Source organism: Streptomyces anulatus (genome assembly GCF_014650675.1).
In the GTDB taxonomy this organism is placed as follows: Bacteria; Actinomycetota; Actinomycetes; order Streptomycetales; family Streptomycetaceae; genus Streptomyces; species Streptomyces anulatus.
In genome coordinates, this window is sequence record NZ_BMVK01000006.1 from 1 (window position 1) to 57,671 (window position 57,671).

A 57,671-nucleotide genomic window follows, 5' to 3' on the forward strand; every position below is an offset into this window, starting at 1 on the left:
AACGGACGCTTCCTTCGGTCCCGTTTCACCGGGGCCCTCCGGGCGCTTCCCTTCGTTTCCGACTCTATCAGACTCTTTCGTGTCCGATTCCCGGTCGAAGCGGGTCTCGCATTTTGCTTCCAGGTAATTCGCTTTCGCGTTTTCCCTTTCGGCGAGTCCGACTCTATCAGGCCTTTTCCGTCTCCCTGACCACGTCCTGCGGGCATGCCGAAGAAGGGTTCAAGGTTAGGATCTGGGCTTAAAGGTCGCCGCCGACCCCCGACTCAAAGTCGCGTTGGGGTCAGGCAGGAGTACGACAGTACAGGCCGCCGGGAGTCGAGGCAAATCGTTTCTGGTGCACCCCTAGGTCCGCCAAGCGGTAGGTCTCGGGCGGAACCGGGACTTCATATGACTTACTCTGCTGAGCAGTACGCCGTCACCCATCAGTCGCGGCGGCGACACCTGAATCTCCACCCCCCTGGGAGGCTCCCCATGACCAACGTGACGTCCCCTCTTGCTGGACGCGCCATCGGACTGGCCGCGGTTCCCGACCCGGTCTTCTCGGGCGCGATGGTCGGTCCCGGCACCGCCATCGACCCCGTGCGTGAGCCCTCCGAGGCCGTGTCCCCGGTCGACGGCATCGTCGTCTCCCTGCACCCCCACGCGTTCGTCGTCGTCGACGCGGAAGGGCACGGGGTTCTGACGCACCTCGGCATCGACACCGTCCAGCTCAACGGCGAGGGCTTCGAGCTCCTCGTCAACAAGGGGGACACCGTGACCCGGGGCCAGGGCATCGTGCGCTGGGACCCGGTCGCCGTCGAGGCCGCCGGCAAATCACCCATCTGCCCGATCGTGGCACTGGAGGCCACCGCCGAGGCGCTCTCCGATGTCCGTGAGGACGGGGACGTGAAGATCGGCGACCCGCTGTTCGGCTGGCAGTGACGCCTCGGGCGCAGTGACAAGCCAGTTGCACAACCACCGCGGTGACTCTGTCGCCGCACAACCGGAGACGGGTGAAATGGAGACAACGCTGCGAGGCGTCGGCGTGAGCCACGGTGTGGCCATCGGCGAGGTTCGGCACATGGGTACGGCGGTGCTGGAGCCGCCCGCCAAATCGATTCCCGCCGAGGAGGCCGGTCGCGAACAGGGGCGCGCCAGGCAGGCGGTGGAAGCGGTCGCCGCCGATCTGATCGCGCGCGGCAACCTGGCCGGCGGTGAGGCACAGCACGTGCTCGAGGCGCAGGCCATGATGGCGCAGGACCCCGAGCTGATGTCCGACGTCGATCGGCGGATCGCCGTGGGCAGCACCGCCGAGCGTGCGGTGTACGACGCGTTCGCCGCGTACCGGGCGTTGCTCGCCAATGCCGGGGAGTACCTGGCGGGGCGGGTCGCGGACCTCGACGACGTACGGAACCGGATCGTGGCGCGGCTGCTCGGTGTGCCGATGCCCGGCGTGCCGGACAGCGACGAGCCGTACGTGCTGATCGCGCGCGACCTCGCGCCGGCCGACACCGCGCTCCTCGACCCGACGCTGGTGCTCGGCTTCGTCACCGAGGAGGGCGGGCCGACCAGCCACAGCGCGATCCTGGCGCGGGCGCTCGGTGTGCCCGCCGTGGTGGCGCTGCCCGGCGCCGGTGAGCTGGCCGAGGGCACGGTCGTCGCGGTGGACGGCAGCACGGGCGAGATCTTCGTCGACCCGAGCGACGAGAAGCGCGCCGAGCTGGAGAGTGCCGCCGCCGCCCGTAAGGCGGCGCTGTCCGCCTCGACCGGTCCCGGTGCCACGTCGGACGGGCACAAGGTGCCGCTGCTCGCCAACGTCGGCGGCCCGGGCGATGTGCCCGCGGCGGTCGAGGCGGGGGCTGAGGGCGTCGGGCTGTTCCGGACCGAGTTCCTGTTCCTGGACGACAGCAAGCAGGCTCCTTCCGAGGAGAAGCAGATCGCGGCCTACCGCGCGGTGCTGGAGGCGTTCCCCGAGGGGCGTGTCGTCGTGCGCGTGCTGGACGCCGGCGCCGACAAGCCGCTGGACTTCCTGACGCCGGCCGACGAGCCGAACCCGGCGCTCGGCGTCCGTGGGCTGCGGAGCCTGCTGGACCACCCCGAGGTGCTGCGTACCCAGCTGACCGCGCTGGCGAAGGCCGCCGAGGGTCTGCCGGTGTACCTGGAGGTCATGGCCCCCATGGTGGCCGACCGTATCGACGCCAAGGCGTTCGCGGACGCGTGCCGCGAGGCCGGGCTGCGGGCGAAGTTCGGTGCGATGGTCGAGATTCCGTCCGCCGCTCTGCGGGCGCGGTCGATCCTCCAGGAGGTGGAGTTCCTGTCGCTGGGCACCAACGACCTGGCGCAGTACACCTTCGCGGCCGACCGTCAGGTGGGCGCGGTGTCGCGGCTCCAGGACCCGTGGCAGCCGGCGCTGCTGGATCTCGTGGCGCTGTCCGCCGACGCGGCGCGTGCCGAGGGCAAGAGCTGTGGTGTGTGCGGTGAGGCGGCGGCGGATCCGCTGCTGGCGTGCGTGCTGACGGGGCTGGGCGTCACCTCCCTGTCGATGGGCGCCGCGTCCATTCCTTATGTGCGGGCCACGCTGGCCAAGTACACGCTGGCGCAGTGCGAGCGGGCGGCGAACGCCGCTCGTGCGGCGGACTCGGCCGACGAGGCGCGCAGCGCCGCTCAGGCTGTGCTGTCCGGCGAGTAGGCAGGATCCAACAGGTCCGGGAGGGGCTTTCCGCCGTGCGGCGGGAAGCCCCTCCTGCTGTGTGGCCGCGGCGTATCAGCGGTGGGGCTCCGCAGGGTCCGCTCCGATGTCGAATCCCGCGCAGTACTCCACGCCGGATTCCGGGGAGACGGGCTCCCCGGTGTCCGCGTCGGTGCAGTAGGCGTTGAAGACCTCGCCGGCGGTGAGCGGGGCGAGGGCTCCGTGGGCGAGGCGCCAGCCGTGGACGCGGTCCGGGCTGTCGGGGGCGCTGGTGCGCAGGACGACTCCCCCGCGTGATTCCAGGGCGATGGCCACCGCGAGGACGGTGGCGAACTCCGCTCCCTCCGCGCTGTCGAGGCGGGCCGGTCCCGCGGTGTCGCGGTGGGTGTGGAGGACGGCCAGGAGCTGGTCGTTCTCCGTCGGGGTGCTGCACACCAGGTGGTGGGTGCCCGGTCCCGCCGCTTCCAGCAGGCGCATGAGGAGGTGCGAGGCGCGGTCGAAGGCCGCGCGTCCGATGTCCTGGCCGCAGTCGGCGCAGGTGCCGAGGTCGGCGAGGAGCAGGGTGGCGTACTCCCAGGTGGCCTGGCGGACCGCGCGGGAGACGAGGACGGGGATGAGGTCGCTCAGGCGCTGGCCGGTGTAGGCGACCGTGGCTCCGGCGGCGGCGATCTCCGCGGTGAAGCGGCTGCGGCTGGCCCCGGTGTCGGCGTCGAGGCCCGATTCGGCGCAGAACTCCGCGTAGTCCTCCGGGTCGAAGAGGGCGACGGTGGTGTGCACGCCTTGGGCCGCCAGCGCTTTGAGCAGGCTTTCGACCTGCTGGAGATAGACGGTGTGGTCGTCGAAGGCGAAGGTGCGGTAGCGCCGCATGGCCGCGAAGTCCTGTGCGTCGGCGAGGAGGCCGATCGTGCTGGGTGCTTCGCGGCGGAGCGTGCGTCGCATGGTGGTGCTGTGCTTCGTGTGGTGGGTGGTGCTGTTCTCGGTGTGGCCGGTCTGCGCCATGTGTCCCCCTGTGCGCGGTGAATCCTTGCTCACTCAGCGTAATCAGGGGGACTGACAAGCGGCCTAACGGCGTCGGTTCGCGGCCAGTTCGGCGTAGAACCGGAGGAGGTCGAGGTTGTCGACGGAGCCCGGGTTGACCGCCTTGGCCAGCTCGGTTCCCTGGAGGAGGCGCTTGACCGGAACCTCGATGCGCTTGCCGGTGAGGGTGTGCGGGATGGCGGGGACCTCGATGACCTCGTCCGGGACGTGGCGCGGGGAGAGGTTCTCGCGGATGGTGTGCTTGATCGCCGCGCGCAGGTCGTCGTCGAGGGTCGCGCCGTCGGCGAGGTGGACGAAGAGCGGCATCCAGTAGCCGCCGTCGGGTTCTTCGAGGCCGATGACGAGGGATTCGCGGATCTCGGGGAGCCGTTCGACGGCCTCGTAGATGTCGGCGGAGCCCATGCGGACGCCCTGGCGGTTCAGGGTGGAGTCGGAGCGGCCGTGGATGATCACGGAGCCTCGGTCGGTGAGGGTGATCCAGTCCCCGTGCCGCCAGACGCCGGGATACATGTCGAAGTAGCTGTCGTGGTAGCGGCTGCCGTCGGGGTCGTTCCAGAAGCGGATCGGCATCGAGGGGAGCGGGTTGGCGACGACGAGTTCGCCGACCTCGCCGATGAGGGGCTTGCCCGCCGGGTCCCAGGCCTGGAGGTCGGTGCCGAGGCAGGGGGCCTGGAGTTCGCCGATGTGGACGGGGAGGGTGGGGACGGCTCCGGCGAAGCAGGAGCAGACGTCGGTGCCGCCGCTGACGGAGGCGATCCAGAGGTCTTCGGCCACCTCGTCGTGGAGCCAGCGGAAGCCGTCGGGCGGGAGCGGGGAGCCGGTGGTGGCGACGCACTGGACGCGGGAGAGGTCGAAGTCGCGGCCGGGGTGGATGTCGGCCTTGCGGCAGGCCATGACGTACGCGGCGGAGGTGCCGAAGAGGGTGGCGCCGGTCTGTTCGGCGACCCGCCACTGGGCGCTGACATCCGGATAGCCGGGGCTGCCGTCGTACAGGACGACGGTGGTGCCGGTGAGGAGGCCGGAGACGAGGAAGTTCCACATCATCCAGCCGGTGGAGGTGTACCAGAAGAAGCGGTCCTCGGGTCCGAGGTCGCAGTGCAGGCCGATCTGCTTGAAGTGTTCGAGCAGGATGCCGCCCTGGGACTGGACGATGGCCTTGGGCAGGCCTGTGGTGCCGGAGGAGTAGAGGACCCAGAGCGGGTGCTCGAAGGGGACCTGTTCGAAGACCGGCTCGGTGTCGGCGGAGGTGAGGGCGGCCCAGGCGAGTGCGCCTTCGGGGGCGTCGGTGCCCAGCAGCGGGATGTGGACGACGGCGCGCAGGGTGGGCAGTTCGCGGCGGAGTTCGGCGACGGTTTCGGTGCGGTCGTTTTCCTTGCCGCCGTAGCGGTAGCCGTCGACGGTGAACAGGACGACGGGTTCGATCTGCTGGAACCGGTCGAGGACGCTGCGGGCGCCGAAGTCGGGGGCGCAGGAGGTCCAGACGCCGCCGACGGCCGCGGTGGCGAGGAAGGCGACGACGGCCTGCGGGATGTTGGGGAGGTAGCCGCTGACGCGGTCGCCGGGGGTGACGCCGAGGGCGCGGAGTTCGGCGGCGAGCGCGCCGACCTGGCGGCGGAGTTCGGCCCAGCTGACGGGGACCTGGGTGTGGGTCTCGTCGACGTACAGCAGGGCGGGGGTGTCGGCGCGGGCCGGGTCCTCCGCGGTGCGCAGGGCGTGTTCGGCGTAGTTGAGGGTGGCGCCGGGGAACCAGGTGGCGCCGGGCATCGCGCGGTCGCCGAGGACGCTCTCGTACGGCGTGGAGAAGCGGATGTCGAACCACTCGGCGACGGCCTGCCAGAAGGTGTCGAGCTCGTCGACGGACCAGCGGTGCAGGGCCGCGTACCCGCCCTCGGCCGGGGCGCCGTACCGGGTCGCGGCCCAGTTCTGGAAGCGGGTGACGGCCGCGGCCTCGATGCGGTCGGGGCCGGGCTGCCAGAGCGGGGCGTCGGGCGTGGCTGCGGTCATGAGGGCTGCTCCCTGGCTGTACGGGTACGCGGGGTGGGCGTGTCGACGCGCACGGGCCGGGGTGTGCGCGTGAGCGGCTGACACGGACGATGCCATGTGATCGTCTTCGGCACCAGGGTGGCCCCCTGTCGGGGGTTCCGCCGCTCCGGGGCCGGCATGGGTGAACGGGAGCTGAACGGAAGGTTCTGCGGGTCGGGCGGGTGGCAGGGTGTGCGCCATGGACGGTCGTGACCTGGTGCGTCGGGTGAGGTTGGTCGGTTCGGTGCGGGGGCTGCGCACGGTGCGTTCGGCGTGGCGGCGGAGGTCCGCGGACGCGGCGGCGCTGCCGGCGCGCGGGGTGGAGCGGGCCCGGGTGCCCGGTGCGCTGACGGGTGCGGAGCCGGGCCCGGGTGGGGGTGTGGTGCGGTTCGCCCGTTCGGAGCTGCGCATCCGTGTGTCGGTGGGCGGTGCGGTGTTCTGGGCGTGGGACGGGGCGGAGCCGCTGCCCTCGTACGCGGTGGCGGGAGAGGCGCCCGCGCCGGATCCGCGGGCGGTGCTGGAGCCGGACAAGGACGGCGGCTGGCAGGTGGTGTCGGAGCGGCTGACGGTGGTGGTGTCGCGGACCGGGGCGGTGGAGCTGCGGACTCCGGGCGGGTTGCTGTTGCGGCGGGAGCTGCCGCCGCGCTGGTGGGAGCCGGTGGGCGGGGGGCCGGTGCGGTGGGTGCAGCGGTCCGAGGTGCCGGCCGACGCGCGGTTCTTCGGTCTGGGCGGGCGGGCGGCGGGGCCCCGGTTGCGGGACGGGGTGTACGGGCTGTGGAACACCGATCCGGGCGGGCGTTTCGGTCCGGGTGACGATCCGCTGTATCTGACGATGCCGGTGCAGGTGGTGGTGTCGGACGCGGGGACCCATCTGATGTTCCACGACAACAGCTGGGCGGGGCGGGTGGTGCTGCGGGAGGGCGAGGAGGGCGCCGGTTCGGGGCATGACCGGCCGGGCGCCTGCGAGGTGCGGATGGAGGGCGGGCCGCTGCGCTGCTGGGTCGTGGCGGGGACGCCGGCCCGGGTGCTCCAGGGGTGGACGGCGCTGACGGGCGCGCCCGCGCTGCCGCCGTCCTGGGCGCTGGGGCCGCAGCACGCCCGGTGGGGGTTCGGCAGCGAGGAGGAGGTGCGGCGGGTCGTCGACGGGTACCGGGAGCGGGGGCTGCCGCTGTCCGTGCTGCATCTGGACATCGACCACTACGACGCGCACCGGGTGTTCACCGTGGACCGTGCGCGGTTCCCCGCGCTGCCCGCGCTGGCGAAGGAGCTGCGTGAGGACGGGGTGCGGCTGGTGTCGATCGTGGACCCGGCGGTGAAGGCGGAGCCGGGCGACGCGGTGTTCGACGGGGGCGTGGCGGTCGGGGAGCGTGGTGCGTACGTCCGGGACGCGCGGGGGCGGGTGGTGGTCGGGGAGGTGTGGCCGGGGGCCTCGGTCTATCCGGACTTCACTGATCCGCTTGTGCGGGATTGGTGGGGATCTCTGTACGAGGAACGGCTTGCGCAGGGCTTCTCGGGGGTCTGGCACGACATGAACGAGCCGGTGTCGTTCGCGGCATTCGGGGATCCGTCGCTGCCGCGTTCGGCCCGGCATGTGCTGGAGGGCGTCGGCGGTGATCATCGGGAGGCGCACAACGTGTACGCCCTGGCGATGGCGCGGGCGGGTTATGAGGGGCTGCTCCGGTTCCGCCCGGAGGAGCGGCCTTTCTTGTTCTCGCGGTCGGGCTGGGCGGGGATGCAGAGGTACGGGGGCACCTGGTCCGGTGATGTGTCGACGGGGTGGCCGGGGCTGCGGGCGTCGTTGTCGCTGGTGATGGGGCTCGGGCTGTGCGGGGTTCCGTACTCGGGTCCGGATGTGGGCGGGTTCGACGGGTTCCCGTCTCCGGAGCTGTATCTGCGGTGGTTCCAGCTGGGGGCGTATCTGCCGTTGTTCCGGACCCATGCGGCGATCGACGCGGGGCGGCGGGAGCCGTGGGAGTTCGGTCCTGAGGTGCTGGAGCACGCGCGGGCGGCGCTGGTGGAGCGGGAGCGGCTCCGCCCGTACTTCGTGACGCTGTCGCAGGTGGCGCGGATGACCGGTGCGCCCTATGTGCGGCCGATGTGGTGGGGTGCGCCGGGCGACCGGGCGTTGCGGGAGTGCGAGGACGCGTTCCTGCTGGGCGACGCGCTGCTGGTGGCTCCGGTGCTGGAGGCCGGGACGCGGCGGCGGGCGGTGCGGCTGCCCCGGGGGCGGTGGTACGACACGGCGACCGGGCGGGCGTACGAAGGACCGGGCCGGGTCCAGGTCGACGCTCCGCTGTCGAGGGTGCCGGTGCTGGCGCGGGCGGGCGCGGTGATTCCGGTGCGGGGTGCGGACGGCGGTCCGGAGCTGGAGGTGTGGGCGCCCGCGCCGGGGTGTACGGGCGGCGGGCTGGTGGTGCGGGACCCGGGCGACGGGTGGGCGGAGGCGGAGGTCGAGCGGTATGTGACGCGGTGGGAGGGCGACCGCGTGGTGGTGGAGCGGGACGGCGCGGAGGGCGGGGTCGACTGCCCGGTACGGGTGCGGGGGGTGCGGGGGCGGGATTAGGGGGTGGGCTTAGGGGGTGGCCGGAACGGGGCCGGTACGGGGCGGTCGGGGCGTCCGGCGTCGGGGGCAGCGTCGGGGGCAGTGTCGGAGGGAGCCGGCGTCGGGGCATCCGGAACGGGGCGGCCGGAGGCGTCCGGGCGGCCTCGGTCGTGGTGGCGTCGAACGTGGTGCTCCTCAGTCGTGGCGCCCGGCGAACCAGGCGTCGGCCGCCTCCGTGTGCAGCGGGAAGGCCAGCGGGCGCGGGCTGTACAGGATGTCGTAGCCGGATGTCTCGTCCGTGGGGACCGAGGGCGGGAGGCTCGTGAGGGGGCGTGCCGGGAGGAGGCCGAAGACCAGGAGGTGGCCGGCGGTGTCGCTGAGCGTGTCGGCGAGGCTGACGTCCTCGGCGGCCGCCTCGATGCCGGTCTCCTCACGGAGCTCCCGGACGACCGCCGCACGCCAGTCCTCGGCGTGGTCGATGAACCCGCCGGGCAGCGCCGTGCCGCCCTTCTGCGGCTCGATGGTGCGGGTGATGACGACGAGTCCCGTGGAGCGCGGGCCGGTGACGGGGAGCAGGGCCACCGCGACGGGGAGCGGGTTGCGGTAGGCGGTGGTTCCGCAGTGCGCGCAGGTGCGGGGCCAGGCGCCGGCGGACGGGAGCGCGGTGTACGGGGCTCCGCATGTGCCGCAGTGGGAGTCCCGTACGTACCGGGGCGGCTGCTGGGCGGTCGGGGACGGGCTGTTGCCGGGTTCGGACACGGGCGGACTGTATCGAACCGTCGCTCCCGCCTTCCGGCACTTCCGGCTTTCCGCACTTCCTCCCCTCCGGCACTTCCTCCCCTCCGGCACTTCCTCCCCTCCGGCACTTCCGGCTTTCCCCGAAGCCGCGAAGCTGATAGACGGTGTGCCCATGACAGGAATGCGTACCGCTCTGCGTGCTCTGGCCGCCACGGCCGCCGCCCTCCTCGCCGTTACCGCGCTCTCCCCCGCGGCCCAGGCGCGCCCCGAACCGGAAGCTCCCGAGGAGTTCGTGGCGCTGCGCTCGGTGGACCCGACGATCATCCAGGAGATGCGTTACACCACGGCGCACACCTTTCTGGGCGAGCGGGTGGACGGATACCGGCAGCCGGTCTGCATCCTGACCCGGCCCGCCGCCCGTGCGCTGCACCTGGCGCAGAAGCGGCTGTTGCGTCAGGGGTACTCGCTGAAGGTGTACGACTGCTACCGGCCGCAGCGGGCGGTGGACCACTTCGTGCGGTGGGCGAAGGACCTCGACGACCAGTCCATGAAGGGGGAGTTCTATCCGCGGGTCGGCAAGGACCGGCTGTTCGAGGACGGCTACATCGCGGAGAAGTCCGGGCACAGCCGGGGCAGCACGGTGGACCTGACCCTGGTCCGGCTCCCCGCCCTGCCGACCAGGCCGTACCGTCCGGGCGAACGGCTGGCTCCCTGCTTCGCGCCGAAGGGTGAGCGGTTCCCCGACAACTCGGTGGACATGGGCACGGGTTACGACTGCTTCGACACCCTGTCGCACACGGACGATCCCCGGATCCAGGGGCCTCAGCGCGCCAACCGGCAGTTCCTGAAGCGGACGTTGACCGAGGTGGGGTTCGTGAATCTGCCGGAGGAGTGGTGGCACTTCACGTTCAGGCCCGAGCCGTTCCCGGACACCTACTTCGACTTCCCGGTGCACCGTCGGCCGGTGGCCGGGCACTGACGGAACGGGCCACCCCCGAGGGGCGGGGAACGGGCGACCGGGACCACCCCCGTGGGCTCCGGCCGCCCGTTCTTCATCTCGGACGCGAAAGGGGCGTGTTCGGTTGCCGAACGGGCGGCTACGGTGCCCGTATGTCACAGCAGACGTTCGATACGTACGAGGAATTCTGGCCCTACTACGTCGCGATGCACTCCCGTGCCGCCACCCGCTGGGTCCATCTGACCGGCACCCTGACCGGGCTCGCGATCTCGGCGTACGGGCTCGCGCGGGGCCGGAAACGCTATCTGGCGGCCCTGCCGCTGATCGGGTACGGCACGGCGTGGCCCGCGCACTTCCTGATCGAGAAGAACAACCCGGCCACGTTCGGGCATCCGGTGTGGTCGCTGCGCGGGGACGCGCAGATGATCCGGACGATGCTCGCGGGCAGGGACGCGGAGCTGGCGGAGACCGCGGCGAAGTGGCTGGCGGAGCACGGCGAGGGTGAGCCCGGCGGGGACGGGCGCGGCTGAGGCCGGCCCGACCGGGGCCGGGCGCGACCAGGGACCGGGCCCGACCGAGACCGGCGGGCCGGACCCCTCGCCGGACCAAGGTGTCCGTGGCACACTTCTGACGTTCCGTCAGATCCAGTGCCGGGAGGGACTTTGTCGCGCACGCGCATACCCGTGGTGGCCGGTTGGTTCACCGAGGACGCCGCGGAAGAGGATTTCCGGCTGCTGGGCACCCGGTGCTCCGGCTGCCGGTCGGTGCACTTCCCCCGGGAGGACGACCACTGCCGCAACCCGGGCTGCCCAGGGGGCGAGCTGGAGGAGGCTCCGCTGTCGAAACGGGGCACGGTGTGGTCCTGCACCGACGGGCGCTACCGGCCCCCCGCCCCGTACGTCAGCGACCCCGAGGCGCCCTGGGCCCCGTACACGCTGGTCGCCGTCGAACTGGCCGCCGAGCGCATGGTGGTGCTCGGGCAGGCCGCTCCCGGGGTGGGCGTGGCCGATCTCCCCGTCGGCTCGGTGGTGGAAGTCGTGCCGGGCGTCCTGGACGAGGACCGGGCGACGGGCGTCGTGCACACGACCTGGCACTGGCGTCCCGTCGCGGCGACGGGGGCCGGGTCATGACCGGCGGAGGGGCCGGCGACGTGGCCGTCCTCGGGGCCGGGATGCATCCGTGGGGCAAGTGGGGGCGCGGTTTCGTCACCTACGGGCGGATCGCCGCGCACGCCGCCCTCGCGGACGCGGGCATCGGCTGGCGCGAGGTCCGGTCCGTGGTCGGCGCGCAGACGGTGCGCGGGGGCTATCCGGGGTACGTGGCGGGGGCGACGTTCGCCCGGGCGCTCGGGTGGCAGGGGGCGCGGGTGGCGTCCGTGTACGCGGCGTGCGCGTCCGGGGCGCAGGCCATCGACACGGCGCGGGCGCAGATCCTGGCGGGCCTGGCGGACGTGGTGCTGGTGGTGGGGGCCGACGCGGCGCCCAAGGGGTTCTTCGCCCCGGCGGGCGGGGAGCGGCCGGACGACCCGGACTGGCTGCGCTTCCGGGTGCTCGGGGCGACGAATCCGGCGTACTTCGGGCTGTACGCCCGCCGCCGTATGGCGCTGTACGGGGACACACCGGAGGACTTCGCGCGGGTCAAGGTGAAGAACGCGGCGGCGGGGGCGCTGAACGAGTACGCCCGCTACCGGGAGCCGGTGACGGCCGAGGAGGTCGCCGCCTCCGCGATGGTCGCCGATCCGCTGCGGCTGCTGGACATCTGCGCCACGTCCGACGGGGCCGCCGCCCTGGTGCTGTCCAGCATGGAGTTCGCCCGGCGCCACGGGGCGCGTGATCCGGTGCGGATCCGGGCCGTCTCCACCGTGACGCCGACCTACCCGAGGACCGTGCTGGACCTGCCGGACATCGGCACGGACTCGGCGGTGGCCGTGGACCCCTCCCCCGAAAGCTTCCGCGCCTCGATCGCGCGGGCCGCGTACGAGGAGGCGGGGATCGGGCCGGAGGAACTCTCGCTGGCCGAGGTCTACGACCTCTCCACCGCCCTGGAGCTGGAGTGGTACGAGGACCTCGGTCTCTGTGGTCCCGGCGAGGGAGCGAAGCTGCTGCGGACGGGGGCGACCGCGCTGGGCGGCCGGATTCCGGTGAACGCGAGCGGCGGTCTGGCCTCGTTCGGCGAGGCGGTCCCCGCCCAGGCCGTCGCGCAGGTCTGCGAGCTCACCCGGCAGTTGCGAGGACGGGCCGGGGAGCGGCAGATACCGGGCGCGCGGGTCGGCATCACGGCGAACCAGGGGCTGTTCGGGCACGGCTCGGCGGTGGTGGCGGTCCGCTGAGCCGGCCGCCCCCAACAGGTTTTCCCTGCCCTTTACTTGACTGGGCGTCACTGCCGCAGAACACTCGGGGCCCGGTCCGCCGGACGACGTACGGCCCGTACCCCTGTCGGCGGGGGTACGGGCCGTACGCGTGCCGGTGCGCTCCCCGGCTCAGGTGGCGACGGGTTCGCGGGCCCGGGCCGCACGCTCCAGGGCGTGCTCCACGACCGCGACCAGGACGTCGCGCACGGAGGACCGGTCCCGCGCGTCGCAGACGAGCACCGGAACCTCGGGGTCGAGGTCGAGGGCGGCCTGCACGGTCTCCGTCGGGAACCGCTCGGCGCCCTCGAAGGAGTTGACCGCGACCGTGAACGGGATCCGTCTGCGCTCGAAGTAGTCGACCGCAGCGAAGCAGTCCTCGAGACGCCGGGTGTCGGCGAGGACGACCGCGCCCAGGGAGCCCTGGGCCAGTTCGTCCCACAGGAACCAGAAGCGGTCCTGGCCCGGTGTGCCGAACAGATAGAGGACCAGGTCCTCCCGCAGCGTGATCCGGCCGAAGTCCATCGCGACCGTGGTGGTGGTCTTGGACTCGACCCCCTCCAGATCGTCCACCGGGCGGCCCGCCTCACTGAGGCGTTCCTCGGTGCGCAGCGGCCTGATCTCACTGACCGAGCCGACCGCGGTCGTCTTGCCGACGCCGAACCCTCCCGCCACCAGGATTTTCAGGGTGACGGGCTCGACGTGCCGCTGCTTTCGGCGACTAGAGCGCCCGAAGGCCATTGATAACCTCGCGAAGAATGTTCACGTCCGGCAGCTCGGCCGGCGGAACGGGACGGGTGACATGCACCAGCTCGTCCTCGACGAGGTCGCCGACCAGAACCCGTACCACCCCTACGGGAAGGTCGAGTTCGGCGGCCAGCTCGGCGATCGACTGGGGCATGTCGCTGCAGAGTTCGACGATCGCCACATGTTCGGGGGCGAGCGTCTGGTCCCGGCCTGGATCGTCGGCGGCCGGTTCCGGCACGACGAGCGCGATCAGGTCGAGGCGGTGCCGGGAGGCGCTGCTGGTGCGCCCGCGGGTCATCGCGTACGGGCGGACCACCGGTCCCGCCTCCGCGTCGTACCACCGCGAGACCTGGGGGTCGACGGACCCGTCCGGGGATCCGGGGCCGGTGCCCCGGGGGGAGTCGGCGCTCATGCCCGCCACGCTCACCCTCCGGCGGGCAGACCGGTCGTCCGTGGGGCGTTGGCCAGATGGGCCCCCACGCGCTTGACCATCAGTGTCATCTCGTACGCGACCTGGCCCACGTCGGAGTCGGCTTCCGCCAGGACGGCGAGACAGCTTCCGTCGCCGGCGGCCGTGACGAAGAGGAAGGCCTCGTCCAGTTCGACGACGGTCTGGCGCACCCGGCCCGCGTCGAAGTGGTGGCCCACGCCCTTGGCGAGGCTGTGGAACCCGGAGGCGACGGCGGCGAGATGCTCGCTGTCCTCACGGGTCAGGTCCGCCGAGGCGCCGGTGGCGAGTCCGTCGCTGGAGAGCACCAGCGCCTTGCGGATGCTGGCGACGCGCTGGACGAGTTCGTCGAGCAGCCAGTTCAGCTCGCCCGAGCCGTGGCGTGCGGGGTTGTGTGCTGCGGCGTTCGGTGCGGTCATCGACCGTCCCCTCCCGGAGTGGTTCCTGGTGCTGTGCCACCGGGGCCGCCGGTGTCCTCGGTGTTCTCTGTGCTCTCGGTGTCGTGCGTGGTTTCGGCGTTCGCGGTGTGCTCGGTGTGCTCGGCCTCGTTCTGCCGACGGCCGCGCTGCCAGCCCCGCTGGAGCGAGGCCATGCGGTCGCGTACCTCGTCCGCGTCGCGCTCGGCGTCGTCGACCGTGTCCACGGGGGCCCGCTGCGGAGTCCGGTCCGCGGATTCCTCACGGAGCTGACGGGCGAGGCTGGCCTGCCGGACCCGGCGGGGCAGTCCGCCCACGGTGTCGGGCGCCGGAGGGCCTTCGTGCGTGGCACGGGATGCCTCCGTGGCGCGCGGTGCTTCCGTGGCGCGGGACGGCTCCGGCGTGCGGGACGGCTCCGATGCGCGGTGCGCGGCGGCTCGTACGGTCCAGGGCGCGTCGGAGGCGCGGGGCCCGTCGGCCTCGTCGGGCGCCCGGTCGGCCGTGTGCGGGACCGGGCCGGTGGCCTTCACGGGGGTGTCGGCCGGGTCGTCGCCCGGGTCGTCGACCCGGCGGCCCCGGTCGGTGACCAGCGTCGGCGGGGTACGGCGCGGCAGCGGGACGGGGCCGGCGGGGCGCATCGGGCGCACCTCCGCCGTGGGCTCGTTGCCGTGGTCGCGGGCCTGCTGGTGCTGGTCCCGGTCGGTGGCCCGGCGCGTGGAGCCGGGCTCGCCGCGGCGGGGCTCACGGTCGCCCTCGCGGCGCAGATCCCGGGCGCGGAAGATGCCGCCGCGCTCGCTCTCGGTGTCCTCCAGGTCGGACACGCCGTCCAGGACGGGGCCGAGAGCCGGGTCCAGGGCCGGATCCGGCGTACGGTCCAGCGGGTCGCCGGCGAAGTCCAGCGGGCCGACCGGGGCCTCCAGCTCGACCGGCCCGTCCAGGACGCCCGGTCCGGTGAGCCCGGTGGGCACCGGAGACAGGGCCACGGACCTGCCGTTGACGCGGCGCTCCCCGCCCGGGGCCGTGCTCTGCCCGCCCTGCGCCGCGTCGGAGCTCCGGCCGCTGCCGATCGCCCGTTCGGCCCGGCGGTCGAGGCGGAACCCGGTGCCGTGGGTGTCGGGGGCGTCGGTGAGCAGCGCCGCGGGGATGAACACGACCGCGGTGGTGCCTCCGTACGGCGACTTCTGCAGGGAGACCCGGACGTTCTGCCGCTGGGCGAGTCGGCTGACGACGAAGAGGCCGAGCCGGTCGGTGTCGGAGAGCTCGAAGTCGGGGGTCTCGGCGAGCCGCAGGTTGGCGTCGAGGAGGATCTCGGGGGCCATGCCGAGGCCCCGGTCGTGGATTTCGAGCGTGAAGCCGTTGGAGACGCGTTCACCGTGCACCTGGACCGCGGTGTGCGGGGGCGAGAAGACGGTGGCGTTCTCCAGGAGTTCGGCGATCAGGTGGGTGAGGTCGGCCACGGCGGGGCCGCCCACGCCGATCCGGGCGAGGCGCCGGACCTCGATGCGTTCGTAGTCCTCGACCTCGGCGACGGCGGCCCGCACGACGTCCATCAGCTGGATGGGCTTGCGCCACTGGCGGGAGGGGGCGGCGCCGGAGAGGATCACGAGGCCCTCGGCGTGGCGCCGCATGCGGGTGGTGAGGTGGTCGAGGCGGAACAGGTCGGCCAGTTCGTCGCCGTTCTCGGTGCGGCGCTCCATCGCGTCCAGCAGCGTGAGCTGACGGTGCAGGAGGACCTGGTTGCGGCGGGCGAGGTTGACGAAGACCTCGGAGACGCCGCGCCGCATGTCCGCCTGCTTGACCGCGGCCTCGACCGCGGCCCGCTGGAGGGTGTTGAGCGCCTGTCCGACCTGGCCGATCTCGTCGGGTTCGTAACTGAGGTGCGGGGCCTCGGTCTCGACGTCCACCTGCTCGCCCGCGGCCAGCCTGCGCATGACGCTCGGCAGCCGGACGCCGGAGACCTCGTGGGCGTCCTTGCGCAGCCGGGAGAGGTCGCGGACGAGTTCACGGCCGATGCGTACGGAGACGAAGACCGAGATGATCAGGGCCAGGAAGCCGAGGACTCCGGCGATCCCGGCCTGGGCGAGGACCCGGTACGCGGCCGGTTCGGCGCGGTCCTGGAAGCGGTTGCCCATCTCCGTGGCGTCGCCCGCCAGCCGGTCGAGGACGGGGACGGCCGACTCCTCCCAGCGGTCGGCGTCGACGGCGCCGGGGCGCTTCGTCGGTCCGGCGGCGATCAGGGCGTCCTCGGCGGTGCGCAGCGGTTCGGTGTCGGGGCTGCCCCAGAACTGCTCGACGCGTCGGCGCTCCGCGGTGGGCAGGTTCTCCAGGCTGACCTCGTAGAGCAGTTCGCGCTGGGCCACGAGGCCGGATATCTGGCGCAGTTCGGAGGTGGTGAAGCGGCCCGCGATAAGGCCGGAGGCGATCAGGGCGTCCTCGCGCGAGAGAATCTCCCGGGCCCGGGAGACCCCGACCAGGGCTCGCATCTGCTTGTCCATCGACACGTTCTCCAGGGTGTGGAGTCCGTTGAGGAAGCGGTACGAGGGGTCGACGAGGCCGTTGTAGAAGTCCAGCGCCTTCGCCCGGCTGATGGTGCGCTTCTCGACCGATTCGCGCAGGGCGTCCAGTCCGTCGACGGCGCTGAGGATCGCGTCCAGGCGGCCGGCGTCGGAGGCGGTCAGCGCCTCCCGGACGTCCTGCTCCCGGGCGTTCTCCCTGACCTCGCCCACGATGCGGTCGGTCGTGGCGCGTTGGCCCATGAGGACGGGGAGCGCGTCGGAGGCCCGGGGATCGGCGAGGAAGACCAGGGTCTGCCGTCGCTCGGCCTGGACGGCGCGCACGGCGTCCTCCAGCGGGTGGCCGACCTTCTCCACGATGGATCCGGCGCTCATCAGCTCGTCGGCCTGCCGGCCGGTGATGTAGGTCGCGAAGACCCAGAGGCCTGTGAGGGAGACGAGCGGCACCAGCAACAACGCCACGATCTTCCTGCGGATGGACTTCCCGCGAAAGCGCATGGCCTCCCCCAGATCGGCCCCGCACCGCGGGGGTGGTCTTCTCCCGGTCGTCCCTCGGCCCTGCCCCGCCGCGCACCGTGCGTACACCGGCGCGCATCGGTCGGACGCGGGCGAGGTCCGTCCTGCGTCAATAAACGGCGCGAGCCTACTACTGACACAGAGACAACTCGAAGACACGTCCGGATGATTTTCAGCCGTCCACCCTGGACTTGATCATGAGTTGTCCCGGTATTCCCGGAGATGAAATTCGCGAAAGCGACAGAGGATACCGGCCGGACCTGTCGGTACCGGCACGTATCAGTTGGCTGGAACTCTTCGCTCCGTGCCCTTCTGTGCCCTGCGGGCGTTTTCCTGGGGAATCTTCGGGACGGGTGGTTCGTCCATATGTACGGGGTAGACGCACGGTGGGGTCGTGCGCGGCAGGACGGACGTGTTCCGCCCGCGTAGAACCGGCGCAAGCCGGGCAGCCACCCTGAAGTCGGACAGTGGTGGGGAGTTGAAGGTCCTTGAGCACGCAGGAACGCGGGAGCGCCGGAGCACGGGCGGCCGCGAGAACGGAAACCGCGGACGGGGCACGGGTGCCGCGGCAGTTGTGGGTGGAGGAGCCGGCGTCGAAGCGACGGATGCCCGACGCGGTGCGGACGGCCGCCGTGCGCGCCGTGCTCATCATGTCGCTGACGATCATCCAGGCGATGGTCGCCTTTCTGAGCACCTTGACCGGCTCCTGGCTGGCCTTCCCGATGGTGCTCAGCAGTGTGGCCAGCACGGTGGTCGCCACCTGGTCGGTGCTCGACGTCTGGGTGACCCGGCAGGTGTGGAACCAGCGCAACGGCGTGGTGTCCGTGCCGAGCAGTTCGGCCCGGCAGATACGTCGTGAGCGGCGCCGGTCCCGCCGGGCCGAGCGGGCGGCCGAGCGGGACGGCACGGGCGGTGCCATAGGCAGCCGCCAGAACACCGGTGACTTCTCCCGGGCCTGATCTCCGCTGACCTGATCCGTAGGCCTGATGCGCGGGCCGCCACCGCTGCCGGAAGACTCTGCTCGCCCGGCGGCGGTGGCGGTCCGTGGTTACGCGCCGGGTCCTGGTGCCGGGATCTCGGCGGCGGTCTGCTCGTGGCGTTTGAACATACGGGTCGCCGTGATCTCGCCGTGGACCGTCTCGCCGTCCGGGTCCTGCTGCGGCAGACCGGGGCGCAGATGCTCCTCCACGCTGATGTACTTGAGCCCCGCCCTCAGGTCCGCGTCGTTGCGCAGCCGGATGACGAGAGGGAATTCGGCGAGCGCGGTCGTGTCGAACAGGCCGGTCGTGTAGAGCAGTTGGACGCCCAGCGCGTCCGACACCGCCCGCTGGAGCTCCAGCAGGTACGTGGCGTTGGCGCGGCCGATCGGGTTGTCGAGGAACAGGGTTCCCGCGTGCCGGTGACGGTCGCGGCCCCGGTCGTTGCTGCGGAGGGCCGCCATCGTGCAGTAGAGGGCGATGGCGGCGGTGAGCAGCTGGCCGCCGGAGAAGACGTCGCCCATCTGCCCGACGGGGACACGCTCGGCGCGCAGCACGGCGTCCGGCTTGAGGATCTCCACCGCGATGCCCTTGGGCCGCAGCGCCGCCTCGACTCCCCTCAGCAGCAGGGACATGCCGTCCCGGCGCAGGTCGGAGTTCTTCTTGAGGGCGGCGCGGGTGGCCTCGTCGACGACCTCGCCGAGGCGTTCGGTGAGGGTGGCCTGGTCGGGTTCCTCGAAGCGGATCCGAAGGAATTCCTGACCCGACCACTCCCCCAGTCCTTCGGGGAGCTGGGAGAGCCGCTGGGCGGAGCGCAGGGTGGTGAGCGCGGAGTCGACCAGGCCGCGCAGCCGGTCGACGATCGAGTCGCGGTTGCGTTCCAGCTGGATCAGTTCGTCGGTGAGGACGCGGAGCCGGGGGGCGAAGGCGTCGGCCCACTTCTGGGCGTGCTCGGGCAGTGCGGAGGCGGGCAGTTCGCGGATCTGCTGGCGGGCGGGGGTGCGGACCTGTTCGTACCGGGTGGAGTTGGCGTGCCGGACGAGGACGTCGCTCGCTTCCCGGACGGCGCTCTCGGCGGCCGAGAGGTCGGCGTTGCAGCCGCGCAGGGAGCGGCGGGACTCGGCGGCGGACTGCCGGGCCTCCTCCAGGGTGCCGGGGTAGGGGTCGGGGTGCTCCGTCCCGTCCTCCGTGCCGTGGTCGCGCAGGAGGTCCCGCAGCAGGGCCGCGGTTTCGTCGAAGCCGCCGGCGGAGTCCTCGGCGGTGCGGTGGGCGTGCAGCAGCTCGCTGTGGGCGGCGCGTGCGCTGTCCAGCGCCCCGGTGGCGGCGGCCAGCTCGGCGGTGGCGGTGCGCAGGAGGGCCTGGGCCCCTTCGGCGTCGGCCGGGACGAGGTCCTCCGGCAGTTCGGTGTGGTGCTGCCGCTCGTCGTCGGGGGCGAGGCGCTCGGCCTCGCCGCGCAGCCGTCCCAGATGCTCGCTGGCGGTGGAGGCGCGGGTCTCCAGGAGCTGGACGTGCGCTTCGGCACGGGCTGCGGCGGCCTGGCGGGAGGGGCCGTCGGCTCCGTCGGTGCCCTCCAGGAGCTGGGCGGCGCGGGTGCGGACCTTGTTGGTGAGGCGGTCCAGCTCCGCGAGGGCGGCGCTCTCGTCGCTCTCGGCGCGGGCCTGTTCGGCGCGCAGGTCGGCGCCGACGCCGACCTTCTCGTAGAGCTGGGACGCGGCCCGGTAGGCCTCGCGCAGGGTGGGCAGGGCGGTGCGGGCCGCGGTCGCGTCGGGCTCGGGGAGGACTTCGGGGACGCCGGCGATCTCGGCGCGCTCGGCCCGCAGGGCGCGGGCGGTGCGACGGGCGTCGTCCCCGGCGCGCTGGGCGGCCCTGCGGTCCTCGTCGGCGGCGCGGGCGAGGTCGAGGCAGACGGCGGCGCGGGCCTCGGACTCGGCGGCCTCGTCGACCAGTTCGCGCAGCCGGACCTGCCAGCCGGCCCGCTCCCGCAGCCGGTGGGCGAGCCCGGCCAGGGCGTCGGCGGCGCGGCGGGCCCGCTGGGCGGCTTCCTGACGCTCGTCGCGGACCCGGGCGGTGTCGGCGGCGGCCTCGTCGGCCTCGGCGCGGGCGGTGCGGGCCTCGGCGAGGACGGCTTCGGCGCTCTCGGCCGCCGTACGGGCGGTGGCGGCGGCCTCGGCCAGTTCGGTGAGCATGCCGGGCGGGCAGTCGGCGCGCCAGGAGCCGATGCGGGCGGCGAGGGCGCGGTCCCCGGAGAGCCGGGCGGCGAGCGTCCGGATGTCCTCGTCGCGGGCGGCGGCGCGGCTGCGCAGCGCGTGGCGCTCCTCGTCGGCGGCGTGCTCGTCGTGCATGGCCGGGTTCGGCGGGACGAGGAAGACGCCGTCGCCCCGGTCGTCGGACCCGGTGCCGGGGGCCGGGACGGGGGCGAGGAGGGCGGCGGCGGTGCCGACGGCCACGGCCGACCGGGGCAGCAGGGCCGCGCCGCCGAGGACCTCGCGGGCGCGGGTGTGGGCGTCGGGGTCGGTGATGACGACGCCGTCGACGAGCTCCGGGCGGGCGGCGAGGACGGTGGCGTGGTCGGCCGGGTCGACGGCCTGCGCCAGATAGCGCCAGCCGGGCAGGGCGGGGATGCCGTGCTCGCCCAGATACTCGACGGTGGCGAGGACGTCGGGGCCGGGCGGCAGCAGCCCGCCCTCGCCGAGCGCGCCGAGGATGCGGGCGTCGTCGGCGGCGGCGGTGCGCAGGTCGAAGAGGCGGCGTTCGGCGGCGGCGACGGACTGGTCGAGGAGGTCGCGCAGCTCGTCGGCGCTGCGGTCGAACTCCTCGGCGGTCAGCGGCTGCTGGGCGGGGCCGGGCTGGTCGGCGAGGGCCACCGCGCGGTCGGCGGCCGGTTCGGCGGCGGTGGCAGCGCCGTCGCCGCTCGGCCGGCCGGGGCCGGCGGTGGCGCCCCGGTCGGGTCCCGGGGCCCCGTCGGCGGTTTCCCGGCGGGGGTGCGGGACGCCGGTGCCGGAGGGGAGGCCCAGCAGGTCCGCGAGGCGGGGGTCGGCGGCGATGGAGGCTGCGGCGCGCAGCTCGTCCTCGTAACTCTGCTCGGCCGCCCCGGCCCCGTCGGCGGCGCGGGCGGCGGCCAGATCGGCGCGGCTCTCGGCGGCGGCCGTCTCGCGGGCGGTGTCGGCGGCGGCGCGCGCGGCTTCTCGGGCGGTGTCCCAGGCGGCGACGGCGGACTGTTCGGCGTCGCTGGCGGCGAGGGCCGCGCGGGCGGGGTCGGCGTCGGGGGCGGTGTCGTCGAGCCAGCCGGCCTTGACGGCTTCGGCGGTCTCCTGGCCCACTTCGGCGAGGCGCTGGCGCAGGTGTCCGGCCTCGCTGCGGGCGCGCTGCGCCTCGGTGGCGGCGACCGTGGCATCGCGGTGGGCGCGTTCGCCGGTGGCCTGGAGGGTGTCGGAGCGCTCCTCCTCCTCGTTGGCGACGCGCTCGCCCTCCTCGGCGGCCTTGTGCAGGGCGCGGACGAGGTCGGTGGCGGCGGCGGAGCGGGCGGCGAGGGCGGGGGCGGCGTCGCGTTCGGCCTCGCGGATGGCGGCGGCGACCCTGGCGGAGCGGTCGGCGGCGGCGCGGTGGCGCAGGACGGCCTCGGCGGCCTGCCAGGCGGCGTGCAGGGTGCGGGCCTCGACCAGCTCCTTGCGGCCGGCGGCGGCGCTCTTCTCGGCGGCGGCCAGGGCCAGCGAGGCGTGCCGGTAGGCGAGTTCGGCGGCGATCAGGGAACGGCTGCCCCGGGTGGACTCGGCCTCGGTGACGGTGTGGGCGGCGGCGGTGACCCGTCCGGCCAGCTCGGCGGTGCGGCCGCGCTCCTCGGCGGCGCGGGCGGTCAGGCGGCGGGCCAGGGTGCGGGTGCGGCGTTCGGCGCCGGCGTGGATGTCGCGGGTGCGGGACCGGGTGTCGGTGGCCTCGACGATCCGGTTGAGGAGGTCCACGGAGCCCGCGGTGAAGTCGCGTTCGGCGGTCAGCTCGGCGCGGCGGCCCAGCTTGTTCCCGAAGCCGCTGACCAGGTCGGCGAGTCCGTCGGTGTCGCGGGTGTCGGTGACGGCGCGGAGCAGGAGGTCGGTGAAGTCGGAGTCCTTCTTCACCGCGAAGAGCCCGGCGGCCTCGCCCTCGTCGGCGTTCATCTCGCGCTGGTAGCGGAAGAGTTCGGGGTCGAGGCCGAGGTCGCCGAGGTGTTCGTTCCAGCGGTCGTGGATCTCTTCCCAGTGCACGTCGAGGTGCGCATAGAACTTGCCCGCGTCCATCAGCGCGTCGCGGAAGCCCTTCATGGTGCGCCGTCTGCCGCGTGCGCCGGAGACGCCTTCGGCGGGGCGGCCCACGGCGGAGGACTCGGCGACGGGCAGGCTGTCCAGGCTGAGCCCGGGGCCGGGCCGGAACGAATACCAGGCCTCGGCGAACTTGCGGGGGTCGTTGGAGACCTGCCGGCCGCGCCACTCGCTGACCTTGCCGACGACGACGCACTCACCGGTGAGGGTGTGCTGCCACTCCAGGGCGACGTGCCCACAGTCGTCGGCGAGGAGGAACTTCCGCAGCACGCCGGAGCTGGCGCCGCCGAGGGTGTTGCGGTGGCCGGGGAGCATCACCGAGAAGATCAGCTTGAGCAGGACGGACTTGCCGCCGCCATTCTCCAGGAAGAGGACGCCCGCGGGGGCGGGGCGGCGGGGCGGGCCGACCGGCTCGTCCTCGAAGAACTCCGCCTGGGCGGGGGCGGGGCTGGGTACGGGTGCGCCGACGCCGCGCAGATCGAGGACGGTGTCGGCGTAGCGCGCACCGGCAGGCCCGATGGAGTAGAGGCGGACCCGGGACAACTCGTACATGGCGGCGGACTCTCGTCGTTCGGTGAGCGGGGGCGGAGCGGCAGGTGCGGGCCGGGCGGGGTGGTCGGGAACGGCCGGTCAGGTCAGGTCAGGAGTGGAAGGGCAGGCCCGCGTCGGCGGCCAGCTCCATGCTGTCGGGGTCGGGCGGCAGCAGGGTGGCGGAGCCGTCGGTGACGGGGACGACGCCGAGCTCCAGCAGCTCGGCCATGGCGGCGCTGCCCGCCATGTCGCGGACCTGGAGCTGGTAGCGGGCGGTGGTGCGGTAGGCGCCGCCCGCGTCGTCGCCGGTGCGCTGGAGGAAGCCGGAGTCGGTGAGGAAGGCGACGGCCTTGCCGATGATGCCGGTGGTGGATCCGGCGAGCCGCCGAGCGTCCTTGGTGGCGCCGGTGGCGCTGCGGCGGGCGTAGATCCGCCAGCCGGCTTCGAGCCCGGGGGCGTCGCTGGCCGGGTCGGTGTTGTCGCCCTGTTCCTCGGCGCGCTCCTCCAGTCGCCGGCAGGCCTGGCGTACGAAGGCGTCGACGCCGTTGACCGTGATGCGGCCGATGTACGCGTCGTCGGCGAGGTCCTCGGGGCGGGGGAAGGCCAGGGCGGCGACGGCGAGGTGGGCGAGGCCGTGCAGGAAGCGGTCGGCGGCGTCGGACGAGGCACGGCGGGCGTAGTCGCCCATGCGGACGGCGAAGACGGAGTCCTCGCCCGCGGTCACGGCCATCCCGGCGCGCGGGGAGACCTCCAGGACGATGAGGCCGAGGCCGGTGGCGACGGCGTCGGCGAGCCGGGCGAAGGCGCTCTCCTCGCGGTAGCGCCGCAGCAGGTCGGCGTACTCGGCGTCGCGGGCGGGCAGCAGCTTGGGCTGGAGCCCGAAGGAGACCAGGCGGGCCGCGTCGGCTGCGTCGGCCGGGGTGACGGGCGGCTGGCCGGCGGGCTCGGCGGCGCCCGGGTGCGCGGAGTCGCCCGCGTACGGGGTGGAGGGCCCGGCGTACGCGGAGGGCTCGGTCCACGCGTCGGGGTGCTCGGCGTCGTGGTCGCTCACGGCTGGGACTCCTCGGTACGGAAAACGTGCGGGTGCGGAAGGAGGGCGGGCCGGGTCGCGGCGGCAGGCGCGGAGCCTTTCATGACAGCAGCCGCAGGGCGGTGCATGAGGGCGGCGGGGCCGTTCATGAGGCCTCCTTGCGGTCGGCGGCCATGCCGGCGGCGTCCAGCAGGGCGGTGCCCACGATCAGGTCGGCGCCGCCGAACTCCGGGTCGTCCAGCTGCGCCCCGTCGTCCACGGCGAACAGCAGGCGTCGTTCGCCCTGGCGGTAGGCGGTGCCGACCGGCGGGCTGGCGGCGTGGACGGCGAGCAGGGCGACCAGGTACGGCAGGTCGGTGTCGCCGGTGCGACGGGCCTCGGCGAGCAGTCCGGAGAGCCGGCGCGGGGCGTCGTGCTCCAGATCGAGCAGGGTCATGGCGCGGGCGAGCTGCTCCTCGCTGAACCGGCTGTCGTCGGGGGTGGCGATGAGGTCGGGCTCGGGCATCTCCGCACCCAGGTGCTCGCGCTCCAGCGGCGGGGTGAGCAGCAGGTCGACCAGGTCCCCGACCCGTACGGAGGTGGGGGTGCGCAGTCCGGTGCCGTGGGCGAAGAAGGCGTCGGTGGCCCGGGTGGACTGTTCGACGGGGAGGGGGAGGAGCGGGGCGAGGAGCTGCCCGTACAGGTCGAGGCCCGCGTGGGCGGCGGGCGGGGCGAACGCCTGCCGGTCCTGCTCCGCGCGGAAGAGGGGGCCCGCCTCCAGGAGCCGGGACTGGAGCTGGGTGTGGCGGCGGATGCAGTCCTTGACGATGTCGACGAGCTCGGCGGCCCGGCGCTTGTGCTCGGGGTCCTCGGCCTCGTCGCGTGCTTTGCGGATGTTGGTGAGGATGGCGTTCTCGTGGCGGTAGCGGTCGGCCACGTGGTCCAGGGCCTCGGCGATCATGTCCGGGACGGTGTGGAGCCAGTCGACGGCGCGGACGTTTCGCCGGGTGGCCTCCAGGGTCCGGCGCAGGGTCTCGGCGTACTGCACGGTGCGGTAGCGGGCCTGTTCGGCGGCGAGCTGGGCGTCGGCGAGGCGGCCCCGGCTGATGAGGACCTCCAGCTTGACCTCGGCGGCGATCTGGGCGCTGGTGACATCGGTGTCCAACGCGCCGACCAGGACGTTGACCGCTTCGTCGGTGGCGCGGAGGTAGACCGTGCCGCCGTAGCCCGGGACCTCTTCGATGAGCTTGAAGTCGTAGTCCCGGCGGACGTAGACGCCGTCGGGGCCGAAGGTGCCGTAGACCGCGCGGAAGCCTCGGTCGACGCTGCCGACGTTGATCAGGTTCTCCAGGACCCAGCGGGCGACCCGTTCGTGCTCGGCGACGGGGCGGTCGGGGGCCTGGGCGCCGACCCGGGGCAGCAGTCTGGCCACTATCTGGTCGTGGTCGGCTCCGGTGTCGAAGTCCATGTTGAGCGTGACGTGGTCGATCGCGGCGAGGGCGACCTCCGCCATGGCGTACACCGTGTACTCGCCGGCCAGATTCGCCTTGCGGACGTCGAGGTCGTGCAGCGGCGCCGTGCACGCGAGCGCGCGCAGCCGCCGCGAGAGCCCCTCGTCGGCGGCGGGGCCCGGGGCAGGCCGCGGCCCCGCGCTGAGCTGCGGCGAGGCGGTGTCCGGGTAGGCAGGCGAAGTCACGTGGGACAGATTAGGTCCTCGCACCGACAACGGTCGAAACGGCGTTTATGCGACCGGTCCCGTGCGAGGTCGGGTCCGTGCGGGTCCGTATCCTCCGCCGCCCGGTGTGCGCACCACGAGCACGTCTCCGGCGTCCAGTTCGGCGGTGTCGCAGCCCTCCAGCGGTACCGCTTCGCCTCCGGCCCGCTCGATGTGCTGCTCCCCGGGCGCCCCCGGCTCCCCGCCGCCGGCTCCGTACGGCGGGACGCGGCGGTGTCCGGAGAGCAGGGCGACCGTGACCGGTTCCAGGAAGCGGATTCGACGCTCGACGCCGTCGCCGCCGTGCCACCGCCCCGCTCCCCCGCTGCCGTCCCGGACGGTGAAGCCCTCCAGCAGGACGGGCAGCCGCCACTCCAGGATCTCGGGGTCGGTGAGCCGGGAGTTGGTCATATGGGTCTGTACGGCGTCGGCTCCGTCGAAGCCGTCCCCCGCTCCGGATCCGCTGGCGATCGTCTCGTAGTACTGGACGTGGTCGTTGCCGAAGGTGAGGTTGTTCATGGTGCCGGAGCCCTCGGCCTGGCCGCCGATCGCTCCGTACAGGGCTCCGGTGACCGCCTGGGAGGTCTCCACGTTGCCCGCGACGGTCGCCGCCGGGTAGGCGGGGTCGAGCATGGAGCCGGGCGGGATCGTCACCTTCAGGGGTTTGAGGCAGCCGCTGTTGAGCGGGATGTCCTCCCCGACGAGGGTGCGGAAGACGTAGAGGACGGCGGCCATGACGACGGACCGGGGCGCGTTGGCGTTGCCGGGCTGCTGGGGCGAGGTTCCGGTGAAGTCGAGGTGGGCGCTGCGGGCGTCCCGGTCCACGGTCAGCCGTACCTGGATCAGGGCCCCGCTGTCGGTCTCGTAGCGGCAGTGGCCGTCGTGCAGTCCGGCGACGATGCGGCGTACGGACTCCTCGGCGTTGTCCTGGACGTGGCCCATGTAGGCGTCCACGACGTCGGCGCCGAACTGGTCGGTCATGCGCCGCAGTTCGGCGATGCCCTTCTCGTTGGCGGCGATCTGGGCGCGCAGGTCGGCGAGGTTGGTGTCCGGGTTGCGGGAGGGATACGGGGCGGAGGTGAGCAGGTCGCGGGTCTCGTCCTCGCGCAGCCGGCCGTCGCGGACGAGCGGCCAGTTGTCGAAGAGCACCCCCTCCTCGTGGATCGTCCGGCTGAAGGCGGGCATGGAGCCGGGGGTGATGCCGCCGATCTCGGCGTGGTGCCCGCGTGAGGCCACCAGGAAGCGCAGGCGGTCCGGCTCTCCTGCTCGGCCCTCGTCGAACACGGGGGTCACCACGGTGACATCGGGCAGGTGGGTGCCGCCGTGGTACGGGTCGTTGACGGCGTACACGTCGCCGGGGCGCAGGCTCCCCTCGTTGCGCCGCAGGACCTCCTTGATCGACTCGCCCATCGAGCCGAGGTGCACCGGGATGTGCGGGGCGTTGGCGATCAGGTTGCCCTCGGCGTCGAACAGGGCGCAGGAGAAGTCGAGGCGCTCCTTGATGTTGACCGAGTGGGCGGTGTTCTCCAGGCGGACGCCCATCTGCTCGGCGATCGACATGAAGAGGTTGTTGAAGACCTCCAGCATCACCGGGTTCACCCGGGTGCCGACGGCGGTGCGTTCGGGCCGGGGGCGGCTGCGGGTGAGGACGAGGTGCCCGGCCGGGCCTGCTTCGGCCGCCCAGCCGGGGTCGACGACCGTGGTGGCGTCGTCCTCGGCGACGACGGCGGGCCCGGTGACGGTGTCGGCGGGGCGCAGGTCCGTCCGGCGGTACAGCGGGGCCCGCTGCCATCGCCCCTCGGCGTACAGGTGCACGGTGTCGGCGGGGCCCGGAGGGGTGCCGGGGCGGTCGTCGCGCGGACCGGAACCGGTGGCGGGCACGGTACCGCCGGTGGCCCCGGTGGCTTCGGTGGCCCCGGTGGCTTCGGTGGCCCCGGTGGCTTCCACCGAGACCGTCTCCACGACGACGGGCTTGTCCATCGTGAAGCCGAACCGGGCCCGGTGGGCGGCGGCGAACGCCTCCGCCATGGCGGTCTCCGTGTCCAGGTCCACCGGCAGCGCCGCGTCCGTCCCGGCGTACCTCAGCAGGACGCGGGCCCGGGTCGTGATCGCGGAGTCCGGTGTTCCGTCGGCGCGCAGGGCTTCGCGGGTACGGTCGGCCAGCTCCGCGCAGAGCCTCTCCACGCGCTCCAGGGCGGCCCGGTCGAGCTCCTCCTCCACGGACTGCTCGCGCATGGCGGTGGCGTCGGCCAGGCCGATGCCGTACGCGGAGAGCACCCCGGCGAGCGGGGGGACGAGGACCGTGTCGATGCCCAGGGCGTCGGCGACCGCGCAGACGTGCTGGCCGCCCGCGCCGCCGAAGCCGGTGAGGGCGTAGCGGGTGATGTCGTGGCCGCGCTGCACGGAGATCTTCTTGACGGCGTTGGCCATGTTGAGCACGGCGATCTCCAGGAAGCCCGCGGCGGCTTCCGCCTCGTCCGGTCGCCGCCCGGTGGCGCGCCCCACCTCGTCGGCGAGCGCCGCGAACCGCGTCCGCACCAGGTCGGCGTCGAGCGGGAGGTCGCCGCCCTCGCCGAAGACCGCCGGGAAGTGGCCGGGCTGGACGCGGCCGAGCATCACGTTGGCGTCGGTGACGGTGAGGGGACCGCCCCGGCGGTAGCAGGCGGGGCCGGGGTCGGCGCCGGCCGAGTCGGGGCCGACCCGGTAGCGGCTGCCGTCGAAGTGCAGGACGGAACCGCCGCCGGCCGCGACGGTGTGGATGCTCATCATCGGGGCGCGCATCCGGACCCCGGCGACCTCGGTGCCCAGTTCCCGTTCGAACGTGCCGGCGTAGTGGGAGACATCGGTGGAGGTGCCGCCCATGTCGAAGCCGATGACACGGTCGTATCCCGCCTGCCGCGATGTGCGGACCATGCCGACGACGCCTCCGGCCGGGCCGGAGAGGACGGCGTCCTTGCCCCGGAACCGGGCGGCCTCGCGCAGGCCGCCGTTGGACTGGAGGAACATCAGGCGGATCCCGTCGAGGCGGGCGGCGACCTCGTCGACGTACCGGCGCAGGACGGGTGAGAGGTAGGCGTCGACGACCGTGGTGTCGCCCCGGGGGACGAGCCTGATCAGCGGGCTGACCTCGTGGGAGCTGCTGACCTGGGTGAAGCCGGCCTCACGGGCCGCGTCGGCGACGGCCCGTTCGTGGGCGGGGTGGCGGTAGCCGTGCATCAGGACGACGGCGGCGCTGCGCAGACCGTCGGCGTGGGCGGCGCGCAACTGTGCGCGTACGGGGTCGAGTTCGAGAGGGCGTACGGTGCGGCCTCGTGCGTCGAGGCGTTCGGGGACCTCGATCACGCGCTCGTGGACGGATTCGGGCAGGACGATGTGCCGGTCGAAGAGGCGGGGCCGGTTCTGGTAGGCGATCCGCAGCGCGTCCCGGAAGCCTTCGGTGATCAGCAGGACCGTCGGTTCGCCCCGCCGCTCCAGCAGGGCGTTGGTGGCGACGGTGGTGCCCATCCGGACGGCGGCGACCCGGTCGGCGGGCACCGGCTCGCCGGGGTCCAGGCCGAGGAGCAGCCGGATTCCGGCGACGGCCGCGTCGTCGTAGCGGTCGGGGTCGTGGGAGAGGAGCTTGCGGGTGATCAGGCGGCCGTCGGGGCGGCGGCCCACCACATCGGTGAAGGTGCCGCCCCGGTCGATCCAGAACTCCCAGCGTCCGGTCATGGCGCCATTCTGTGCCCGCGCCCGCGGGCGCGCAGGACTGCGGGCGCGGGCCCGGAAGACTGCGGGCACGGGCGCGCACGACTGCGAGCGTGCGGGTCAGCGAGGGCCGGACCGGGAAAGCGGTCAGTCCAGGAAGAGCGCCGCCAGCCGGGGCAGATGCCGGTGTGCCGCGTCGGCGTCCTCGGCGTCCCAGCTCTCCCCCGCGGGGTCCGCCGGGCGTATGCGGTCGCGCAGCGCCGCTTCCACGGCGGCGTCGAGGGAGGCGGTCTCGCCCCGGAGGCGGCGGTAGGCCTCGGCTGTCGGGGTGTTCAGGGACTCGTATCCGATCCAGCCGCTCTCCCCCCGGCTCATCCGGATCACCACCGGCAGTCCGGCCAGGGAGTCGGGATCGGCCACCGCCCGGGTGAAGATCTCCCGCCCGAGCAGGGCGAGCCCGTCGCGGAAGTCCATGAACCCGTCGTCGCCGCAGCCGCCCTCGATGAGATACGCCGCGTTCCACAGGGGCCGGCGGTAGGCGGACCGGGTCACGTCCACCGCTGTGACGGCGAACGCGGCGATCCGTTCCGGCTCCAGGGCCGCGAGCACGTCGGTCAGGGCTCCGGGCAGGGGGTCGTCGGGCGGGTCCCGGTCGTCCGCCCGGTCCCCGGCCGCTTCGCGGGCCCGTTCGACGAGCCCCCACCACTCGTTGATGTCCATGCCGGAAAGCCTAGGAGGAGGGTCTGACAACGACCCTCCTCCCGGGCCCGCGGTCAGAGGGCCGGTGCGTCCGGGCCGATCCGGCTCCGTACCGCCGTCTGGACCTCGGCCTCCTCGGCCGGGTCGGTGGCGAGGCGGCGCAGGCGTTCGGCGACGCGGACGTCTCCGGTCTCGGCGTGCAGGGCGGCCACTTCGCGGGTGGTCTCCTCGCAGTCCCAGAGGCACTCCACCGCGAACCCGGTCGCGTAGGACGGGTCGGTGGCGGCCAGGGCGCGCGCGGCCCTGCCCCGCAGGTGCGAGGAGGACGTCTCGCGGTAGACGTGGCGCAGCACGGGGGCGGCGCAGGCGATGCCGAGGCGGCCCGCCCCGTCGACCAGGGTCCACAGCCGGGGGGCGTCGGGTCCGTCGCCGCGTACGGCCTCCCGCAGCGCGCCGAGGACTTGGGGAGCGTCCTGGGCGGTGCCTCGGCAGGCGAGCACTCCGGCGGCCGAGGCCCCGAGGGCGTCGGGGCGGTGGGCCCAGCGCCGGGCCCGTTCCACGGCGTCGTCGCAGGTCATCCGCTCGAAGGCGGCGATGGCCGTGTCGGCGACGGTGCGGGCCGGGCTGACGGCGGCGGCCTCGATGAGGTCGAGGACGGCGGGGTCGCCCGCCTCCGCGAGGTAGTGCAGAGCGGCGCAGCGGGCGCCTTCGGGGCCGCTGCGGGCGGCCTCGACGATCAGGGGCAGGTCGTCGGGTCCGGCGACGGCGGAGAGGCAGCGGGCCGCGGGGACGTGCAGTTCGCTGCCGCGTTCCAGGGCCTGCTGGGCCCAGTCGAAGACGGCCTGGACACTCCAGCCGGGGCGGGGACCCCCGGGGCGCATCTGGCGTTGCCATCGGTCGAACGAGCCCTGTTCGCCGGCGGCCCTGACCCGGGCGCCGACCGCCGCGCGCGGGTCGTCGGCCCACAGCCGCCAGGGGCGCGGCTCGAAGGAGTCCCGTACGGCGGCGGCGAGATCGGCCGAGCCCTGGTCGGTGTCCGGGAAGCGGGCGAGGACGGGCAGCGCGAGGGAGCGCAGGCCGGCGTCGTCGTCGCGCAGGGCGAGCTCGTCCAGGGCCCAGGCCCAGTTGGCGCCGGTCGCCGCGTAGCGACGGAGCAGGGCCAGGGCGTCGTCGCGTCCGTAGGAGGCGAGGTGGCCGAGGACGGACAGCGCCAGACCGGTCCGGGAGTCGTCGGTATCGATGTGGTCGTCGGGATCGGCGAGGTGTCGCTCGATCTCCTCGATACCGCCGTCGAGGTCGAGGTAGAGGCGCGCGTAGTAGAGGGAGCGGTTCTCCACCTGCCAGTCGTGACGGGGGTCGCTCACGACGCAGTGGTTGAGAGCCGCGAGGGCCTCGGGGCGTGGTGCGGCGAGCGCGTGGAGCGTGCCGTCGCCGCGGCCCCTCTGCAACAGGCCGAGCAGGGTGCCGCTCGGCGCTATGAACGGATCGAACATGGGAGAAAGCCTCACATCAAGCTGTCGACGCAACCGGGACTGTGCAGTGCCCCGCGCCTCTCGGGACGCGGGGGTGTCCGGGGGGACACCGTTACGCCGCGCAGTGACATGATCGGCCGACCGCCGTCTTTCGCCTGGTGTAGAGCATCTTCCTCTGCCTCTCGTCGGTGGCCCTGAGCGGGCCCGCGACGTCATGATGACCCAGCCATTTCGCCACCGCGACCACATTTACGACGGACCGGTCAGCGGAGCCCACGGCGGACGCGCCCGGGGGCGAGCCCGCCGGCGCCCTACCGGGCACCGAAGCGTTCCAGCAGGTCGGACTTGCCGAACATCCGGGCCGTGTCCAGCGCGGACGGCGTTCCGGCGGCCGGGTCGGCGCCGGCGGCGAGCAGGGCGTCGATGACGGCGTCCTCGCCCTTGAAGACGGCTCCGGCCAGCGGGGTCTGGCCCCGGTCGTTGGCCCGGTCCGGGTCGGCCTCACGGGCGACGAGGGCCGCGACCGTCCCGGCGTGCCCGTGGTAGGCGGCGAGCATGAGCAGCGTGTCGCCCCGGTCGTTGGTGAGGTTGGCGGGGACTCCGGCCTCGACGTACGCCGTGAGCGCCTCGGTGTCGCCGGCGCGGGCCAGGTCGAAGACCTTGGTCGCCAGCTCGACCACCTCGGGATCAGGGGTTTCGCTCATCGGACGGGCCGCCTTCCTTGACTGCTGCCGCGGGTGTCACCGCCGCGGTTGACCTGGTGGGGAGTACGGCACGGGTCCGTACGAGTGAATCGACAGGGTACTGCTCCCGGGCCGACATGACCCGGCCCGGATACGGCAAGGGATCACCGCGGCTGATCCTGCCCGGCACGGACGAGGTGATGCCGCTCTCCGGGGGCCGACTTCTGTGGGCCAGTCAAGTGAAAGCGCAGGATATTCACTCGATTGCACCTTTTGTCGTATAGATACTTCTCGTGATCCTGGAAGGACTCATGGTGACTGTCCCCTTCAACCAGGAGAGAACCGCTCATGATCCTTTCCATCTCGGGCGTGGTACTGCTCGCCATCGTCGTCTTCCTGTTCTTCAAGAAGGACGGGCTCAAGGCCTCCCACGCCATCGTCTGTGCCCTGTTCGGCTTCTACCTGGCCGGCACCGCCATCGCACCGAGCATCACGGCGGGCGGGGCGAGCCTCGCCGGCCTGCTGGGCGGGATCAAGTTCTGACGCTCCGCAACCGCTCCCACCCCTTCAGGAGACCGATGTGGCCCGGCGACCACTCCCCCGCATTCTGAGCAGCGGCAGCGCTTCGATCACTCGCAGCAGAGAGATCGCGCGCACGGCCGCCGACAGTGCCACCGATGTCCTCCATCCGCTGATCACGGTGGTCCGCGGGCTACGGCTGCTGGCCGTGTCCGGCCGGCAGAAGTGGGTCGCGACGCCCAAGGAGCGGCGTGGTCCCAAGCTGCTCCTCGGCGCGGCCTGCGTGCTGGTGGTGGCGCTCGTCCCCTACGGGCCGATCCTGACCCTGGTCACGGTGATGGGCGCCGCCGCGTGGAAGGGGCGGGAGCGGACCCCGGTGAGAACCGGGCCCGCCGAGTCGGAGACCGCGCGCCTGCGGTCGCTGTACGAGGCGCTCGTGCCGTACTTCTCGACGGCCGACGACCCCGATCCGCTGTTCGCCCACGGCGGCGACTGGGCGAAGGCGTTCGACGGGTACGCCTTCGACGCCGACGGGCGGCTCACTCGCCTGCGGATCTCCTACCCCGCGTACTTCACGGACGGCGAGGCGGCCGCCCGCTCCCGGATCGAGCAGTTGCTCCACACCAAGTCCGGCCGGGGCCGCGAGTACCACTTCGGCTGGGACGAGGAGGCCAACCGTCTCGTCATGACCGTGCTGGACGCGCTCCCCACGACGATCGCCGCCCAGCGCTTCGTCACCGCCCCCGGCGAGACGGTGCTCGGCTTCACCGACCCGGACGCCGTCTCGCGCACCGTCCCCGTGCGCGACGGCGACATGACGGTCGACGCCTCGCCCGTGGTCTGGCGGACCGGCGGCCGCTCCACCGAACCGCACCTGCTGGCCGTCGGACAGCCCGGCGGCGGCACCACCACCCTGGTCCGCTCGATCGCCCTCCAGGCCCTGCAGAACGGCGACGTCATCGTCGTCGACGGCAGCGGCACCGGTGAGTACGGCGCCCTCGCCGGGCGCAGCGGCGTCCTCGCCGTGGAGTCCGGCCTCGGCGGGGCGCTGGCCACGCTGGAGTGGGCGGCGCACGAGACGGAGCGCCGCCTGATCGCCGCCAACCGGGCCCGGCAGAGCGGCCACCGGGTGCCGGACGACATCCTGCGCCCGCTGTGGATCCTGCTGGACCGCCCCGGCGTCCTCGGCCACCTCGCGGTGGCCGACGGCAGGCCCGACCCGCTGGAACTGCTCCGGATCCCGCTCCGGCACGGCCGGGCCGCCCAGGTCACCGTCGTGCTGGCCGAGCAGTTCGACGCGCTGGACACCCTGACCGAGACCGTACGGACCCACACCCGCGCCCGCGCGGTCCTCGGGCCGGCCTCCCGCGAGCAGATCGAGGCCGTCCTCGGCGCCGAACCGCACACGACGCCGCCGCACGAGGTCCCCCCGGGGCGCGGTTACGTCCGCCTCGGCGCGGGCCCGGTCCTGCGGCTCCAGGTGCCCGCCACCCCCGACCCGTACGACGATGCCACCGGCGACGCGCACCGGCAGGCGGTGCTCGACCTGCTGCCCGGCCGGCACTCCGCGATGGAGGCGACGCCGGTGCGGGAGCCCGCCGACGAAGGGCCCGCGACGGAGCAGGTCCCCGTGGCGGTGGAAGCCCCGGCCCGTACGGCCGAGGCCGTTCCGGTGGAGGCGATGGTCGCCGAGGCCAGGCCGTCCGAGCCGCTGGCGAAGGCGCAGCCGGCGGGCGCCGAGAGCTGAACGGGGAGCCCGACATGGCACTGCGGGCGGGGAGCGGACCATCGACGGTCCGCTCCCCGCCCGCAGTCGTCTCCGCTAGGGGGTTCCTTGCCGGTCAGGCCACGAAGCTGCGCGGGGTGTCGGCCCCCACGCCCGCCCCGGAGCGCACCAGGTCCACCGCCGCGGCCAGCCGTACGGCCGCCTCGTCGGCGACCGGCCCGCTGACCGTGAACGGCAGCCGTACGTACCCCTCGAAGGCCCCGTCGACCCCGAAGCGGGGGCCCGAAGGCACCCGGACGCCGACCCGTTCACCCGCCACGGCCAGCCGCGATCCGGAGAGGCCCCCGGTGCGCACCCACAGCGTCAGACCTCCGCGTGGCACGGCGAACTCCCAGTCCGGCAGCTCCCGGCGCACCGCCGCGACCAGGGCGTCCCGGTTCTCCCGCGCCTGGCTCCGCCGGACCTCGACGGCCTGTTCCCAGCCGCCCGTGCCCATGAGCCAGTTGATGGCGAGCTGTTCCAGGACGGGGGTGCCCATGTCGGCGTAGGCGCGGGCGGCGACCAGGCTGCGGATGACGTCGGGGGCGGCGCGCACCCAGCCGATGCGCATTCCGGCCCAGAAGGCCTTGCTGGCCGAGCCGACGGTCAGGACCGTGCTGCCCGCCGGATCGAAGGCGCAGACCCGGCGCGGCATGTCGATGTCGGCGTCCAGGCGCAGCTCGTTCATGGTCTCGTCGACGACCAGGACCGTTCCGGCGGACCGGGCCGCGTCCACCAGGTCCCGGCGCTGCTGCTCGTCGGCGAGCGCGCCGGTGGGGTTGTGGAAGTCGGCCACCACATAGGCGAGCCGGGGCGCGGCGTCCCGCAGCACCTGGCGCCAGCGGTTCATGTCCCAGCCGCCGAGCCCCTCCTCCATCGCGACCGGGACGAGACGGGCGCCCGTCTCGCGCATCAGCTGGAGGATGTTGGCGTAACTGGGGGACTCGACCGCGATCCGTTCGCCGCGGCCCGCGAAGAGGTGACAGATCGCGTCGATGGCGCCCATCGCGCCGGTGGTGACCATGATCTGTTCGGGCATGGTCGGGATGCCGAGCGCGGTGTAGCGGTCGGCGATCATCTGCCGCAGGGCGGGCAGTCCGGCCGGGTAGTCGCCGTGCGTGTGGGCGTACGGCGGCAGCTCCTCCAGCGCCCCCTGGACGGCGCGGGTCAGCCAGGGCTCGGGCGCGGGCAGGGCCGCGCAGCCCAGGTCGATCATCGAGCCGAGCGACTCCGGCGGCAGCGGTTCGAGGCCGCGGGCGGGCAGCGGGTTGCCGGCCGGGACGGCGGTCCAGCTGCCCGCGCCGCGCCGGGACTCCAGGAAGCCTTCGGCGCGCAGCGCCTCGTAGGCGGCCGCGACGGTCGTACGGCTGACGGCCAGGGCGAGGGCGAGTTCGCGCTCTGCCGGGAGCCGGGCGGCGACCGGGACGCGGCCCTCCAGGACGAGCAGCCGCACACCGTCGGCGAGCGCACGGTAGGCGGGCGGCTTGCGGCCGCCCGGTCCGGTGGGCCGCGCCTGTTGCGACCGGAGCTGCCGGGCGAGCTGGGCCGCTCCCACCGTCGATGTCCACTGCGCCATCGAAATCAGTCCACCTTCCTCGAATTGGCCATAGTTGGCGACCGATCCCCTGCCACAGAGTGACATGAAGCAGTCCACTACCACTACAGCAGGGGGCACGACGTGGCCAGGACCACCGGCCGGAGCACCACTCATCTCACCCGGCGGCTGGTCCAGCTGTACGTCGGCCTCACGCTGTACGGGGCGAGTTCCGCGCTCCTGGTGCGGGCCGAGCTGGGCCTGGAGCCGTGGGGTGTGCTGCATCAGGGCCTCGCGGAGCTGACCGGGATATCGATCGGCGTGGTGTCGATCATCATCGGCGCGGTGGTGCTGCTGCTGTGGATCCCGCTGCGCCAGCGGCCGGGGCTCGGCACGGTCTCGAACGTCTTCGTGGTCGGGCTGGCGATGGACGGGACGCTCGCCGTGGTCGGCGACCTGGACGGGCTCGGGTTCCGCGTTCCCGTGATGGTCCTGGGCATCGTGCTCAACGGGGTGGCGACCGGGCTGTACATCGCGGCCCGGTTCGGGCCGGGGCCGCGCGACGGGCTGATGACCGGGCTGAACCGGGTCACCGGGCGCTCCATCCGGCTGGTCCGCACGGCGATCGAGGTGGCGGTCGTGGTGACCGGCTTCCTGCTGGGCGGCTCGCTGGGGGCGGGCACGGTGCTCTACGCGCTGGCCATCGGCCCGCTGGCCCAGTTCTTCCTGCGGATCTTCGCGCTCCCCGAGCCCGCCGGCCCGGGTGCCGTCGTCGCTCCGGACGAGCCGTCCACCAGCGCGCCGCCCGCCGGTTCCGGCCCCGTTGCCGACCCGGCATCCGGGCAGGCCATACTGCCGCAGTGAATCCGAGCCACCCCTATCTCGACCACCCGACGCCGATCGCCTTCGCCCATCGCGGCGGGGCGGCGGACGGCGCGGAGAACACAGCGACCGCCTTCCGCCGGGCGTCCGAAGCCGGCTACCGCTACTTCGAGACCGATGTGCACACCACGGCGGACGGCCGTCTCGTCGCCTTCCACGACGCGACGCTGGACCGGGTCACCGATGCCCGGGGCCGGATCTCCGCGCTGCCCTGGAGCGAGGTGCGCCGGGCCCGGGTCGGGGGCGGCGAACCGCTCCCGCTCTTCGAGGAGCTGCTGGAGGAGTTCCCCCGGGCCCGCTGGAACGTGGACCTGAAGGCGGAATCGGCGCTGGAGCCCCTGCTCGACCTGATCCGTCGCACCGACGCCTGGGACCGGGTCTGCGTCGGCTCGTTCTCGGAGGCCCGGGTGGCCCGCGCCCACCGCCTGGCGGGCCCCCGGCTGGCCACCTCGTACGGGGTGCGCGGCGTCCTGGCGCTGCGCCTGCGTTCGTACGGCATCCCGGCGCCGCTGCGCTCGGGCGCTGTCTGCGCCCAGGTCCCGGAGCGGCAGGGCTCCGTCCCGGTGGTGGACGCCCGCTTCGTCCGCACGGCGCACGCCCTCGGGCTCCAGGTGCACGTCTGGACGGTGAACGAGCCGGAGAGGATGGCGGCGCTCCTGGACCTCGGCGTGGATGGCATCATGACCGATCACATCGAGACGCTGCGTACGGTGCTATCCGAGCGGGGGGCATGGTCCTGACGCCCGGTCCGTCCACGTCCACAGGGACGACCGAGGGGGCGCGGCTTGAGCACCGGGACCACAGGGAAGGCCGATCCGTCCGGGCAGCCGCCGGATGACGCGGCAGCGGCCGCCCGCAGGCGGGAGCAGCACGGCTGGTATTTCTACGACTTCGCGTGCTCCGTCTACTCCACCAGCGTGCTGACCGTCTTCCTCGGTCCGTATCTGACGTCGATCGCCAAGGCGGCGGCGGATCCCGACGGGTTCGTGCACCCGCTGGGCATACCCGTGCGCGCGGGCTCGCTGTTCGCGTACTCCGTGTCGGCGTCCATCGTGGTGGCCGTCGTGCTGATGCCGATCGTGGGCGCGGCGGCGGACCGCACGGGGCGCAAGAAGCCGCTGCTGGCGGCGGCCGCCTACACGGGGGCCGCGGCGACGGCGGGGATGTTCTTCCTGGACGGCCACCGCTATCTGCTGGGCGCGTTCCTGCTGATCGTGGCGAACGCCTCCATCTCCGTGTCGACGGTCCTGTACAACGCCTACCTGCCGCAGATCGCCGAGCCGGAGGAGCGCGACGCGGTCTCCTCGCGCGGCTGGGCCTTCGGCTACACCTCGGGCGCCATCGTCCTGATCCTCAACCTGATCCTGTACACCGGCCACGAGTCCTTCGGGCTCACGGAGTCCGACGCGGTGCGGATCTGCCTCGCCTCGGCCGGTCTGTGGTGGGGCGCGTTCACTCTCGTACCGCTGCGCCGGCTGCGCGACCGCCGGATCCCGCCGGGCGGCGAGGGAGCGGTCGGATCCGGGTGGCAGCAGCTGAGAGCGACCCTGCGCGACATGCGGCGCCACCCGCTGACGCTCTCCTTCCTGCTCGCCTATCTCGTCTACAACGACGGGATCCAGACGGTGATCTCGCAGGCCTCGCTGTACGGCTCCGAGGAGCTGGGCCTGGATCAGACGACGCTGATCGTCGCCGTGCTGCTGGTGCAGATCCTGGCGGTGGCGGGGGCGCTCGGCATGGGGCGGCTCGCCCGGACGCACGGCGCGAAACGCACGATTCTGGGGTCGCTGGTGATCTGGACCCTGATCCTGATCTCCGCCTATCTGCTGCCCTCCGACGCTCCGGTGTTCTTCTTCGTCCTGGCGGCGGCGATCGGACTGGTGCTGGGCGGGAGCCAGGCCCTCTCACGGTCGCTGTTCTCGCATCTGGTGCCGCGCGGCAAGGAGGCGGAGTACTTCTCCGCGTACGAGTTGAGCGACCGCGGACTGAGCTGGCTGGGGCCCCTGGTGTTCGGTCTGGCGTACCAGCTGACCGGCAGCTACCGGGACGCGATCATCTCGCTGATCGTGTTCTTCGCGCTCGGCGCGGTGCTGCTCGCACGGGTCCCGGTGAGGCGTGCGGTGGAGGCCGCGGGCAACCCCGTGCCGGAACGGATTTAGACGTTGAACTCAAAGGGCGGTAGTATACGTCTTTGGCCTGCCCGGAGGACCGTTACTGCCAGTGGAAGCGGCCCAACCGTTGAGTGACAACATTCACCAGAGGTGACAAACCGGGCATGGGCGGGTACTCAACCCAGATAAAGCAGCGGCACGACGGGCGACGCATGACCGGCAACGGGAATCTTTACCGCCGACCGGACGTTGACCGGATGACGACGACAGCGACATTTTGTCCTGTGGGCGACAAGCCCGGGAGGCACGATTCATGAGTGAGCGAGCTCTCCGCGGCACGCGACTTGTGGTTACCAGCTACGAGACGGACCGCGGCATCGATCTGGCCCCGCGCCAGGCGGTGGAGTACGCATGCCAGAACGGACATCGATTTGAGATGCCGTTCTCGGTAGAGGCAGAGATTCCGCCGGAGTGGGAGTGCAAGGCGTGCGGCGCCCAGGCACTCCTGGTGGACGGGGACGGCCCCGAAGAGAAGAAGGGCAAGCCGGCGCGCACGCACTGGGACATGCTCATGGAGCGGCGCACCCGCGAGGAGCTGGAGGAGGTGCTGGCCGAGAGGCTGGCGGTTCTGCGCTCCGGAGCCATGAACATCGCCGTGCACCCGCGGGACAGCAGGAAGTCTGCCTGACCGCGTAACACCGCACAGCAGCACAGCACCAAGAGCCGCGGGCCGTGACACAGAACCTGTGTCACGGCCCGCGGCTCTTCGGCATGCCCCGAGGGATCGTCCCGACGGCACGGCCCCGGTGCGGCCGGGCGCCGGTGCGGCCGAACCGGTGCGGCCGGGAGCCTTCCGTCAGGGTGTGAGGGGCGGGCGGGGGCCCCGAGGGTCGTCGTCGGGCCCGGAGGGCGCCTGGGAGCCGTCCTCGCGGATGACCTCGCCCTGGACGACCTTGCCGTCCGGCCGGTGCATCCTGGCCTGCTGGAAGGCGTCCGAGAGGCCCCCCGGCGTCGCGGCCCGCATACGGCGCTCCAGCGAGCGCTCCGCGTAACGGCTGACCATGGTGCGCACCGGTGGCACCAGCAGGATCAGCCCGGCCGCGTCGGAGATCAGACCGGGGATCAGGAGCAGCAGCCCGCCCAGCATCAGCAGCCCGTTGCCCCGGGAGCCCTTGCCGCCCGCGGGGGCGGCCGGCGGCGTGGCCGGAGCGCCGGGCTGCCCCGGCATCTGCTGGAGGGTCTCGGTGAGGTTCTTGAAGGCGCGCCGGCCGGCGCTCTTGATCACCACGGCGCCGAGCACGGCCCCGGCCACCAGGATCAGCAGCACGACGAGGCCGCCCGCGGCCGAGGCGACCAGGGTCAGCAGCCAGATCTCCAGGACCAGCCAGGCGGCCAGGGCCAGCGGCAGGAATCTACGGGCGCGCGAGCGCCGGGGACGGGTCGGGGGCAGAGTGCCGGTCGTCATGTCCCCAGTGTGCCTGTACGGGCGTGCAAGCGGCGTAAGGGGGTGATCATGAAGCCGGTCGGGCGACGCCCTCATCCGCCGGTCAGGGGCTCAGAGGGTCTTGCGGCCCAGGACCTTGTTCGCGCGGGAGGTGATGCCCCAGCCGGTGACCCGCCACAGCGCCTCGACGAGGATGTCCCGGCTCATCTTGGAGTCGCCGATCTCCCGGTCGACGAAGGTAATGGGGACCTCGACCACGTGATAGCCCGCCTCGACCGCGCGGCGGGCGAGATCCACCTGGAAGCAGTAGCCCTGCGAGGCGACCTCGCCCAGTCCGAGACCGTCGAGCGTCCCGGTGCGGAAGGCGCGGTAGCCGCCGGTGACGTCCCGGACGGAGAGACCGAGGGCGAGCCGCGAGTAGAGGCTGCCGCCGCGCGAGATCACCTCACGGCTCTTGGGCCAGTTGACCACGCGACCGCCCGGCACCCAGCGGGATCCGAGGACCAGATCGGCGCCCTTGAGCGCGGTGAGCAGCCGGGGCAGCTCCTCGGGCTGGTGGGAGCCGTCGGCGTCCATCTCGACGAGCACGCCGTAGCCGTGCTCGGAGCCCCAGGCGAAGCCCGCGAGGTAGGCGGCGCCGAGCCCTTCCTTGCCCTTGCGGTGCAGGACGTGGACCTGGTCGTCGGCCGCGGCGATCTCGTCCGCCGCCTTGCCGGTGCCGTCGGGGCTGTTGTCGTCGGCCACCAGGATGTCGACATCCGGGACGGCGGTGCGCACCCGGTCGACGATCGGCCCGATGTTCTCGACCTCGTTGTAGGTCGGGATGATCACCAGAACCTTGCCGAGCGGGCCGAACTGCCTCTGACCGCCGTCGTTCACTACTGCCCCTTAAAGTCCGTACACAGGGGGACACCATATCCAGCACATCGCCGCCGGGCTCCGACGCGGTCGCGCGGGCGTGCGGCGCGGCGCGGACAGACCCGTGGAACTGCGGACAGAACACGGGTCCACGACACGGTGCCCCTCCCCTGGGAGAGAAGCGCGAGAGAAAGCGTCGGAACTTCGGATCGGGGCCCGGCGCCCTTCGGGCCGACCTGGGACCCGCTGGCTGCGGGTCGACCGAAAGCCGTTGTCTACTGAACGTCCGGGCCCCACCCGGGTCCCACCCTCCGTCCGGCTGAAACCTTCCCTCGCCCCCGAGGCGCGGGCGCTGAACCTGGCTGTCAGCGGTGGTGCGCCGGTGCGGCACACCACCTCATGACCCAGCGGCGTTCGACGACTGCGTGGAGGTTTAACCGGTCGGACGTCCTGTGGTGGACCCGGCCGAACCTACCGGCCCGTGGGCGCTTTCTGTCAACAGCCGTGCGACCTGCGACTTTTTCCGATATTGCCTGGTTAGTGCCGAGGGGCCGCAGGTCGCGGACCGGTGATCGGGCCATCGATCGGCGGTACGAAATGTCCCGACGTCACTCGTTCGGTCGTACGTAGACAGTTTGTCCGAAGACCACGGTCCGCAGGCAGACGGGAAGGTCGGCACCGGGGTCGAGATCCGGCAGACCGGGCGTGCCGGACCGGGGGTCGGTGGACCATCGGGCGACCCGGTCGTCGGGGGCCTGGACCAGGAGTTCGGCGGTGCGCCAGACGGCGTAGTCGGCCGGGGCGCCGGGCACCAGGAGGCCACCGTCGTCACGGCCGACGGCCCGCCAGCCGCCGCGGGTGTGCGCGGTGAACCCGGCGCGGACCGAGATGCGGTGTTCCGGGGTGCGGTGGTGGGCGGCGGCCCGCACGGTGCCCCAGGGGTCGAGCGGGGTGACCGGGCTGTCGGAGCCGAAGGCCAGCGGCACTCCGGCGCGCAGCAGCGCCGCGTACGGGTTGAGGGTGGCGGCCCGCTCCGCGCCGAGGCGCTCGGCGTACATCCCCTCCGGGCCGCCCCAGGCGGCGTCGAAGGCGGGCTGGACGGAGGCGGTGAGTCCCAGTTCCGCGAAGGCGGCGATCGTCTCGGGGGTGAGCATCTCGGCGTGTTCGACGCGGTGGCGGGCGGCCCGGATCCGATCGAGGCCGAGCGTCCCGGCGGCGGCCCTGATGCCGTCCACCACGGCGGTGACCGCGGCGTCGCCGATGGCGTGGAAGCCCGCCTGGAGGCCCGCCTCGGTGCAGGCGGTGACATGGGCGGCGATCCGGGCGGCGTCCAGGTGGGCGGTGCCGGTGTGCGGGTCGTCCGCGTAGGGCCGGTGCAGGCAGGCGGTGTGCGAGCCGAGGGAGCCGTCGACGAACAGGTCGCCGGCCGCGCCGATCGCGCCCAGTTCGCGGATGCGCCGGGCGTCCTTCTCGTCGGCGATCTCCTCGGCCCAGAGGCCGAGGACGCGCGGCCCCGGCCGCTCGGCGGCGAGGGCCAGGAGGGAGGTGAAGTCCTCCTCGTCGGAGATCTCGGGCCCGCCGCACTCGTGCACGCTGCCGATGCCGAGGGAGGCGGCGTGGTCGAGGGCGGCGCGCTGCGCGGCGGCCCGCTGGGCGGCCGGGAGCGCGCCGTGGGCGGCGGCCCGTACCGCGTGGTGGGCGTCGCCGGTCAGCGGCGCGTCGGGGTGGTAACCGGTCATCGCGGTGACGCCGGGGACGAGGTCCAGCAGGGCGGTCGTGACGATCGCGGAGTGCACGTCGATCCGCGGCAGGTACAGGGCCCGGCCGCCGGCCGCCCCGTCGAGCTCGGCGCGCGAGGGGTGGCGGCGCTCGGGCCAGCGGGCGGAGTCCCAGCCGTGTCCGAGCAGAACGTCCCCGGCAGGGCGCCCCTTCGCGAACGCACGGACGAGGCCGAGTGCCTCGGACAGCGTGCGGGCGCCGGAGAGGTCGAGCCCCGTCAGGGCCAGGCCGGTGGCCGTGGTGTGCACATGGGCGTCGGTGAACGCCGGGGTGACCAGGGCGCCTTCGAGGTCGACCACCTCGTCCACGCCGCTCGCGAAGGCGTCGGCGGCTCCTTCGGACCCCACCCAGGCGACATGCCCGCGTTCGACGACCATCGCGGTGGCGAACGGGTCGGCCGGGCTGTGGACGTCTCCGCCGCGCAACAGCACGGTGCGGTGTTCGGGGGCGCTCTGGGGGGCGGTGCTCTGGCTCATGGGACCAGTCTCGCGCCTGTCGGCCGCCGCCCGGTCCCCGGCCCCCCTCACGGAGCGGCGGCCCGCCGTTCAGATACGCGGGGGCCGGGCCTCGTACGGGGTGGACAGGACGACGGTGGTCCGGGTGGACACGCCGGCGAGCGTGCGGATCCGGGTGAGCAGATGCTCCAGCTCCAACGGGGTCGCCACGCGCACCTTCAGGATGTAGTTCTCGTCCCCGGCGACGCTGTGGCAGGCCTCCAGTTCGGGCACCCCGGCGAGCCGTTCGGCGATGTCGTCGGGTGCGCTCGGGTCGAACGGCTTCACCGAGATGAACGCGGTGAGGGGCAGCCCGACGGCCTCGGGGTCGACGACCGCGGCGTAGCCGCGGATCACCCCGCGCTGCTCCAGTCGGCGGACGCGCTGATGAACCGCCGAAGTGGACAGGCCCGTGGCCTTGCCCAGGTCGGTGTAGCTCATCCGCCCGTCCTTGACGAGCAACTCAACGATCTGACGGTCCAGCTCCTCCATGTGGATCAACCTATGGCCCCGGGCACCGCTCGGCACAGTCGCGCGGGTCACGGAACGGCACCTGCGGGCAGCATGTGACGAATGCCACAGGTCCACGGGTCGGTAGCGGGCCGCCTCGCGGTTACCGGCGATCCGCGACGGGAAGTGCTTGCTGTGGTCGAGGCCGTGGCGCCTTGTGGCCCACCCGAGGGGGGAATTTCCATGCAGAGCCTGAAGCTCACCGAACGTACCGAACCGGAGCCTGTCGATCCGGACGACGACGGTAGCGCCGACGCGTACGACATGTTCGAGATGGTCCGGGTGATCTGCCCGGACTGCGCCCAGCCCATCGCGCTGCTGGCCGACGAGGACGTCCTGCCGGAGCACGCCCGGTGCCCCACGCCGTGGAACCCCTTCGTCCTCACCGTCTGCGCCGGAACCGGCCGCGGCGTGAGCGAAGCCCGGCCCGCGGACGAGACGCTGGAGCTCCAGGAGCAGGAGGCGGGGCTGCTGTTGACGCTCCCCCAGGGGCTCGACTGGCGGATGCAGCCCTTCTCGCACGCCGGCGGACCCGGCTCCCGTCCGCTGCGTGTGCCGTGGATGCGGCACGAGGCCGCCTGACCCGTACGCCGTACGCCCTGCCCAGCACCACGACGGCCCGGCCGCCGTGGTGCCCGCGGTCCCGCACCCCCGGTCGCCGGCGACAAGGTGCGGGCACCCGCGAACGAGCGCTCGAATCGGCGCGGCAGTGACCCCGGCCCGCCCTGCGGCGTTGGCCCCGTATGACCACGCTGCATTCAACAGTCGGTCCGGGTCGCCGCCGTCTTGCCGCACCCGCCCCCGAAGAATCGGTTCCGCAGCCGGGAACGCCCGTACAGCCGCTGCCCCGCTCCACGGGGACCTCGCCCCTGGGCACCCCCGTGGACCCGCCGATCTACAGCGCGCTGCTCAGGCAGTGGGAGAGCGACGGCCGCACACTGCCGGGCCGCCGCGACCCGGAGTGGAACCAGGCCGCGGCACTGCCCCCCTGGCCCGAGGCGCCGCTGCGGTTCAGCGCGTCTCGGGACCCGCGAGGTGGCGCGCGATGACCATGCGCTGGATCTGATTGGTGCCCTCCACGATCTGGAGCACCTTCGCCTCGCGCATCAGCCGTTCGACCGGGAAGTCGAGCGTGTAGCCGTATCCGCCGAGCACCTGTACGGCGTCGGTGGTCACCCGCATGGCCGCGTCCGTGCAGAACAGCTTCGCCATGGCGGCCTGCCGGGAGAAGGGCTCCCCCGCGTCCCGCAGTCGCGCCGCCTCCAGGTACAGCGCACGGCCGGCCTCGATCTGGGTGGCCATGTCGGCGAGCATGAACCGCAGCCCCTGGAAGTCCGCGATGGGGCGGCCGAACTGCCGCCGGTCTGTGGCGTACCGAACAGCCTCGTCCAGGGCGGCCTGGGCGACCCCGACGGCACAGGCGGCGATGCCGAGGCGCCCGGAGTCGAGCGCGGACAGGGCGATGGCGAAGCCCTGGCCCTCCTCGCCGATGCGCCGGTCGTCGCCGACCCGTACGCCGTCGAAGTGGAGCTGGGCCGTCGGCGAGCCCTTCATCCCCATCTTCTTCTCGGGGAGAGCGGCGTTCAGCCCCTCGGCGTCGCCGGGGACGAGGAAGGCCGTGATGCCGCGGGGGCCCTCGACGCCGGTGCGGGCGAGCACGGTGCAGAAGTCCGCGACGCCACCGTGGGTGATCCAGGCCTTGGTGCCGGTGATGACCCAGTCGTCCCCGTCCCGCACGGCCTTGGTGCGCAGGGAGGCGGCGTCGGAGCCGGATGCGGGTTCGGAGAGGCAGTAGGCGCCCAGCAGGCCGCCGGAGAGCATGGCCGGCAGGTGCGCGGCGCGCTGCGCGTCGGTGCCGTATCCGGCCAGGGCGTGGCAGGCGAGGGAGTGGACGCTGACGCCGAGACCGACGGTGAGCCGGGCCGCGGCCAGTTCTTCCAGGACCTGGAGGTAGACCTCGTAGGGCTGGTCACCGCCACCGTGGGCGGAGTCGTACGGAAGTCCCAGGAGTCCGGCCTCGGACAGGAGGGTGAAGACCTCTCGCGGGAAGACTCCGGCTTCCTCCTCCTCGGCCGCCCGGGGAGCGATCTCCTTCGACACGATGTCGCGGACGAGCGCGACGAGCTGCCGGGACTCCTCGGTGGGCAGACGGCGTTCCACCGGCTGCGGGGCACGGTCGGACATGACGGCGCTCTCCTCCCTGTCGGGCGTTGCGGCGGTCGCGCGCTCGGGGTGGGAGAGGCGCCGCCGGGTGATCTCCCGGAAGTGACCCGGGAAAAACAGACTGCCCCGCCGATCCTGCCCTTCCGGGTCACGGGTGGCACGGTCATCGGCTGTGGCGGGATGAGTATGCCCGATCGGATGCCTCCCGTCACGGGGTCAACGCGCAGGCCGGACGGCCGGGAGTGCCTGCGGACCACCGGCGAATTGGTCCGAACCATTGACCCAACTGGTCTAGTCCTTCTACGGTTCCACCGGACGTCTATCGCGTCCATGTCAAACCGGGCGCTCCCGCCCGCAGTTCGGCCAGCACCCCCCACGCACCAGCCCTCCCCCACGAGGAGCCACGATGTTCAAGCTGCACCGTCCCCGCGCCCGGCTCCGGGCGCTCGCCGCGGCCGCCTGTACGGCGGCCCTCGGCGCCACCCTGCTCGGCGTCGCGGGAATGTCCCCGGCCGGCGCCACCCCCGCCGCACAGCCGGCCGCTGCCCCCGCCGCGGCCGAGGCCGCCCCCACGGCGGCGGGCGACAAGGTGATCGGATACTTCACCAACTGGGGTACGTACGACCGCAATTACCACGTCAAGAACATCGAGACGTCGGGTTCCGCGGACAAGCTCACCCACATCAACTACGCCTTCGGCAACGTCACCGGCGGCAAGTGCACGATCGGTGACTCCTACGCCGACTACGAGAAGGCCTACACGGCCGACCAGTCGGTCGACGGGGTCGCCGACACCTGGGACCAGCCGCTGCGCGGCAACTTCAACCAGCTGCGCAAGCTGAAGAAGCTCCACCCGGACCTCAAGATCCTCTGGTCCTTCGGCGGCTGGACCTGGTCCGGCGGCTTCGGCCAGGCGGCGCAGAACCCGGCCGCCTTCGCGAAGTCCTGCCGCGACCTGGTGGAGGACCCCCGCTGGGCCGATGTCTTCGACGGCATCGACATCGACTGGGAGTACCCCAACGCCTGCGGTCTCACCTGTGACACCAGCGGCCGCGACGCGTACGGCAACCTGCTGGGCGAGCTGCGCAAGTCCTTCGGGACCGACCTGGTCACCTCGGCGATCACCGCGGACGGCTCCGACGGCGGCAAGATCGACGCGGTGGACTACGCGGGGGCGGCGAAGCACCTCGACTGGTACCTGCCGATGACGTACGACTTCTTCGGCGCCTGGGAGGCGAAGGGGCCGACGGCACCGCACTCCCCGCTGACCTCCTACCCGGGCGTCCCGACGGAGGGCTTCAACTCCGACGCCGCGATCTCCAAGCTGAAGTCCCTCGGCATCCCGCCGGAGAAGCTGCTGCTGGGCATCGGCTTCTACGGCCGCGGCTGGACCGGCGTCACCCAGTCCGAGCCGGGCGGCAGCGCTACCGGTGCGGCGGCGGGTACGTACGAAGCGGGCATCGAGGACTACCGGGTCCTCAAGAACAGCTGCCCCGCCACGGGCAAGGTGGCCGGTACGGCGTACGCGCACTGCGGCACCAACTGGTGGAGCTACGACACCCCGGAGACCATCGGCACCAAGATGAACTACAAGAACGAACAGGGCCTGGGAGGCACGTTCTTCTGGGAGCTGAGCGGTGACACCGGGAACGGTGAGCTGATCAAGGCGATCCGCTAGCGGCCGGGAGGCCGACGGACGGGACGGGCGGGGTGCCGGACGGGCGCCCCGCCCTTTCGCGCGCCCTGTCCTGCCGGGAGACCGGAGTCAGGCCGTCACAGCAGACCGAGCAGTGGGCGACGCCACACCGCGCCCAGGGCCCAGCGGGGTCCGCGCACCGGCGGCGGACCCGGTGCCGGGCCCGCGTCCGCCCTCACTTGCGGCCGACGCCCGCGTACATCGCGACGTCGGGCGTCGGCGTCGCGGCCCGCCACGCGGAGCACGACACCACCCCGGGCTCCAGCAGTTCCAGGCCCTCGAAGTAGCGCGCGACGGCGGCCGGGGTCCGCTGCGTGAGCTTCGGCGTACCGTGCTCGTTCCAGAACGCCACCGCCTCGTCCACGTCCGGCATGTCGGGGTGCGTGACGGTGTGGGACAGGACGAGGTGGCTGCCGGGGGCCAAGGCGTCCATGAGCCGGCGGACGATCGCGTACGACTCCTCGTCGTCCTCGACGAAGATGACGACTCCGAGCAGCATCAGCGCCACCGGCTCCGAGAAGTCGATGGTCTTCGCCGCCTCGGCCAGGATCGTGTCGACGTCCCGCAGGTCGGCGTCCAGGTAGTCGGTGCGGCCCTCGGGCGTCCCGACCAGCAGCGCCTGGGCGTGCGCCAGCACCAGCGGGTCGTTGTCCACGTACACGACACGGGCGTCGGGGGCCACGCGCTGAGCGACCTCGTGGGTGTTGTCGGCACTGGGCAGCCCCGTTCCGATGTCCAGGAACTGCGTGATGCCCTCCCGCTCGGCCAGATGTCGCACCGCCCGCCCCAGGAACAACCGGTCCGCCTTCGCGTATGCGCCGATCCCGGGGTGCAGCTCCCGGATCTCGTCACCGGCCGCCCGGTCGACCGGGTAGTTGTCCTTGCCGCCGGTCCAGTAGTTCCATATCCGGGCGGTGTGCGGGCGGGACGTGTCGATGCGCGATTCGATGTCGTTCACGCGTTCAACATAGCGCTCACCTCGGCAACTCCCTTGACCCGATGACACTTTGGGCCGTCGGACGGGCATGCGTCGCGCTCCCCTCGCCCGCCGGGCAGGATCCCGCTAAGGTCTCGTCCGGTGGACAAGGATGAATCCGGACGGACCGACGCGGTAGCCGAGGCGCTGGGAGACCGGCGCACCGCCGCCCTCGCCGAACTGACCCGCCGCGTCGCCGACCTGCGCGACATGAGCGAGCACGCGGGCACCAGCGATGTGCTGCTGGCCCCTCTGACGGGCCCGGCCAGGCGGAAGTGGGAACGCCTCGCCCGGCAGGAGGCCGAGAACTGGGTCTTCGTCCTCACCGACGACGACTCCACGGTCCTCGCGGTGGACGAGGCGTCCGAAGCCGGACTCCGTGATCCGGCGGCCGCCGTCGTCTATCCCGAGTTGCACTCCCGGCTGGTCAGTTGGTGGCTCGTCCACGCCTGGCGCAGCGCCGACCTGCTCGCGGACACCCTGGACAGCCTGACCCGGTGGCGTATCGCCTCCGGCGCCGTGACGGCCCGGGCGGTCATCGAGGAGGCGGGAGCCCTGGTGGTCGAACACCGTGCCATCGTCGACAGCTGGAGAATCGGGAAGGCCGCCGCCGAAGGCTCCGTGAAGCGGCCGGCCCTGGTCCGCGAGGCGCTCGCCCCCGTCCTCCTGAAGGCCGGGTTCGGCTCCAGGATGGAGAACAGTCACGCGGACTTCCAGGCCACCAACGTACTCACCCTGGTCAAGAAGCTGACCAGGGAGACGGGCGAGGACCGCTTCCCGAAGTGGTACGACCTGCTCTCCGACGCCGCGCACCCGGCGTTCGGAGCCAGGATCGCCTACGCCACCCCTGCCTTCCGCCACGAGTCGAAGGCCGTCATGGTGCGCAGTTACGCCCGATCCCCCATGTCGCTCACCGACGGCAGATCCGCTCAGTCCCTGGAGCCGACCGTCGCCCTCGCCGTCGCCGACTCCCTGATCGCCGCAGGTACGCACATCGTGAACCTTCTCGACGACAGCCTGGCCGTGGTGGACGACTTCGGCCTGACGACATCGGCGGCAACACTCACCCGCCGTACCTACTGGCGCGCCTTCCACCCCACACGCGGCAGCCGTGCCTGCCCCTGCGGCCGCGGGAAATGGTCCGTCTGCGGCCACCGCTGGGGCGTGGCGGGGCCCGGCCGGCCATGAGCGGGAGGACCGCGCGGCCGCACCCGACCGCTCACAGCAGGCCGAGCGACCGCAGCACGCGCTGCTGACCCGGTGTCGTCCGGGTCGGCCAGTAGACGTAACACACCCCGCCCGTACCGCTCCTGACCTTGCCGCCCGCGTCGTAGCGCTTGGTCCGCAGCCAGATGTTCTCCCACTCGCGCCGCCGGTAGACCCGGCGTACCGCGTCGTTGTCGGAGGACGCGGGGTCGTTGGCGATGACGTCGCCGTCGGGGGTGAAGCCGATGACCGTCATCAGGTGGCCGGCCGTCCCGTATCCGGCGCCGGTCAGTTCCTCCTTCAGGAAGGACTGGGAGGTGATGACGGGGATGCCGGCGCGGATCAGCCGCTCCACGTCGGTGAGCGAGCCGAGCCGGGTGACGACGGCGTTCAGGTCGCGGTACGTGGCGGCGTAGGCGGCGTTGAACGGCCAGTTGCCGCAGCCCTCGTACTGGTAGTCGTAGGTCTGGCGGGCGGCGTGGCAGACCTGGGGGTCGGGCAGGCCGGGCTTGACCCAGGCCAGGTCCTCCGCGGTGGGGCGGCGGCCCCAGTGCTCGATGATCATCTGCGAGGAGGTGGGGCTGCACCACGCCTCGCCGCCGTTGTCGTACTCCGGGTACTGCCCGATGTGGACGTTCTGCGAGTAGCGGGGCACGGGCAGTTCGCGGGCGAGCGCGGGGGTGCTCGCGGGCACGGTGAAGCGGTCGGGCACGTCGGAGGCCATCGCGCCGACCCGCCAGACGGTCGGGGTGAGGCGGCTGCCCGGGGTGCGGTACAGCGTGAGCCGCAGCCGGTAGGAGACCAGGCGGACGCCGCTCGCGGGGTCGTCCACCGAGAAGGTGTCCGTCCACACGGAGCTGTGCGGGTCGCCCTGGCCGTCGACGGACGTACGGCGGATGTCGCCGTCGCCCGCCGCCCACCGGCCCATCACGAACCAGGGGGTCGCGGTGCCGTCCCCGTAGACGCCGCTGAGCTCGACCTGGATCCAGGTGCCGGCCGGGGTGCGGGCGTTCCAGGAGGCGATCACCTCGGTGGCGGGGACGGCGGAGCGGTGCACGGAGGAGGTCCAGGTGGCGTAGTCCCAGGCGGCCGTCCTGCCGGTGTGCGGGTCGGTGTAGTCGGTACGGCCCGCCGGGACGGCGATGACCACGCCGGGCCGGGGCCCGGGAAGCACCCGGGTTCCGTCGCCCGTGCCGCAGCGCCAGTCGGTGTAGGTGTGCCAGAAGCGGTTGTCCACGAGGGCCCCCGGGGCGGCGGAGGAGCCGGCGGGCGAGGTCGGGGCTGCGGACGCGGACGCGGCGGAGGCCACCGTGCCGGCGCCCGCCGCCGCGGCGAGCGCGGCGGTCAGAACGGTTCTGCGCGAAGTCGGACTGGTCATGGTGTGACCCCCGGTCGGATGCGGAAGGTGGTCTGCGGGTGCCGTGCGGTGCGCCAACTATCCCGGCTCGCGGCCGGATCGGGCCAGCGGTTCGGCAGCCGCCGCCGGACCAATATGGGTCTGGACCACTGGCGTGACCTGCGACGGCCCCCGGGCGCTTTCGTGCCGGAACGTACCCTGGAGCCATGGACGACCTGGCCCGCCACGCCGATGACCTCTCCTCGCTGCCCCCGTCCTGCGGGCCGGTGCGGCTCGTCGCGGTCGACGGGCACGCCGGTTCGGGCAAGAGCACCTTCGCCGCCCGCCTCGCGGCGGCGCTGGGCGGTGCGCCGGTCCTCCATCTGGACGACCTCGCCACGCACGAGGAGCTGTTCGGCTGGACGGGGCGGCTGCGGGAGCAGGTGCTGCTGCCCCTCTCGCGCGGCGGGAGCGCCCGCTATGCCCCGTACGACTGGACGGAGCGGCGCTTCGGCCCGGCGCGGACCCTGGAGCCGGCCCCGGTGGTGCTGGTGGAGGGGGTCGGCGCGGGACGCCGTCAGGTGCGCCCGTGGCTGGCGGCGCTGTGCTGGATGGAGCTGGACCGGGACACGTCCTGGGGGCGGGGCCGACGGCGGGACGGCGCCGGACTCACCGGGTTCTGGGACGGGTGGACGCTCGCCGAGGCACGGCACTTCGCCGGGGATCCCTCACGGCCGTACGCCGACGCTCTGGTACGCCAGTTGCCGGAGGGGTACGCGTGGCTGCCGGGGCCCCGCGCGACAGCGGGAGCGAACCGAACCGTCACGCACGGTAGCCAGGACGTCCCGCCATACTGAGCAGTCGGAAATCGGCCCGGATGTACCCCAACTCTGCTTGACCGGGGGGCCTTACTGGTCTTACGTTCTCATTGTGCGGCTTTTCGGAGCCCCCATGGACGCGAAGCCCCCGGTTGTTCCCCCGTGATCGGGGGCTTCGCTCTGTGCTCCCACCGCCACCCCGGCGACCACGCAGAGCGATTCACTCACCCTGGGTCACCACCGCAGGGTCGGCCGTCGGGCGCCCATATCCCCCTGCGCGGGTACGATGCACCTCGGTGTGGTCAATTCCCTTCCTCCACGCCGTGATTCAGCACGCTCCGGTGGGCATGCTGTGCGGGCGGGACATCCTGGGGGCACGGTTTGTGGGGGACCTGATGGACATCGGCACACAGGGCGCTGGCGCCCCTGCCGACCTCGCCTGGCTGCGTGGCATGGACGCCTACACGATGGGCGCCTACCCGCAGGCCGAGGAGGAGTTCAGAGCCGCGGTGCGGTTCGATCCGGGCATGGCGGACGGCTGGCTCGGCCTCCACGCGCTGCGCATCGACACCACCACGGCCCTGTTACGCATGTACCGGCACCGCGACCGCTTCGGCGAACAGCGCGCACGCCACCGACGTACGCTCAACTCCTGGTACTGGCTGGGCTGGTGGGTACAGCCGGTGCTGGAGAGTCAGCGCGATCTGCTGCTGGCGCACGCCTCGCACTGGCTGGACGGACGTCATGTGCCGGAGCTGGACCGGGCGTTGGCCGGGCTGCCACCGGTGGACGCGGATCCGCAGGTGCGGTTCCTGCACGCCTGTCGCTCCTATCTGGTCAAGGACTGGGAGCAGTTGGTGCGCTGCACCGAGCAGCTGGTCGACGATCCGATGCTGGGCATCGAGGCGGGTCTGTTCGGCGGGATGGCGCGGGTCCGGCTGGAGATGTTCGGGCAGGCGGAACCCCTGCTGTCGGCGGCGCTGATGCGCTGCCGCAGCGAGCAGCCGCAGCGCAAGGAGCTGCGCTACTGGCTGGCGCGGGCCCACGAGGGCACCGGGCGCAGCGCGGCCGCCCTGCCGCTGTACCGGGCGGTGCACCGGGTCGACCCGGCCTTCATGGACACCTCCGCCCGGCTCGCCGCGCTCGTGGAGGGCGACGGGTACGACGAGTCGGCGGACCTGGCCGCCGTGACCCTGACCGGTTTCGGATCGGGGGCGGGGGCGCAGCCGGAGGGCGACGCGCTGCTCGGCACCGATCTGGTGGACGGGCGGGAGCCCTGGCCGGTGAGCGACGCGGGGCTGCTCGGCGATGACCCGGTTCCCGGTCCGCCCGCCCCCGTCGAGGGCGCCCGCCGCACCAAGACCCGGAAGCCGCCGCCCTTCCCGGCCGGGCCCAGCGATCCCGCCCTGCTCGCCGAGGCGCTGGCGCAGCTGGAGCGCATGGTCGGTCTCGAACCGGTCAAGCGGCAGGTCAAGGCGCTCTCGGCGCAGTTGAACATGGCCCGGCTGCGGGCCGATCAGGGCCTCCCCGTCCAGCCACCGAAGCGCCACTTCGTCTTCTCCGGCCCCTCCGGCACCGGCAAGACCACCGTGGCGCGCATCCTCGGCCGGGTCTTCTACGCCCTCGGTCTGCTCGGCGGCGATCATCTGGTCGAGGCCCAGCGGTCCGATCTGGTCGGGGAGTTCCTGGGGCAGACGGCGGTGAAGGCCAATGAGCTGATCGACTCCGCGCTCGGCGGGGTGCTGTTCGTCGACGAGGCGTACAGCCTGGCCAACTCCGGTTACAGCAAGGGCGACGCGTACGGCGACGAGGCGCTCCAGGTCCTCCTCAAGCGGGCCGAGGACAACCGGGACCATCTCGTCGTCATCCTCGCGGGCTACCCGGAGGGCATGGACCGGCTGCTCGCCACGAACCCGGGCCTCTCCTCCCGCTTCACCAGCCGGGTCGACTTCCCCAGCTACCGGCCGCTCGAACTCACCGCGATCGGGAGCGTGCTGGCGGCCGAGAACGACGACCTGTGGGACGAGGAGGCGGTGGACGAGCTGCGCTCGATCAGCGGCCATGTGGTGGACCAGGGCTGGATCGACGAGCTGGGCAACGGCCGCTTCCTGCGGACGCTGTACGAGAAGAGCTGCGCCTACCGTGATCTGCGGCTCTCCGGCTACGCGGGCGAGCTGACCCGGGAGGACCTGTCGACGCTGCGGCTCCCGGACCTGATGCAGGCGTACGGCGAGGTGCTGTCGGGGCGCGGTCCGGTGGGCCGGGGCAAGCAGGAGCCGGGCGCGGTGTGACGCCGCGCCGGGGGCGTTCGCTCCCGGCGCGGCGTCCGCCTCACCTCAGTGCACGAGGGCCCCGGGCGCCGGAAGGTCCGGCGCCTTCGGCACGTCCACCGTGCGGCGGGGCACCGTGACCGTCCGGTGGGCCGGGTCGCGCACCTCCCCCACCAGCGTCTCCAGGACGTCCTCCATGGCGACCAGGCCGAGGATCCGGCCCGAGGCGTCCGCGACCTGCGCCAGGTGCGTCGCCGCACGGCGCATCACGGTCAGGGCGTCGTCGAGCGGGAGTTCGGCCCGTACGGTCGCCATCGGGCGCCAGATCTGCTGCGGGACCGCGCGGTCCGGGTCCTCCAGCTCCAGGACGTCCTTGACGTGGAGGTAGCCCATGAACGGGCCGCCGCCGTCCGCGCAGACCGGGAAGCGGGAGAAGCCGGTGCGCACCGTCAGCTCCTCGATCAGGCGGGGGGTCACGGACGGGTCGACCGTGACCAGGGAGGCCCGCTCCAGCAGGACGTCGGCGACGGGCCTGCTGCCCAGTTCGAGGGCGTCCTCCAGGCGTGTCGCCGCCTCCGGTCCGAGGAGGCCGGCCTGTCCGGAGTCCTCCACGAGCCGGTTGAGCTGCTCGCTGGTGAAGACGGCCTCCACCTCGTCCTTCGGCTCGACGCCGAACAGCCGCAGCACCAGGCCGGCGCAGGCGCCCAGTGCGGTGGTGACCGGACGGCAGAGCCGGGCGAAGGCGACCAGACCGGGGCTCAGCCACAGTGCGGTCCGCTCGGGTGCGGCCATCGCGAGGTTCTTCGGGACCATCTCGCCGATGACCAGGTGCAGGACGACCACCGACAGGAGCGCGAGGGCGAAGCCGAGGGGGTGGACGAGTCCGTCGGGGACGTGCGCCGCGTGGAAGACCGGCTCCAGGAGATGGGCGACGGTCGGCTCGGCGACGGCTCCGAGGGTGAGGGAGCAGACGGTGATGCCGAACTGGGCGGCGGCCATCATCTGCGGCAGGTTCTCCAGGCCGTGCAGGACCGTGCGGGCCCGGCCGGAGCCCTGTGCGGCGAGCGGTTCGATCTGGCTGCGGCGTACGGAGACGAGGGCGAACTCGGCGCCGACGAAGAAGCCGTTCGCCAGCACGAGGAGGGCGGCGAGGAGGAGTTGGAGCATGCTCATCGCGCGGCCCCCAGCAGCGCCGGTGCGGCCCTGTCCGGCAGCGGGTCGGCCGCCCGGGTGAAACGGACCCGTTCGGCGCGGTTGTGGCCGACCTGGCGGACGGAGATCCGCCAGCCGGGGAGTTCGGCCCGGTCGCCGGGGGCGGGGATGCGGCCCAGCAGGCCGGCGACGAGCCCGGCGACGGTCTCGTAGGGTCCCTCGGGCACGTCCAGGCCGCTCCGGCGCAGGGTGTGCACCCGGCAGCTGCCCTCGGCGTCCCAGACCGGGCGGCCGTCCTCGCCGAGGGCGGCGGTCAGCTCGGGGCGGCCGGCGCCCTCGGCGTCGTGCTCGTCGCGGACCTCGCCGACGAGTTCCTCGATGATGTCCTCCAGGGTGACGACGCCGGCGGTGCCGCCGTACTCGTCGACGACCACGGCTATCGGCTGTTCGTGGCGCAGCCGCCGCAGCAGCGTCTCCACCGGCAGCGTCCCGGGCACCAGGAGCGGGGGGACGGCGATCCGTCCGGCCGGGGTGCGCAGGCGGTCGGGGGCGGGGACGGCGAGGGCGTCCTTGAGGTGGACCATGCCGATGACCTCGTCGATGCGGTCCCGGTAGACCGGGAAGCGGGAGAGGCCGGTGGCGCGGGTGAGGTTGAGGACGTCCTCGGCGGTCGCGGAGGAGTGCAGGGCGCTGACCTTCACCCGGGGGGTCATGACGTGCTGGGCGGTGAGACCGGCCAGCGAGAGGGTCCGGACGAAGAGGTCGGCGGTGTCCTGTTCGAGTGCTCCGGCCTCGGCGGAGTGCCGGGCCAGGGAGACCAGCTCGCCCGGGGTCCGGGCAGAGGCCAGTTCGGCGGTGGGCTCGACGCCCAGGAGCCGCACCAGCCGGTTGGCCAGCGCGTTGAGGAGGGTGATCACGGGCCGCAGGAGTGCCGCGAAGCGGGCTTGCGGTCCGGCGACGAAGCGGGCCACCTGGAGCGGCCTGGAGACCGCCCAGTTCTTGGGCACGAGTTCACCGACGACCATTTGCACGGCCGATGCCAGGAGCATCCCGACGACGACGCCGACGCCCGGGACGGCCCCTGCGGGGAGTCCGGCGGCGGTGAGGGGTCCGGCGAGCAGCTGGGCGAGGGCCGGTTCGGCGAGCATGCCCACCACCAGGGAGGTGATGGTGATGCCGAGCTGGGTGCCGGAGAGCTGGAAGGAGAGTTCGCGCAGGGCTTCGACGACGGTACGGGCCCGTCGGTCGCCCTCGGCGGCGGCGCGCTCGGCGTCGGGCTTCTCCACGGTGACGAGCCCGAATTCGGCCGCCACGAAGAATCCGTTGGCGAGGATGAGGAGAAAGGCCGCTCCGAGGAGCAGCAGGGGGGTGGTCATGAGGCCGCCGCCTCCGGGGAAGGGGCGGCGCAGGTACTACCGGACGATCCGTCCATTGCTGGAGGGAGTCACTCCTTGGGTCGCAGGTAAAGCCCCGCGGGCCCGGGGTGGGGCCGTGGAACGGGCGGGGCGGGGCGCGCGGGGCGCCACCGCCCACCAGAGTAGACAAGAAGGCCCCGCGCCGGGCAGGGGCTCAGCGGCCGGCCGGGGTGTCGTCGCTGCCGGAGCCGTGCGACTCGGCGAGGGAGCGCAGGGCTCGGGCGTCGCGGATGGCCTGCTGCTTGGCCAGGCCGGGCTGGATGCCGAGGGCGGGCAGGCTCGTTCCGTCGCTGAGGTCGAGGAAGACCCAGGGGTCGCCGGAGCGCAGGTTGACGCGGAGGATCTCCTCCCACGCCAGCCTGCGGGTCCGGGTGAGGTTGACGACCGTGACCCCGGTGTCGTCGGCGGTGACCCTGGGCCTGCTGAGCAGGGCAAGGACGCCGAAGAAGAGCGCCGCGACGAAGACGAAGGTGATCCGCTCCCCCGCGTTCAGCCGCTCCAGCATCAGCGCGATGACGGTGATGACGAGGAACATCGCCAGGCCCACGCTCAGCAGGACCACCCGGGTGAGGGTGGGCCGGAAGGTGAGCGGCAGGGTGGGCAGTTCGGGCCTGGGGGCGGACATCGCGGTCTTCTCTCGGGGGGTGCGGGCGGGCCGGGCCGTCAGAGGCGGCAGGCGTGGATGGCCGTGGTGAGGATGGCGCGGGCGCCGAGCTCGTACAGGTC

The 57,671-nt window shown here is 73.0% G+C and carries 45 protein-coding genes (1 of these 45 running past the window's edge); 19 read left to right on the forward strand and 26 right to left on the reverse strand.

Annotated features, from left to right (window positions below):
• Positions 1-471: 471 nt before the first annotated feature.
• Both IE272_RS16480 and ptsP read left to right on the forward strand, forming a co-directional pair.
• Complete coding sequence (locus IE272_RS16480) at positions 472-921, forward strand: PTS sugar transporter subunit IIA (RefSeq protein WP_007446067.1); 450 nt, start codon at positions 472-474, stop codon at positions 919-921.
• 76 nt (positions 922-997) lie between these two features.
• Positions 998-2,668, forward strand: a complete 1,671-nt coding sequence (ptsP, locus tag IE272_RS16485) for a phosphoenolpyruvate--protein phosphotransferase (protein WP_050359307.1) — start codon at positions 998-1,000, stop codon at positions 2,666-2,668.
• Between the two features lie 75 nt (positions 2,669-2,743).
• Here ptsP and IE272_RS16490 read toward each other — a convergent pair whose 3' ends face one another.
• The gene (locus IE272_RS16490) at positions 2,744-3,667 is read right to left on the reverse strand and encodes a DUF8829 domain-containing protein (protein ID WP_050359308.1); all 924 of its coding nucleotides are present in this window, start codon (positions 3,665-3,667) and stop codon (positions 2,744-2,746) included.
• Positions 3,668-3,730: 63 nt separating this feature from the next.
• Positions 3,731-5,710, reverse strand: coding sequence for an acetoacetate--CoA ligase (locus IE272_RS16495; RefSeq protein ID WP_190007181.1), 1,980 nt, complete (start codon positions 5,708-5,710; stop codon positions 3,731-3,733).
• A 217-nt stretch (positions 5,711-5,927) separates the two neighbouring features.
• Between IE272_RS16495 and IE272_RS16500 the strand changes: the two genes are divergently transcribed.
• On the forward strand, positions 5,928-8,291 hold the full coding sequence (locus tag IE272_RS16500) for a glycoside hydrolase family 31 protein (RefSeq protein ID WP_190007182.1): 2,364 nt from the start codon (positions 5,928-5,930) through the stop codon (positions 8,289-8,291).
• A 174-nt stretch (positions 8,292-8,465) separates the two neighbouring features.
• Here the strand turns inward: IE272_RS16500 and IE272_RS16505 are convergent, their stop codons facing one another.
• The gene (locus IE272_RS16505) at positions 8,466-9,029 is read right to left on the reverse strand and encodes an NUDIX domain-containing protein (protein ID WP_056703365.1); all 564 of its coding nucleotides are present in this window, start codon (positions 9,027-9,029) and stop codon (positions 8,466-8,468) included.
• A 160-nt stretch (positions 9,030-9,189) separates the two neighbouring features.
• Between IE272_RS16505 and IE272_RS16510 the strand changes: the two genes are divergently transcribed.
• The 4 genes from IE272_RS16510 (at position 9,190) to IE272_RS16525 (ending at position 12,295) form a co-directional block, all read left to right on the forward strand.
• Entirely contained in the window at positions 9,190-9,987 is a 798-nt protein-coding gene (locus IE272_RS16510) for a M15 family metallopeptidase (protein WP_190007297.1), read from the forward strand.
• A gap of 131 nt (positions 9,988-10,118) precedes the next feature.
• Positions 10,119-10,496 (forward strand): Mpo1-like protein, encoded by a 378-nt coding sequence (locus IE272_RS16515; protein ID WP_190007183.1) that lies wholly within the window; start codon positions 10,119-10,121, stop codon positions 10,494-10,496.
• Between the two features lie 132 nt (positions 10,497-10,628).
• Positions 10,629-11,096: a Zn-ribbon domain-containing OB-fold protein gene (locus IE272_RS16520; RefSeq protein ID WP_190007184.1), complete on the forward strand. Its 468-nt coding sequence runs from the start codon at positions 10,629-10,631 to the stop codon at positions 11,094-11,096.
• Positions 11,093-12,295, forward strand: coding sequence for a lipid-transfer protein (locus IE272_RS16525; RefSeq protein WP_190007185.1), 1,203 nt, complete (start codon positions 11,093-11,095; stop codon positions 12,293-12,295). The genes IE272_RS16520 and IE272_RS16525 overlap by 4 nt, the downstream gene beginning before the upstream one ends.
• A 150-nt stretch (positions 12,296-12,445) precedes the next feature.
• On the opposite strand, the gene IE272_RS16530 is transcribed toward IE272_RS16525, so the two are convergent.
• The 4 genes from IE272_RS16530 to IE272_RS16545 are packed head-to-tail and all read right to left on the reverse strand — an operon-like array spanning position 12,446 to position 16,935.
• Entirely contained in the window at positions 12,446-13,054 is a 609-nt protein-coding gene (locus tag IE272_RS16530; protein WP_007446088.1) for a GTP-binding protein, read from the reverse strand.
• Positions 13,035-13,472: a DUF742 domain-containing protein gene (locus IE272_RS16535; protein WP_047180547.1), complete on the reverse strand. Its 438-nt coding sequence runs from the start codon at positions 13,470-13,472 to the stop codon at positions 13,035-13,037. The genes IE272_RS16530 and IE272_RS16535 overlap by 20 nt, the downstream gene beginning before the upstream one ends.
• An 11-nt stretch (positions 13,473-13,483) precedes the next feature.
• Entirely contained in the window at positions 13,484-13,927 is a 444-nt protein-coding gene (locus IE272_RS16540) for a roadblock/LC7 domain-containing protein (RefSeq protein WP_007446101.1), read from the reverse strand.
• The gene (locus IE272_RS16545; RefSeq protein WP_190007186.1) at positions 13,924-16,935 is read right to left on the reverse strand and encodes a sensor histidine kinase; all 3,012 of its coding nucleotides are present in this window, start codon (positions 16,933-16,935) and stop codon (positions 13,924-13,926) included. Before IE272_RS16545 ends, IE272_RS16540 begins: the two co-directional genes overlap by 4 nt.
• Positions 16,936-17,558: 623 nt before the next feature.
• On the opposite strand from IE272_RS16545, the gene IE272_RS16550 reads away from it, so the two are divergent.
• Positions 17,559-17,912, forward strand: coding sequence for a hypothetical protein (locus IE272_RS16550; RefSeq protein ID WP_190007298.1), 354 nt, complete (start codon positions 17,559-17,561; stop codon positions 17,910-17,912).
• A gap of 89 nt (positions 17,913-18,001) precedes the next feature.
• Here IE272_RS16550 and IE272_RS16555 read toward each other — a convergent pair whose 3' ends face one another.
• The 7 genes from IE272_RS16555 to IE272_RS16585 all read right to left on the reverse strand — a co-directional run bounded on the left by IE272_RS16555 (position 18,002) and on the right by IE272_RS16585 (position 32,038).
• On the reverse strand, positions 18,002-22,774 hold the full coding sequence (locus IE272_RS16555) for a hypothetical protein (RefSeq protein WP_050359322.1): 4,773 nt from the start codon (positions 22,772-22,774) through the stop codon (positions 18,002-18,004).
• 88 nt (positions 22,775-22,862) lie between these two features.
• Positions 22,863-23,804, reverse strand: coding sequence for a hypothetical protein (locus IE272_RS16560; protein WP_190007187.1), 942 nt, complete (start codon positions 23,802-23,804; stop codon positions 22,863-22,865).
• 124 nt (positions 23,805-23,928) lie between these two features.
• Positions 23,929-25,458, reverse strand: a complete 1,530-nt coding sequence (locus IE272_RS16565) for a hypothetical protein (RefSeq protein WP_050359325.1) — start codon at positions 25,456-25,458, stop codon at positions 23,929-23,931.
• A 45-nt stretch (positions 25,459-25,503) separates the two neighbouring features.
• Positions 25,504-29,187 (reverse strand): hydantoinase B/oxoprolinase family protein, encoded by a 3,684-nt coding sequence (locus tag IE272_RS16570; RefSeq protein WP_190007188.1) that lies wholly within the window; start codon positions 29,185-29,187, stop codon positions 25,504-25,506.
• A gap of 123 nt (positions 29,188-29,310) precedes the next feature.
• Positions 29,311-29,883 carry a DUF4240 domain-containing protein gene (locus IE272_RS16575; RefSeq protein ID WP_050359327.1) on the reverse strand — a complete coding sequence of 191 codons (573 nt, stop codon included), beginning with the start codon at positions 29,881-29,883 and terminating at the stop codon, positions 29,311-29,313.
• Between the two features lie 53 nt (positions 29,884-29,936).
• On the reverse strand, positions 29,937-31,355 hold the full coding sequence (locus IE272_RS16580) for a HEAT repeat domain-containing protein (protein WP_073745126.1): 1,419 nt from the start codon (positions 31,353-31,355) through the stop codon (positions 29,937-29,939).
• Between the two features lie 290 nt (positions 31,356-31,645).
• Positions 31,646-32,038: an ankyrin repeat domain-containing protein gene (locus tag IE272_RS16585; RefSeq protein ID WP_047175649.1), complete on the reverse strand. Its 393-nt coding sequence runs from the start codon at positions 32,036-32,038 to the stop codon at positions 31,646-31,648.
• Between the two features lie 327 nt (positions 32,039-32,365).
• Between IE272_RS16585 and IE272_RS16590 the strand changes: the two genes are divergently transcribed.
• Both IE272_RS16590 and IE272_RS16595 read left to right on the forward strand, forming a co-directional pair.
• On the forward strand, positions 32,366-32,560 hold the full coding sequence (locus IE272_RS16590; RefSeq protein WP_003970432.1) for a hypothetical protein: 195 nt from the start codon (positions 32,366-32,368) through the stop codon (positions 32,558-32,560).
• A 37-nt stretch (positions 32,561-32,597) separates the two neighbouring features.
• The gene (locus tag IE272_RS16595) at positions 32,598-34,283 is read left to right on the forward strand and encodes a hypothetical protein (protein ID WP_190007189.1); all 1,686 of its coding nucleotides are present in this window, start codon (positions 32,598-32,600) and stop codon (positions 34,281-34,283) included.
• A 94-nt stretch (positions 34,284-34,377) separates the two neighbouring features.
• Here the strand turns inward: IE272_RS16595 and IE272_RS16600 are convergent, their stop codons facing one another.
• Positions 34,378-35,877 (reverse strand): SCO1417 family PLP biosynthesis transcription factor, encoded by a 1,500-nt coding sequence (locus IE272_RS16600; RefSeq protein WP_050359330.1) that lies wholly within the window; start codon positions 35,875-35,877, stop codon positions 34,378-34,380.
• A 102-nt stretch (positions 35,878-35,979) separates the two neighbouring features.
• Here IE272_RS16600 and yczE point away from each other — a divergent pair, with 102 nt between their 5' ends.
• From yczE to IE272_RS16620, 4 genes are all read left to right on the forward strand, one after another.
• Positions 35,980-36,699, forward strand: coding sequence for a membrane protein YczE (yczE, locus tag IE272_RS16605; protein ID WP_056703338.1), 720 nt, complete (start codon positions 35,980-35,982; stop codon positions 36,697-36,699).
• A complete protein-coding gene (locus IE272_RS16610) occupies positions 36,696-37,457 on the forward strand; it encodes a glycerophosphodiester phosphodiesterase family protein (RefSeq protein ID WP_057661607.1) in 762 nt (253 codons plus the stop codon). Before yczE ends, IE272_RS16610 begins: the two co-directional genes overlap by 4 nt.
• A 45-nt stretch (positions 37,458-37,502) precedes the next feature.
• Entirely contained in the window at positions 37,503-38,876 is a 1,374-nt protein-coding gene (locus IE272_RS16615) for an MFS transporter (protein ID WP_073960330.1), read from the forward strand.
• Positions 38,877-39,141: 265 nt separating this feature from the next.
• Positions 39,142-39,516 (forward strand): RNA polymerase-binding protein RbpA, encoded by a 375-nt coding sequence (locus tag IE272_RS16620; RefSeq protein WP_003959706.1) that lies wholly within the window; start codon positions 39,142-39,144, stop codon positions 39,514-39,516.
• A 168-nt stretch (positions 39,517-39,684) separates the two neighbouring features.
• Here IE272_RS16620 and fxsA read toward each other — a convergent pair whose 3' ends face one another.
• The 4 genes from fxsA to IE272_RS16640 form a co-directional block, all read right to left on the reverse strand.
• On the reverse strand, positions 39,685-40,293 hold the full coding sequence (gene fxsA / locus IE272_RS16625) for an FxsA family membrane protein (protein WP_190007190.1): 609 nt from the start codon (positions 40,291-40,293) through the stop codon (positions 39,685-39,687).
• Positions 40,294-40,383: 90 nt separating this feature from the next.
• Entirely contained in the window at positions 40,384-41,151 is a 768-nt protein-coding gene (locus IE272_RS16630; RefSeq protein WP_050359335.1) for a polyprenol monophosphomannose synthase, read from the reverse strand.
• A gap of 587 nt (positions 41,152-41,738) precedes the next feature.
• The gene (locus tag IE272_RS16635; protein ID WP_050359336.1) at positions 41,739-43,385 is read right to left on the reverse strand and encodes an amidohydrolase; all 1,647 of its coding nucleotides are present in this window, start codon (positions 43,383-43,385) and stop codon (positions 41,739-41,741) included.
• A gap of 69 nt (positions 43,386-43,454) precedes the next feature.
• Positions 43,455-43,895 carry an Lrp/AsnC family transcriptional regulator gene (locus IE272_RS16640; RefSeq protein ID WP_010057405.1) on the reverse strand — a complete coding sequence of 147 codons (441 nt, stop codon included), beginning with the start codon at positions 43,893-43,895 and terminating at the stop codon, positions 43,455-43,457.
• Between the two features lie 201 nt (positions 43,896-44,096).
• On the opposite strand from IE272_RS16640, the gene IE272_RS16645 reads away from it, so the two are divergent.
• Positions 44,097-44,495, forward strand: a complete 399-nt coding sequence (locus tag IE272_RS16645) for a hypothetical protein (RefSeq protein ID WP_190007191.1) — start codon at positions 44,097-44,099, stop codon at positions 44,493-44,495.
• 429 nt (positions 44,496-44,924) lie between these two features.
• On the opposite strand, the gene IE272_RS16650 is transcribed toward IE272_RS16645, so the two are convergent.
• Positions 44,925-46,097 carry an acyl-CoA dehydrogenase family protein gene (locus tag IE272_RS16650; protein WP_050359338.1) on the reverse strand — a complete coding sequence of 391 codons (1,173 nt, stop codon included), beginning with the start codon at positions 46,095-46,097 and terminating at the stop codon, positions 44,925-44,927.
• Positions 46,098-46,482: 385 nt separating this feature from the next.
• On the opposite strand from IE272_RS16650, the gene IE272_RS16655 reads away from it, so the two are divergent.
• Positions 46,483-47,754, forward strand: a complete 1,272-nt coding sequence (locus IE272_RS16655) for a glycoside hydrolase family 18 protein (protein WP_050359339.1) — start codon at positions 46,483-46,485, stop codon at positions 47,752-47,754.
• 193 nt (positions 47,755-47,947) lie between these two features.
• Here IE272_RS16655 and IE272_RS16660 read toward each other — a convergent pair whose 3' ends face one another.
• Positions 47,948-48,730, reverse strand: a complete 783-nt coding sequence (locus IE272_RS16660; RefSeq protein WP_050359340.1) for an SAM-dependent methyltransferase — start codon at positions 48,728-48,730, stop codon at positions 47,948-47,950.
• Positions 48,731-48,850: 120 nt separating this feature from the next.
• On the opposite strand from IE272_RS16660, the gene IE272_RS16665 reads away from it, so the two are divergent.
• Positions 48,851-49,936 (forward strand): hypothetical protein, encoded by a 1,086-nt coding sequence (locus tag IE272_RS16665; RefSeq protein ID WP_190007192.1) that lies wholly within the window; start codon positions 48,851-48,853, stop codon positions 49,934-49,936.
• Between the two features lie 31 nt (positions 49,937-49,967).
• Here the strand turns inward: IE272_RS16665 and IE272_RS16670 are convergent, their stop codons facing one another.
• The gene (locus IE272_RS16670) at positions 49,968-51,332 is read right to left on the reverse strand and encodes a C39 family peptidase (protein ID WP_073960327.1); all 1,365 of its coding nucleotides are present in this window, start codon (positions 51,330-51,332) and stop codon (positions 49,968-49,970) included.
• Positions 51,333-51,517: 185 nt separating this feature from the next.
• Between IE272_RS16670 and IE272_RS16675 the strand changes: the two genes are divergently transcribed.
• Both IE272_RS16675 and IE272_RS16680 read left to right on the forward strand, forming a co-directional pair.
• The gene (locus IE272_RS16675) at positions 51,518-52,147 is read left to right on the forward strand and encodes a uridine kinase family protein (protein WP_098892571.1); all 630 of its coding nucleotides are present in this window, start codon (positions 51,518-51,520) and stop codon (positions 52,145-52,147) included.
• A 356-nt stretch (positions 52,148-52,503) separates the two neighbouring features.
• Positions 52,504-54,399 (forward strand): AAA family ATPase, encoded by a 1,896-nt coding sequence (locus IE272_RS16680; protein ID WP_190007193.1) that lies wholly within the window; start codon positions 52,504-52,506, stop codon positions 54,397-54,399.
• 45 nt (positions 54,400-54,444) lie between these two features.
• Here the strand turns inward: IE272_RS16680 and IE272_RS16685 are convergent, their stop codons facing one another.
• From IE272_RS16685 to hisG, 4 genes are all read right to left on the reverse strand, one after another.
• Positions 54,445-55,551 (reverse strand): hemolysin family protein, encoded by a 1,107-nt coding sequence (locus tag IE272_RS16685; protein ID WP_056703317.1) that lies wholly within the window; start codon positions 55,549-55,551, stop codon positions 54,445-54,447.
• Positions 55,548-56,906 (reverse strand): hemolysin family protein, encoded by a 1,359-nt coding sequence (locus IE272_RS16690; protein WP_057661617.1) that lies wholly within the window; start codon positions 56,904-56,906, stop codon positions 55,548-55,550. Before IE272_RS16690 ends, IE272_RS16685 begins: the two co-directional genes overlap by 4 nt.
• A gap of 193 nt (positions 56,907-57,099) precedes the next feature.
• On the reverse strand, positions 57,100-57,570 hold the full coding sequence (locus IE272_RS16695; protein ID WP_050359347.1) for a PH domain-containing protein: 471 nt from the start codon (positions 57,568-57,570) through the stop codon (positions 57,100-57,102).
• A 38-nt stretch (positions 57,571-57,608) separates the two neighbouring features.
• Positions 57,609-57,671: the 3' end of an ATP phosphoribosyltransferase gene (gene hisG, locus IE272_RS16700; protein ID WP_007453185.1), read on the reverse strand. The gene runs 786 nt beyond the window's last position; only the last 63 of its 849 coding nucleotides appear in the window; its start codon lies beyond the right edge, outside the window — the gene reads right to left on this strand; its stop codon occupies positions 57,609-57,611.

Coding starts and splice junctions, on each gene's coding strand:
- IE272_RS16480 (WP_007446067.1), top strand. CDS start 472: ATGACCAACGTGACGTCCCCTCTTGCTGGACGCGCCATCGGACTGGCC.
- ptsP (WP_050359307.1), top strand. CDS start 998: ATGGAGACAACGCTGCGAGGCGTCGGCGTGAGCCACGGTGTGGCCATC.
- IE272_RS16490 (WP_050359308.1), bottom strand. CDS start 3,667: ATGGCGCAGACCGGCCACACCGAGAACAGCACCACCCACCACACGAAG.
- IE272_RS16495 (WP_190007181.1), bottom strand. CDS start 5,710: ATGACCGCAGCCACGCCCGACGCCCCGCTCTGGCAGCCCGGCCCCGAC.
- IE272_RS16500 (WP_190007182.1), top strand. CDS start 5,928: ATGGACGGTCGTGACCTGGTGCGTCGGGTGAGGTTGGTCGGTTCGGTG.
- IE272_RS16510 (WP_190007297.1), top strand. CDS start 9,190: ATGCGTACCGCTCTGCGTGCTCTGGCCGCCACGGCCGCCGCCCTCCTC.
- IE272_RS16515 (WP_190007183.1), top strand. CDS start 10,119: ATGTCACAGCAGACGTTCGATACGTACGAGGAATTCTGGCCCTACTAC.
- IE272_RS16525 (WP_190007185.1), top strand. CDS start 11,093: ATGACCGGCGGAGGGGCCGGCGACGTGGCCGTCCTCGGGGCCGGGATG.
- IE272_RS16530 (WP_007446088.1), bottom strand. CDS start 13,054: ATGGCCTTCGGGCGCTCTAGTCGCCGAAAGCAGCGGCACGTCGAGCCC.
- IE272_RS16535 (WP_047180547.1), bottom strand. CDS start 13,472: ATGAGCGCCGACTCCCCCCGGGGCACCGGCCCCGGATCCCCGGACGGG.
- IE272_RS16540 (WP_007446101.1), bottom strand. CDS start 13,927: ATGACCGCACCGAACGCCGCAGCACACAACCCCGCACGCCACGGCTCG.
- IE272_RS16545 (WP_190007186.1), bottom strand. CDS start 16,935: ATGCGCTTTCGCGGGAAGTCCATCCGCAGGAAGATCGTGGCGTTGTTG.
- IE272_RS16550 (WP_190007298.1), top strand. CDS start 17,559: ATGCCCGACGCGGTGCGGACGGCCGCCGTGCGCGCCGTGCTCATCATG.
- IE272_RS16555 (WP_050359322.1), bottom strand. CDS start 22,774: ATGTACGAGTTGTCCCGGGTCCGCCTCTACTCCATCGGGCCTGCCGGT.
- IE272_RS16570 (WP_190007188.1), bottom strand. CDS start 29,187: ATGACCGGACGCTGGGAGTTCTGGATCGACCGGGGCGGCACCTTCACC.
- IE272_RS16575 (WP_050359327.1), bottom strand. CDS start 29,883: ATGGACATCAACGAGTGGTGGGGGCTCGTCGAACGGGCCCGCGAAGCG.
- IE272_RS16580 (WP_073745126.1), bottom strand. CDS start 31,355: ATGTTCGATCCGTTCATAGCGCCGAGCGGCACCCTGCTCGGCCTGTTG.
- IE272_RS16585 (WP_047175649.1), bottom strand. CDS start 32,038: ATGAGCGAAACCCCTGATCCCGAGGTGGTCGAGCTGGCGACCAAGGTC.
- IE272_RS16590 (WP_003970432.1), top strand. CDS start 32,366: ATGATCCTTTCCATCTCGGGCGTGGTACTGCTCGCCATCGTCGTCTTC.
- IE272_RS16600 (WP_050359330.1), bottom strand. CDS start 35,877: ATGGCGCAGTGGACATCGACGGTGGGAGCGGCCCAGCTCGCCCGGCAG.
- IE272_RS16620 (WP_003959706.1), top strand. CDS start 39,142: ATGAGTGAGCGAGCTCTCCGCGGCACGCGACTTGTGGTTACCAGCTAC.
- fxsA (WP_190007190.1), bottom strand. CDS start 40,293: ATGACGACCGGCACTCTGCCCCCGACCCGTCCCCGGCGCTCGCGCGCC.
- IE272_RS16635 (WP_050359336.1), bottom strand. CDS start 43,385: ATGAGCCAGAGCACCGCCCCCCAGAGCGCCCCCGAACACCGCACCGTG.
- IE272_RS16640 (WP_010057405.1), bottom strand. CDS start 43,895: ATGGAGGAGCTGGACCGTCAGATCGTTGAGTTGCTCGTCAAGGACGGG.
- IE272_RS16645 (WP_190007191.1), top strand. CDS start 44,097: ATGCAGAGCCTGAAGCTCACCGAACGTACCGAACCGGAGCCTGTCGAT.
- IE272_RS16650 (WP_050359338.1), bottom strand. CDS start 46,097: ATGTCCGACCGTGCCCCGCAGCCGGTGGAACGCCGTCTGCCCACCGAG.
- IE272_RS16655 (WP_050359339.1), top strand. CDS start 46,483: ATGTTCAAGCTGCACCGTCCCCGCGCCCGGCTCCGGGCGCTCGCCGCG.
- IE272_RS16670 (WP_073960327.1), bottom strand. CDS start 51,332: ATGACCAGTCCGACTTCGCGCAGAACCGTTCTGACCGCCGCGCTCGCC.
- IE272_RS16675 (WP_098892571.1), top strand. CDS start 51,518: ATGGACGACCTGGCCCGCCACGCCGATGACCTCTCCTCGCTGCCCCCG.
- IE272_RS16680 (WP_190007193.1), top strand. CDS start 52,504: ATGGACATCGGCACACAGGGCGCTGGCGCCCCTGCCGACCTCGCCTGG.
- IE272_RS16685 (WP_056703317.1), bottom strand. CDS start 55,551: ATGAGCATGCTCCAACTCCTCCTCGCCGCCCTCCTCGTGCTGGCGAAC.
- IE272_RS16690 (WP_057661617.1), bottom strand. CDS start 56,906: ATGACCACCCCCCTGCTGCTCCTCGGAGCGGCCTTTCTCCTCATCCTC.
- IE272_RS16695 (WP_050359347.1), bottom strand. CDS start 57,570: ATGTCCGCCCCCAGGCCCGAACTGCCCACCCTGCCGCTCACCTTCCGG.